The 57,671-nt window shown below is 37.4% G+C and carries 52 protein-coding genes (1 of these 52 running past the window's edge); 27 read left to right on the top strand and 25 right to left on the bottom strand.

The genetic code is table 11. The annotated features are described in order from the left end of the window. Positions 1 to 11 carry the start of a glutamine synthetase III family protein gene (locus PMI13_RS02000; RefSeq protein ID WP_007840140.1) on the bottom strand. The gene continues 2,185 nt to the left of window position 1, outside the view, so 11 of the gene's 2,196 nt are visible here — the first part of the coding sequence; it begins with the start codon at positions 9 to 11; its stop codon lies off the left edge, out of view. A 288-nt stretch (positions 12 to 299) separates the two neighbouring features. Between PMI13_RS02000 and PMI13_RS01995 the strand changes: the two genes are divergently transcribed. The 3 genes from PMI13_RS01995 (at position 300) to PMI13_RS01985 (ending at position 4,651) form a co-directional block, all read left to right on the top strand. Beyond that, the gene (locus tag PMI13_RS01995) at positions 300 to 1,991 is read left to right on the top strand and encodes a DUF6909 family protein (protein ID WP_034669725.1); all 1,692 of its coding nucleotides are present in this window, start codon (positions 300 to 302) and stop codon (positions 1,989 to 1,991) included. 140 nt (positions 1,992 to 2,131) lie between these two features. Then, complete coding sequence (locus PMI13_RS01990; protein ID WP_007840131.1) at positions 2,132 to 2,602, top strand: DinB family protein; 471 nt, start codon at positions 2,132 to 2,134, stop codon at positions 2,600 to 2,602. A 204-nt stretch (positions 2,603 to 2,806) separates the two neighbouring features. Beyond that, positions 2,807 to 4,651, top strand: a complete 1,845-nt coding sequence (locus tag PMI13_RS01985; protein ID WP_007840129.1) for a M1 family metallopeptidase — start codon at positions 2,807 to 2,809, stop codon at positions 4,649 to 4,651. A gap of 116 nt (positions 4,652 to 4,767) precedes the next feature. On the opposite strand, the gene PMI13_RS21050 is transcribed toward PMI13_RS01985, so the two are convergent. Further along, positions 4,768 to 4,947, bottom strand: coding sequence for a bacteriocin-like protein (locus PMI13_RS21050; protein ID WP_156104436.1), 180 nt, complete (start codon positions 4,945 to 4,947; stop codon positions 4,768 to 4,770). 242 nt (positions 4,948 to 5,189) lie between these two features. Here PMI13_RS21050 and PMI13_RS01980 point away from each other — a divergent pair, with 242 nt between their 5' ends. Further along, on the top strand, positions 5,190 to 5,948 hold the full coding sequence (locus PMI13_RS01980; protein WP_007840127.1) for a type III pantothenate kinase: 759 nt from the start codon (positions 5,190 to 5,192) through the stop codon (positions 5,946 to 5,948). A 149-nt stretch (positions 5,949 to 6,097) separates the two neighbouring features. After that, positions 6,098 to 6,637, top strand: coding sequence for a GNAT family N-acetyltransferase (locus tag PMI13_RS01975; RefSeq protein ID WP_007840125.1), 540 nt, complete (start codon positions 6,098 to 6,100; stop codon positions 6,635 to 6,637). Here PMI13_RS01975 and PMI13_RS01970 read toward each other — a convergent pair. The 10 genes from PMI13_RS01970 to PMI13_RS01930 form a co-directional block, all read right to left on the bottom strand. After that, positions 6,627 to 7,058, bottom strand: a complete 432-nt coding sequence (locus tag PMI13_RS01970) for a nucleoside deaminase (RefSeq protein WP_007840123.1) — start codon at positions 7,056 to 7,058, stop codon at positions 6,627 to 6,629. The genes PMI13_RS01975 and PMI13_RS01970 overlap by 11 nt on opposite strands. After that, positions 7,058 to 7,483, bottom strand: a complete 426-nt coding sequence (locus PMI13_RS01965; RefSeq protein WP_238536261.1) for an energy transducer TonB — start codon at positions 7,481 to 7,483, stop codon at positions 7,058 to 7,060. The genes PMI13_RS01970 and PMI13_RS01965 overlap by 1 nt, the downstream gene beginning before the upstream one ends. Positions 7,484 to 7,733: 250 nt before the next feature. Continuing rightward, positions 7,734 to 8,654, bottom strand: coding sequence for a helix-turn-helix transcriptional regulator (locus tag PMI13_RS01960; protein WP_007840120.1), 921 nt, complete (start codon positions 8,652 to 8,654; stop codon positions 7,734 to 7,736). Positions 8,655 to 8,894: 240 nt separating this feature from the next. Then, a complete protein-coding gene (locus PMI13_RS01955) occupies positions 8,895 to 9,377 on the bottom strand; it encodes a hypothetical protein (RefSeq protein WP_007840118.1) in 483 nt (160 codons plus the stop codon). Between the two features lie 157 nt (positions 9,378 to 9,534). After that, positions 9,535 to 9,705, bottom strand: coding sequence for a hypothetical protein (locus PMI13_RS21045; protein ID WP_007840117.1), 171 nt, complete (start codon positions 9,703 to 9,705; stop codon positions 9,535 to 9,537). A 202-nt stretch (positions 9,706 to 9,907) separates the two neighbouring features. After that, positions 9,908 to 10,462 (bottom strand): hypothetical protein, encoded by a 555-nt coding sequence (locus PMI13_RS01950; protein WP_007840116.1) that lies wholly within the window; start codon positions 10,460 to 10,462, stop codon positions 9,908 to 9,910. 6 nt (positions 10,463 to 10,468) lie between these two features. Next, positions 10,469 to 11,152, bottom strand: a complete 684-nt coding sequence (locus tag PMI13_RS01945; protein ID WP_007840115.1) for a hypothetical protein — start codon at positions 11,150 to 11,152, stop codon at positions 10,469 to 10,471. A 72-nt stretch (positions 11,153 to 11,224) separates the two neighbouring features. Next, positions 11,225 to 11,794 (bottom strand): DUF2589 domain-containing protein, encoded by a 570-nt coding sequence (locus PMI13_RS01940; RefSeq protein WP_007840114.1) that lies wholly within the window; start codon positions 11,792 to 11,794, stop codon positions 11,225 to 11,227. A gap of 320 nt (positions 11,795 to 12,114) precedes the next feature. Further along, a complete protein-coding gene (locus PMI13_RS01935; RefSeq protein ID WP_007840113.1) occupies positions 12,115 to 13,152 on the bottom strand; it encodes a patatin-like phospholipase family protein in 1,038 nt (345 codons plus the stop codon). Between the two features lie 89 nt (positions 13,153 to 13,241). After that, positions 13,242 to 13,742 carry a M15 family metallopeptidase gene (locus PMI13_RS01930; RefSeq protein ID WP_007840112.1) on the bottom strand — a complete coding sequence of 167 codons (501 nt, stop codon included), beginning with the start codon at positions 13,740 to 13,742 and terminating at the stop codon, positions 13,242 to 13,244. A gap of 255 nt (positions 13,743 to 13,997) precedes the next feature. On the opposite strand from PMI13_RS01930, the gene PMI13_RS01925 reads away from it, so the two are divergent. From PMI13_RS01925 to PMI13_RS01910, 4 genes are all read left to right on the top strand, one after another. Then, positions 13,998 to 15,290 (top strand): Y-family DNA polymerase, encoded by a 1,293-nt coding sequence (locus tag PMI13_RS01925; protein WP_007840110.1) that lies wholly within the window; start codon positions 13,998 to 14,000, stop codon positions 15,288 to 15,290. A 241-nt stretch (positions 15,291 to 15,531) separates the two neighbouring features. Then, positions 15,532 to 16,392 carry a hypothetical protein gene (locus PMI13_RS01920; protein ID WP_007840108.1) on the top strand — a complete coding sequence of 287 codons (861 nt, stop codon included), beginning with the start codon at positions 15,532 to 15,534 and terminating at the stop codon, positions 16,390 to 16,392. A gap of 10 nt (positions 16,393 to 16,402) precedes the next feature. Then, on the top strand, positions 16,403 to 17,236 hold the full coding sequence (locus tag PMI13_RS01915) for a hypothetical protein (protein WP_007840106.1): 834 nt from the start codon (positions 16,403 to 16,405) through the stop codon (positions 17,234 to 17,236). A 10-nt stretch (positions 17,237 to 17,246) separates the two neighbouring features. Next, positions 17,247 to 18,152 (top strand): hypothetical protein, encoded by a 906-nt coding sequence (locus PMI13_RS01910; protein ID WP_007840104.1) that lies wholly within the window; start codon positions 17,247 to 17,249, stop codon positions 18,150 to 18,152. Here PMI13_RS01910 and PMI13_RS01905 read toward each other — a convergent pair whose 3' ends face one another. From PMI13_RS01905 to PMI13_RS01895, 3 genes are read right to left on the bottom strand one after another with little or no spacing between them, the layout of a single operon-like run. After that, the gene (locus PMI13_RS01905; RefSeq protein WP_007840101.1) at positions 18,153 to 19,721 is read right to left on the bottom strand and encodes a tetratricopeptide repeat protein; all 1,569 of its coding nucleotides are present in this window, start codon (positions 19,719 to 19,721) and stop codon (positions 18,153 to 18,155) included. It lies immediately after the preceding gene. A 17-nt stretch (positions 19,722 to 19,738) separates the two neighbouring features. Next, a complete protein-coding gene (locus PMI13_RS01900; RefSeq protein ID WP_007840099.1) occupies positions 19,739 to 20,350 on the bottom strand; it encodes a YdeI/OmpD-associated family protein in 612 nt (203 codons plus the stop codon). A gap of 1 nt (position 20,351) precedes the next feature. Next, positions 20,352 to 21,479, bottom strand: coding sequence for a serine hydrolase domain-containing protein (locus PMI13_RS01895; RefSeq protein WP_007840097.1), 1,128 nt, complete (start codon positions 21,477 to 21,479; stop codon positions 20,352 to 20,354). Positions 21,480 to 21,578: 99 nt separating this feature from the next. Between PMI13_RS01895 and PMI13_RS01890 the strand changes: the two genes are divergently transcribed. Beyond that, positions 21,579 to 22,880, top strand: a complete 1,302-nt coding sequence (locus PMI13_RS01890; protein WP_007840095.1) for a M48 family metalloprotease — start codon at positions 21,579 to 21,581, stop codon at positions 22,878 to 22,880. A gap of 21 nt (positions 22,881 to 22,901) precedes the next feature. On the opposite strand, the gene PMI13_RS01885 is transcribed toward PMI13_RS01890, so the two are convergent. Both PMI13_RS01885 and PMI13_RS01880 read right to left on the bottom strand, forming a co-directional pair. Beyond that, entirely contained in the window at positions 22,902 to 24,425 is a 1,524-nt protein-coding gene (locus PMI13_RS01885) for a hypothetical protein (RefSeq protein ID WP_156104437.1), read from the bottom strand. A gap of 244 nt (positions 24,426 to 24,669) precedes the next feature. Next, positions 24,670 to 26,211 (bottom strand): glycine--tRNA ligase, encoded by a 1,542-nt coding sequence (locus PMI13_RS01880; RefSeq protein WP_007840091.1) that lies wholly within the window; start codon positions 26,209 to 26,211, stop codon positions 24,670 to 24,672. 228 nt (positions 26,212 to 26,439) lie between these two features. On the opposite strand from PMI13_RS01880, the gene PMI13_RS01875 reads away from it, so the two are divergent. Together PMI13_RS01875 and PMI13_RS01870 are read left to right on the top strand one after the other, a co-directional pair. Beyond that, positions 26,440 to 27,162, top strand: coding sequence for a pseudouridine synthase (locus PMI13_RS01875; protein ID WP_007840089.1), 723 nt, complete (start codon positions 26,440 to 26,442; stop codon positions 27,160 to 27,162). A gap of 84 nt (positions 27,163 to 27,246) precedes the next feature. Further along, positions 27,247 to 28,269, top strand: coding sequence for a quinone-dependent dihydroorotate dehydrogenase (locus PMI13_RS01870; RefSeq protein WP_007840087.1), 1,023 nt, complete (start codon positions 27,247 to 27,249; stop codon positions 28,267 to 28,269). A gap of 194 nt (positions 28,270 to 28,463) precedes the next feature. Here the strand turns inward: PMI13_RS01870 and PMI13_RS01865 are convergent, their stop codons facing one another. Together PMI13_RS01865 and PMI13_RS01860 are read right to left on the bottom strand one after the other, a co-directional pair. Next, the gene (locus tag PMI13_RS01865) at positions 28,464 to 29,348 is read right to left on the bottom strand and encodes a hypothetical protein (protein WP_007840086.1); all 885 of its coding nucleotides are present in this window, start codon (positions 29,346 to 29,348) and stop codon (positions 28,464 to 28,466) included. 28 nt (positions 29,349 to 29,376) lie between these two features. Then, positions 29,377 to 30,621: a DUF445 domain-containing protein gene (locus tag PMI13_RS01860; RefSeq protein WP_007840084.1), complete on the bottom strand. Its 1,245-nt coding sequence runs from the start codon at positions 30,619 to 30,621 to the stop codon at positions 29,377 to 29,379. Positions 30,622 to 30,744: 123 nt separating this feature from the next. On the opposite strand from PMI13_RS01860, the gene msrB reads away from it, so the two are divergent. From msrB to PMI13_RS01845, 3 genes are all read left to right on the top strand, one after another. Next, positions 30,745 to 31,230, top strand: a complete 486-nt coding sequence (msrB, locus tag PMI13_RS01855; RefSeq protein WP_007840083.1) for a peptide-methionine (R)-S-oxide reductase MsrB — start codon at positions 30,745 to 30,747, stop codon at positions 31,228 to 31,230. Positions 31,231 to 31,358: 128 nt separating this feature from the next. Continuing rightward, the gene (locus PMI13_RS01850) at positions 31,359 to 32,114 is read left to right on the top strand and encodes a murein L,D-transpeptidase catalytic domain family protein (RefSeq protein WP_007840081.1); all 756 of its coding nucleotides are present in this window, start codon (positions 31,359 to 31,361) and stop codon (positions 32,112 to 32,114) included. A gap of 65 nt (positions 32,115 to 32,179) precedes the next feature. Beyond that, entirely contained in the window at positions 32,180 to 32,560 is a 381-nt protein-coding gene (locus PMI13_RS01845) for a cupin domain-containing protein (RefSeq protein WP_034669761.1), read from the top strand. Between the two features lie 68 nt (positions 32,561 to 32,628). On the opposite strand, the gene fabF is transcribed toward PMI13_RS01845, so the two are convergent. The 6 genes from fabF to PMI13_RS01815 form a co-directional block, all read right to left on the bottom strand. After that, positions 32,629 to 33,870: a beta-ketoacyl-ACP synthase II gene (fabF, locus tag PMI13_RS01840; RefSeq protein ID WP_007840073.1), complete on the bottom strand. Its 1,242-nt coding sequence runs from the start codon at positions 33,868 to 33,870 to the stop codon at positions 32,629 to 32,631. Between the two features lies 1 nt (position 33,871). Beyond that, positions 33,872 to 34,297: a PaaI family thioesterase gene (locus tag PMI13_RS01835; RefSeq protein ID WP_007840072.1), complete on the bottom strand. Its 426-nt coding sequence runs from the start codon at positions 34,295 to 34,297 to the stop codon at positions 33,872 to 33,874. Between the two features lie 11 nt (positions 34,298 to 34,308). After that, positions 34,309 to 35,577 carry an acetyl-CoA C-acetyltransferase gene (locus PMI13_RS01830; protein WP_007840071.1) on the bottom strand — a complete coding sequence of 423 codons (1,269 nt, stop codon included), beginning with the start codon at positions 35,575 to 35,577 and terminating at the stop codon, positions 34,309 to 34,311. 4 nt (positions 35,578 to 35,581) lie between these two features. After that, positions 35,582 to 36,193, bottom strand: coding sequence for a TetR/AcrR family transcriptional regulator (locus PMI13_RS01825; protein ID WP_007840069.1), 612 nt, complete (start codon positions 36,191 to 36,193; stop codon positions 35,582 to 35,584). A gap of 122 nt (positions 36,194 to 36,315) precedes the next feature. After that, on the bottom strand, positions 36,316 to 36,732 hold the full coding sequence (locus PMI13_RS01820) for an OsmC family protein (RefSeq protein ID WP_007840067.1): 417 nt from the start codon (positions 36,730 to 36,732) through the stop codon (positions 36,316 to 36,318). 87 nt (positions 36,733 to 36,819) lie between these two features. Continuing rightward, positions 36,820 to 37,692, bottom strand: a complete 873-nt coding sequence (locus tag PMI13_RS01815; RefSeq protein WP_007840065.1) for a helix-turn-helix domain-containing protein — start codon at positions 37,690 to 37,692, stop codon at positions 36,820 to 36,822. Positions 37,693 to 37,932: 240 nt separating this feature from the next. Here PMI13_RS01815 and PMI13_RS01810 point away from each other — a divergent pair, with 240 nt between their 5' ends. The 12 genes from PMI13_RS01810 to PMI13_RS01755 form a co-directional block, all read left to right on the top strand. Further along, positions 37,933 to 38,811 (top strand): AraC family transcriptional regulator, encoded by an 879-nt coding sequence (locus PMI13_RS01810; RefSeq protein WP_007840063.1) that lies wholly within the window; start codon positions 37,933 to 37,935, stop codon positions 38,809 to 38,811. A gap of 417 nt (positions 38,812 to 39,228) precedes the next feature. Further along, complete coding sequence (locus PMI13_RS01805) at positions 39,229 to 42,171, top strand: SusC/RagA family TonB-linked outer membrane protein (RefSeq protein WP_007840061.1); 2,943 nt, start codon at positions 39,229 to 39,231, stop codon at positions 42,169 to 42,171. 11 nt (positions 42,172 to 42,182) lie between these two features. Next, positions 42,183 to 43,814: a SusD/RagB family nutrient-binding outer membrane lipoprotein gene (locus PMI13_RS01800; protein ID WP_007840059.1), complete on the top strand. Its 1,632-nt coding sequence runs from the start codon at positions 42,183 to 42,185 to the stop codon at positions 43,812 to 43,814. 157 nt (positions 43,815 to 43,971) lie between these two features. After that, a complete protein-coding gene (locus tag PMI13_RS01795) occupies positions 43,972 to 45,264 on the top strand; it encodes an MFS transporter (RefSeq protein ID WP_007840058.1) in 1,293 nt (430 codons plus the stop codon). A gap of 40 nt (positions 45,265 to 45,304) precedes the next feature. After that, positions 45,305 to 46,276 (top strand): glycoside hydrolase family 130 protein, encoded by a 972-nt coding sequence (locus tag PMI13_RS01790; protein ID WP_007840056.1) that lies wholly within the window; start codon positions 45,305 to 45,307, stop codon positions 46,274 to 46,276. 123 nt (positions 46,277 to 46,399) lie between these two features. After that, complete coding sequence (locus PMI13_RS01785) at positions 46,400 to 48,634, top strand: GH92 family glycosyl hydrolase (RefSeq protein WP_007840050.1); 2,235 nt, start codon at positions 46,400 to 46,402, stop codon at positions 48,632 to 48,634. Between the two features lie 36 nt (positions 48,635 to 48,670). Beyond that, complete coding sequence (locus tag PMI13_RS01780) at positions 48,671 to 50,098, top strand: glycoside hydrolase family 125 protein (RefSeq protein ID WP_007840048.1); 1,428 nt, start codon at positions 48,671 to 48,673, stop codon at positions 50,096 to 50,098. A gap of 46 nt (positions 50,099 to 50,144) precedes the next feature. Beyond that, positions 50,145 to 52,469 (top strand): hypothetical protein, encoded by a 2,325-nt coding sequence (locus PMI13_RS01775; RefSeq protein WP_007840047.1) that lies wholly within the window; start codon positions 50,145 to 50,147, stop codon positions 52,467 to 52,469. Between the two features lie 30 nt (positions 52,470 to 52,499). Beyond that, a complete protein-coding gene (locus PMI13_RS01770; RefSeq protein WP_007840045.1) occupies positions 52,500 to 53,366 on the top strand; it encodes an ROK family protein in 867 nt (288 codons plus the stop codon). Between the two features lie 21 nt (positions 53,367 to 53,387). Continuing rightward, positions 53,388 to 55,658, top strand: a complete 2,271-nt coding sequence (locus tag PMI13_RS01765; protein ID WP_007840044.1) for a GH92 family glycosyl hydrolase — start codon at positions 53,388 to 53,390, stop codon at positions 55,656 to 55,658. A gap of 32 nt (positions 55,659 to 55,690) precedes the next feature. Beyond that, positions 55,691 to 56,188, top strand: a complete 498-nt coding sequence (locus PMI13_RS01760; RefSeq protein ID WP_007840033.1) for a cupin domain-containing protein — start codon at positions 55,691 to 55,693, stop codon at positions 56,186 to 56,188. 79 nt (positions 56,189 to 56,267) lie between these two features. Next, the coding region (locus PMI13_RS01755) for a glycoside hydrolase family 97 N-terminal domain-containing protein (RefSeq protein WP_039889167.1) at positions 56,268 to 57,671 on the top strand (1,404 nt) is incomplete at its 3' end.

Genomic DNA, 57,671 nt, shown 5'->3' with positions numbered 1-57,671 from the left:
AAAGTTGACATAATGAGGTTAATTTTACGGGGCAAATTTACAAAAAAAATGGATTGAAAATATTTTTACCCTATATTTTTTAGGGGTCATTTTGAAAATTATAATTTTTAAACAATTATTTAGTTTTTTAGAAGAGGGTATTTTTAAATTTAAGGTTTGAAGCTCAATATTCCGAAAAGGAATGTTTCATCATTATACATTTTACTTTTTACAAAAACACAACAATATTAAACCCCTTATTAAAAGATACTTAAAATAAGTTGGGCGGAGATTTTGTATATTTGTGTGAAATTTATTTTATGACAAATTCTAGAGCAAGAGAAACAACGGAAGCAATTGAAAGATTGTATATTTCTATGAGACACCTCTTTTACAGAGGTTTTTTTAAACCTGCCGGTGTTTCGGGAGAGAGTATCAGAAGCTTGCTGAAAACAATCAATCCTGAAATTTACGGGACTATGAATGTTCCTAATAAGTTGGAGCTGGATGGGCTGATGTATGTCTTAGACAGGCTTCCGGAGGGAATTGAAGAATGCGCTTTTATTCATCTTACTTCAGATGAGGGTTTTGATAAAGGAAGTTTCGAACCTATTGTTCCCAAAAAGAGAAGAAGAAACTGTTACAGGATAGACGAGCATCAGATGAATATTGAAGTTCTTCTGGGACGTTCTGAAATTTATGATATTCTTACCCACTTAACATTCTTATTTATAGAAGCAGATAAAATCCGTAATCTGGCATTCATTCAGGATGAAAACTGGAAACCGACACGTGCTTTTAAAATTATTGAAGAAGTAGTAAAAGGTGAAAAAAAATATAGCAGAAAAGAAAAAGAAGTTGCCCTTATTCACCTTTCTTCTTTAATAGGTAGAACTTTTGATGAGACATTGAGAGCTTATAATACTTTTGGAGATGACAGCAATCCGGACCGTTTGTTTAAAATCATCTACAATCTGGGAAAAGTAAGCTTAGAAGATGCCAAACAAAGCAGAGAAAGAGAAATTCATTTCAGTGCTATTTTAAAGGAAAGGGTAGGACACCATTATTTCGGAGAGAAATGGGCTAATAAAGTGAAAGAGGTTTTATTTGAAAACGATCTTCACATGCGTTCGTTACATATTATTTCAGCCAATATGCATTCCGTGAAAAATATGCTGTATGCCAATGATGCCTTAAAGAAAAAAGGGCATAAAGAAGTAGATTATAAGCTATATGGAGATATTTCTGATAAAAAAGAGCTTCGTGATAAGGTTTCTAAATATGCTTTAGACCAGGGCCTTATTTATATTGATGATAAAAGCGGAAGTAATATTGACGTCCAGATCATTGATTTAAGCAAGACAGATCTTAAAAATACACCATTTGGGAATATAAAATTTGGGGGAGACGATGTGGTCATGGTTTTTGACTATGCTTTCGGAGAACAGGCTTTTGAGGTTATGGATGAATTGCTGAGACCCTTCGAACATAAAGGAGAGGTGTATATGATGAAGGTAAAATCTGTTTCAATAATGGGTAAAGCAGGAATTCTTACAGGAGAAAAAGGAGATATCATGATTCCTACCTCTCATATTTTTGAAGGAACTGCGGATAACTATCCATTTGAAAATGCTTTGAAGCTGGAAGATTTTAATGATGATGAACTGAAAGCTTTTGAAGGATCGATGATTACTGTTTTGGGAACTTCACTTCAAAACAGGGATATTTTATCCTACTTTATGAATACTTCATGGAAAGCCATCGGACTTGAAATGGAAGGAGCTCATTATCAAAAAGCCATTCAGGTAGCGTCTAAAATCAGGCATCATATTTCTCCGGATCTATTTGTTTGCTATGCATATTATGCTTCTGATAATCCTTTGGAAACGGGAAGTACACTTTCTTCAGGAGGTTTAGGGCTTACAGGTGTAAAACCAACCTATCTGATCACGTTAAAAATCCTCGAAAAGATTTTACACAGCGGGAATAAAGAAGCTTCTGCTAAAAAATAATCTGATTATTCAATTCAATATAAGCCTCAGGTGTTCTGCACTTGAGGCTTTTCATTTGTGATATTTGTGTTTAAAAAATCTCATCAACGAGGTCAAAAAATTAAAATTACCTATCTTTAAGAATCATAAAATCTTATCCAATGAGTTCAGTTTCACAATTAGCAAAAAGATTCAGAGAAGTATTGCTTGACGGATTCTGGATTGCGAATACCAATTTTAAAGACAAACTTTCAGACGTAACCTGGCAGCAGGCAACAGCAAGAGTTGATTCTTTGAATACCATTGCAATGCTTACTTTTCACATCGGTTACTATATTGCAGGCTTAGTGAATGTTTTTGAAGGTGGTGATCTGGAAATAAAAGACAAATACAGCTTTGAGCTTCCACCAATCGAGTCTCAGGAGCAATGGGAGGAATTGCTGGATACATTATGGTTGGATTCTGAAAAGTTTGCCTCCTTATTAGAACAAATGCCGGATTCTAAACTCAATGAAGTTTTTGTAGACGAAAAATATGGCACATACTTAAGAAATATTGAGGGAATGATTGAGCACAGTTATTATCATCTGGGGCAGATCACTTTAATTAAAAAAATGTTGACAGATCAATAATCTTGAACCTCATCTGATTTTGCAGAGGTTCTTGGTTTTTCTATTTACCACAGCTTACACAGATCTTTACAGATGGTGTTTAAAAAAATCTGCATGACTCACCAAATCTGTGAAAAGAGAATAAATTAACTGAAAATCTTTCAGGAAAGCTCCTTATTTTAAGGTTTTATATAAATTACCTACCTTTAAAAAAATAAATTTTAAATGAAAAAATCGGTTGCAATCCTGTTTGCACTTATCATTTCACAATTTCAGGCCCAGCAAGCTCCTTATTATCAGCAGGCTGCGAAATACAAAATGGATATTGATGTTAATGCAGAAAAATTTACCTATCAGGGAAATCAAACATTAGAATATACCAATAACTCTCCGGATGAGCTGAATGTAGTGTATTTCCATTTATACTGGAATGCATTTAAGTCCAATTCAATGATGGATCAGAGAGTGGCGGCTCAAGGTAAAAACGGTGATTCAAGATTGCAAAAAGATGGAATTTCAAGATTAGCTTCGATCCCGAAAGATCAGGAAGGAGCACAGAATATTCACTGGATCAAACAAAACGGGAAAGACCTGAAGTTTGAAGTTCAGGAAACCATTATGAAGGTTTATTTGAATGAACCGATTAAACCAAATTCAACAACGACATTCACAATGGATTGGGACGCGGTAATTCCTCAGCAGATCCGCAGAAGCGGAAGAAATAACAGGGAAGGTGTAGATATGACGATGACGCAATGGTATCCTAAAATTGCGGAATATGATTATGACGGATGGGCAACCTTCGATTATATCGGAAGAGAATTTCATGCCCCGTTTTCAGATTTTGATGTGACGATTAAAATTAATAAAGACTATGTCATTGGTGCCGGCGGAATCCTTGAAAACCCAGCCGATGTAAAGGGCTATGACACCAATGCAAAAATAAAAGCAGGAAAAGATAAAAAAGTAACCTGGAAATGGTCTGCTAAAAATATGCTTGATTTTGCGTGGAGTGCTGATAAGGATTATGTAGTAAAAAGCTTCGATGTTCCGGAGGGCCCGAAAGTATATCTCGTTTATCAGAACAATGATAAAACGAAAGTCTGGGAAGAAGCTCAGCCTTATGTTACGAAATATTTCCAGATCATGAATGCTCACTTCGGAAAATATGTTTATCCTTCCTATGCTTTTATACAAGGAGGTGATGGCGGAATGGAGTATGGAATGTGTACAATGATTTTGGGAGAAGCTAAAAATATTGAAGGCCTGATGGGGCTAATGGCTCACGAAGGATCACATTCATGGTACCAGCAGATGCTGGCTACAAACGAAAGCATGCGTCCATGGATGGATGAAGGTTTTACAAGTTATGCTGAGGGCTATGTAATGAATCAGTTATTTCCGCCGGCAGATCAGCTTCCGAACCCTTTTGCCAATACTTTAGATGCATACAGAAACTTTATTAAAAAAGGAATTGAAGAGCCTGCTGTCTGGTTAGGTGACCATCATGATAACGGAAGCTCTTATACCTATGCCTCTTATGTGAAAGGTGAGCTGTATTTGGTAGAGCTGGGTTACATTATGGGGGAACAGAATTTAGCAGAAACTTTAAAGCAATATTATGATCAATGGAGTATGAAACATCCTTCAGACAGGGATTTTCTTCATATTGCCCAGAAGGTTTCGGGTATGGATCTGAAATGGTTCCAGAATTACTGGATCAATACAACGAAAACGATTGATTACGGGATTAAAGATATAAAATACGATACGAAATCCACCATTATTACGCTGGTGAATAACGGGCAGGTTCCGATGCCTGTTGATTTTAGTCTGATGACAACTGATAAAAAGATCGTTACCTATCAAATCCCGACCAGTCTTACCCATACCTGGAAAGAAAAAGATGCTTACGGAGAATTCAAAACAATGCCTTACTGGCCATGGACACAGAAAGAGTATACTTTAACAGTTCCTTATACCAAATCTCAACTGTCCGTTTTAGGAATAGATTTCAGTCAGAGAATAGCAGATGTGAATATGGAAAATAATTTTGTGGAAATAAAATAAATAAAGGAGGTTGTTAAAAGCAGCCTCCCTTTTTATAATATTGAAAAAACTTAAGTAATAAAGTTAACGTATAAATTTAAAACGGGTCTTCCTATAAAGGCAACTCGTTTTATCTTTTAAAATGGTCCGCCGCCAGCACAACCGGCCGGAACGATACAATTAAGATCTGCACAAGGATTAGACGGGCAAACGCTACCCGGGCATATGGCTGGTGTACTTATGCCGGCAATAGGGCAAATGATTCCTCCTCTAATGGATTTTAATCCGTCTCTGGAAATTCTTTTTAAATTTTTCATAATAACTCTATATTTGGTTTTAACGGAATCAAATTTATGATAAACTGAGTTTACCTTACAGAATGAACATGTAAGTGCCGGATATTATTTAATAAATGCGTCAGAATTTCCTTTAAATGTAATTGTGTTTATCGCAGGAAATTAATTTGCTGATTCAAATAATGTTGTTCCTGTTCCTTTTTTTGCCGATAAAACTTTATTTTTACAATTATTTTTTCAAATCTTTTAGTTTAAAAAATTAAATGAATTCAATCGTAATCAATATAGGAAACAGCAATATCAGATTTGGTCTTTTTGACGATGATAATTGTGATATTTCATGGGTGATCAATACAAAACCTTACAGAACGACAGACGAATTATATGTTCAGATGCTGATGCTGTATCAGACCTATAAAATTGAGCCTGAAGAGATAAAAAAAATCATTATAGGATCGGTAGTTCCTCAGCTTACTAAAGTGATGAGTTCCGCGATCAAGAAGATTCACGGTATTCTTCCCGTAATTGTTGACAGAAATACACCTTCGGGAGTTCAGGCAAAATCCAGGCAGATGGGAACGGATATTTATGCCAACCTTGTAGCAGCACATCATTTGTATCCGGACCGAAAAAAAATTATTATTGATTTCGGAACGGCTCTTACGGCAAGTTGCGTAACAGAAACCGGCGAAACCCTAGGTGTTATTATTGCTCCGGGGATTGTAACATCGTTAAATTCTTTAATCAGCCAGACGGCCCAGCTTCCTGAGATTGAACTGAAAAAACCGAAATCTGTTTTAGGATTAGATACGGTTACCTGCATGCAAAGCGGGATGGTATATGGTTTCCTGGGAATGGTGGAAGGCTTTATATACCGTATTAATGATGAGGTGAATGATGACTGTTTTGTAATTGCAACCGGTGGAGTTTCCCATGTATATAAACCGTTGACAGATAAAATACACATTACAGACAGGCTTCATACATTAAAAGGTTTATATTTCTTAGGAAAAGACATTTAAGTTTAATACAGTAAATAAACATCGAATTTGTCATTCCGTAGGAATCTAGGTCTAGTTTATAAAAATTATTACATAAAAATACCTTCCTCAGATCCTTACAGAATGATAAGAATATCACTAAATTTTTGTGGGCTTAAATTAAAAAATAAATGAAAGAATTCCCAAGAATAGAAACTGAACGATTGATTCTCTCGCAATTGAAAGAGAAAGATATTCCTTTTATTGTAGATTATTTGCAGGATAAAATTTTCTCAGAGCTTACTTCGAATATTCCTTATCCATATCATAAAGAAGATGGGGAATTCTGGTTGAAAATGTCAGAAAAAGCTTTTGAGGACAAGACCGGCTTTACATTTGCAATTCGTAACAAAGAAGAGAAAATCATCGGCGCAATCGGACTTCACGATCGGGAAGATGATAAAGCCGAATTAGGATATTGGATGGCAAAACCCTTTTGGAATAATGGATTTGTAACGGAAGTAGCAAAAGCAATTCTTGATTTTGGCTTCAAAGAATTAAAATTCAATAAAATTTTTGCGACATATTTTGTTCATAATCCTGCTTCCGGAAAAATAATGGAAAAAATAGGAATGGAAAAAGAAGCTGTTCTAAAACAACACATTAAAAAAGAGGGAAAATATTTCGATATTATAATGTATTCTGTTTTTAGAAATAAAATTATCGTTTAGATTTAAAAAACTCTTTTACAATCGAAGAGCATTCGTTTTCCATAATGCCGGTTACAATTTCGGTTTTCGGATGAAGGGAAAGGTGTTTATTGATAAATCCCCTCTGTTCATCCCTTGCTCCAATCACCACTTTGGAAATCTGCGCCCAGGAAAGAGCACCTGAGCACATAACACAGGGCTCCAGGGTAACATATAAAGTACAATTGACCAGGTATTTTCCTCCCAGAAAATTTGCTGCAGAAGTAATGGCCTGCATTTCAGCATGGGCGGTAACATCATTCAGGGTTTCAGTGAGATTATGAGCTCTTGCAATGACACGGTTATTGGATACAACAACGCATCCGATCGGGACTTCCTCTTTTTCAAGAGCTAATTCGGCTTCCTGAAGAGCCATTTTCATAAAATATTCGTCTGTAAACATTAATCAATATTCATTGTTAAAGGGAGCTTAAACCGATACCTTACTGGGCCACCATTGATAATTGCGGGGGAAAATTTTTCAGAAAGAGAATATAAGGCAATTTCTGCCTGTCTGTTAAACGTAAAGTTTTCACCCTGAGCATTTACATGGCTTACACTGCCGTCTTTTTCTACAATGAAAGCAACATTGGCCTTTACCATTTTTACTTCCGAATATACCCCGTCCGTATAAAAAAGCCGGGCAACTTCCTGCCTCAGTGCATTAATTCCACCGGGATAATCTGCTGCCTTATCGGTAACAGGTGAAATTTCAAAGGAATTGTCAGCAATGGTATTTTTATTTTGGAGTTTAAGGCTGCTGAGATCTTCAAGATTTCTAACTTTTAATAAGGCTCCTATCAGGGCTACATTTTCAATACTGTCCATCTTTTTCATAAAAAACAGAAAATCTTGCTTTATGGCAGCTTTATTAAATGCATTAGACTCTGCATCAAATTTTTTTCTGAACTCACCATTGAGCATATTCCGATGTTGATTATAAAAACTTTTAACACGCTTAAACTCCTCTTTCTGCTGAGAAAAACAAAAAGAAGAAATAAAGCAGAGGAAAAGAAATAAAGATTTCAATTTTCGAATATTTATGTAAATGTACTTAAAAATATTAATAATGGATTTTTTAGTTTTCAAGATAGCTGTTTAAAGACTCCTGCAGATGAGTACGGATGCTGTCAACTAAATGCTTCGGTTCTAAAACACTCACCTCCTTTCCATAAGAAAGGATTTCCTGCATAAAATCATAGGTAGGATGAAGGAAAAATTCAAAATAAATTTCATCAGGAGTTTCCTTGGTTTCCTTCTGTGACTGATGAAGGGGGAAACTCTTAATATATTCTCCCTGATGCCTGCTGCATTTTAAAACAATTTTCTGAGGTTTCTGCTCCGTCAGATTCATGACTCCGAAAGCATTCTTAAAATGTTCCCTGAAATTGTAATTGTATTTTTCCCTGAATTTATTTTTGCTTACATCGAGATAATTGATCCTGTCTAAACCAAAAGATTTCAAGGCTTTATCCTTAGTGTCAATAGCGATCAGATACCATCTGCCCTTAGATTCTTTTAAAGCTAAAGGATGAACAGTTCTGGAAGTCATTAGTTTATTTTTGTAATTATAATGCTCAAAAGAGACCATTCTTTTATTACGTATTGCAAAGAAAAGATCATAAAAATGTTCTACACCTGTTGGCTTTCTGCTTTCAAAAAAAATGAAATTTGAAAAATCCGGATGAAGGTTTAATGCATTGCTTACCTGGAAAGATTCCAGCAATTTCTGGTTGTATTCGTCCACTTCCATGATCGGTCTGCTCTCAATATAATAGCGGTTGTCCCCTTTCTTTTTATTGTGAATGGAAAGATTGAAAAGATCGGAAATCTCACGGATATCCCTCTGCAAAGTCCGGATGGAATAGCTTTTTATTCCTGCATCCTGAAATTCAAAAGAGTTCAGGAGATAACCTTCCAGCTGTCTGTATGTAGCAGGGGAACTTTCCAGCCTTTTGATGATCAGGGCATATCTTGTCAGGTAAAAATCTTTTTTCATTCGTCTATTTTTATGCTTTGCAGCTTGGTTACAGTAATTTTATCGAATGGAACGCTTTTGCGTTTCATTGTTCATTTTTCTCTAACAAATATAGGATCTTAATACGACAAAATGTGTCGTGTTTTATTTTTGTGGATAAGTTTTAAAGTAGGTGAAAGACAGATAAAAAAAGGTTTAGGAATAGATGATCACATATTTTGTATGCAAATAACGAAAAAAAGATTATATCAATTCAATATTCTACCCGTAATAAATAGGATTGGCGAAGGAAGGGTGAAAATTAAAAGTAGTGAGATCCAGTAATTGCTGTTCAAAATAATGTTCTTCAGGAATAGAAGGGCCGACACTTACTTTAAGATACTTTTTACCACCATAATAAACGGTATTTCCCAGAGCTTCTATACAACCTTTTTCCGCATATTTTCTTGTTTCCCGGCTGATTAATTCCGGAGCCTTTATCCATTTGATGATTTCCTTTCTCAGATTGTATAAGAATAGATGATGCTCAGGAAATTCTTTATTTTGAGCATATTGCACCAGAATAAAATCCTGGCACAAGTAGACTGAAGCAATGGGTTGGTCATCACTTGCAGAGAAACTATAGTCATTTCCTTCATATTTCCATTGTATAGAAAGCGGTTTGATGATACATCCTGTTTCTACCTGTAAAGGATAGATTTTATTATAAATATCGGCATCGTATTTTATGTTGAATTTTGTCACGGGATTTAATATGTTTTTAAGATTAATCTTAAACACGGTTCCGGCTATCCAATAGAGTGAATGGTGAATTCAAAGGATAAATGAGACTATAGTGAGTGGTATACTGGTAAAGAATATTGGACAGCTCCGAAACCGGTGTGTTTAAAATGATATATGTTTATAAAAATTCTTCTTCGAAAGTGTCATTGTCGAAATCTTCCTTAAAAAAATTTTCAATGTCGTTGAGATAGTTTTCATAATCGATCTCTACATTTTCGATATCGCTCCAGTTGATGGTGTAGATATCTTCGTCAAAAATTATATCTGGATTGTGATTTGGTGTTTCCATGTCTTTTGGGTTTAAAAAATTGGTGTTAAATTTTGAACATATTTCAGGCTGTCCGGCATTTAAATGCAGGTTTCAAGGTCTTTTAAAAGCTTTTAATTGATTGTCGTTTTGCTTGTGTTTTTATATTCCAAAAATAATAGGGGAAAGCGACAAAACTTGACGTGAAAAAAAATAACTCAAAAAATTTGAGCTATTTTAATATTTAAGAAAAATCATTTAAATCTATTTCATCTGCAAAAAGCATAATGATATCCATCTCCGAAAGCATCGATTTGAGTTTTACACCTCCTATTTTCAGATCATTGTCAGACAGGATGTAATGCCAGACTTGTCGAACGAAATCTTCAAAGTCATTTTCCGGGTTATAATGAAGCGTTTTAGCTTGTGCAGCTAAGGCTAGTAATTGTTTTGTGATATCCCTGCACTCATCCATTTTTCTTTCATGGGGAGTTAAAACATGCAGTACGATACTTTGTACATCATAAAGAATATTGGCGGCAATTTTGATCTGGGTTTTCCTGATATTGACTCCTCTTTCATCACTGATTTTTCCAGCTAAAATTTTTCCTCTGAAACCTGCCATCTCTGAAACCTCACTGATATTGTGGGTGGAAAAAATATCTTCTGCAGATTTCAGCCATGCCAGAATTTTTTCAACAAAATGCGGATCTTTTTTCTCCAGAGAGGAAACAACTTCAGGAAATCCCATCAGCTTTTCCTTCAGCTGGCTTACCAGGATAAATTGTGATTTTTTCATTATAATTTATTCAGGGATTAATGTTTCTATAATATTTCCGTTGATGTCTTCGTATCTGGACCATTCCATACCGGCTTCGCTGATACTCATTTTAGCATAAATCAGGCATTTGGCATCCAGTTCCTGAAGCTTGCTTGCTTCTACAATGATTTCGTAGTCTTCAATTTTTTCGATCGTTCTCCTGGCTTCATAAATCACTCTGTCGAAAATACTTTGATGGAAAAAATTAGGATCCGTCTGTTGCCATCTGAAATTAGCAAGGTTTTTGCAGAATTCCAGCGTATATTCCGGGATGATTTTAAAATACTCCATTTGCGAATCGGTGATGGTGGAAGTATTTTCTTCACGGACTTTTTTAATGCCATCATTATAATACACTTCTAAATCGATCAGAAATGCTTTTAAGCTGTCATCGTTTTTTGTGTCTAAAGGGTTATAATCCGTTTTAGCTACCTTAATGATTTCATCGTAAGCAAAAGTTCTGAATGGCAGTATCGGTGATTTTCCGGCTGCAGCAAAAGGAATGGTAAGATCCACAGTTCCTACTTTCATTCTCGGAATAGAAAAATGCTTTAATAAATCATCTTTCGCATATTCTTTTGCGATTTGTACGGTTTGTATGTCTGCCATCTTTCTGGCAGAAGCGATTTCAGAGACAATGCCTCCCAAATATTCATTCAATTTTGGCATGATATGTTTTTTTAATTATTAAAGATTGTGTAAAAGGATGGCTGCCGGAGCAGCCACCCGATAAAGAAAAGTTTAGTTGGAAACAGCAACAATACTGTCTTCCAGCATATCCAGGATTCTTGAAAGACCGGCAGGTAATTCATCATTTACAGCTTTTACATGTACACCTAAAGTGTATGTTTTTTCTGTAGTAGATGTACTTGAGTTGGTTTTCTTATAAGAAGCGGATGCATTGAATTTAACTTTCCAGAACTTTGCACTTATTGAAGCGCTGCCTTGAAATTCGCTTGCAACATTTTGAGTTTCCACTGAATTTAATTTTGCATTAAAATCAATCGTCATTTCGTCAATTCTCAAAGCTGGAATGGTAAGCATCGAAAGGAACGGGACTTTTAAAGTAACTTCCGATGTGGCGAATGGCTCAGCTGCGTTTTCAGTAGGAACTGATTTTTTATAATTAAAATCCACATACCTAAGTTGCGTAGGATCGGTAGGAGTGGTCCCGGGAACAAAACCGACTTCCTTAATGAAGTTCACCTGTGAAAGAGAAGCATCATGTTGAGCTTTGATTGCTGCCTGCATAGGCCCTCCGATGTAAACGCTGAAATCTAAACTGTTTAATTCTTGTACTAAATTTGCCATAATTTGAAATTTTAAGGTTAATTAATTGGTTATAATATATAGTAGTGCCAGCAACTAATATTCAAATCGGATAATCAGGATCCGGTTCAGTATTTTTATACACTGAAAACAGATGAATGATTAAAATTATTTGGTGTCTTTAAGACTGAAACGGCTTCTTTAGAAGAGAGTTTCCGTGGTTATTTTATTTATTCAAAGATAATGGCTGGCAGCGACAAAACTTGACGTGTTATTTTCTGCTTTAATTAAACTTTGAAAATAATAGGATTTTATTAATATAAGCTTTATAACTTATTTTGAAGCGTTATAAGCTATATAGCTTATATTTTGTTTTTGATGAGCTTTTGAACAATCTGGTTCAATGTTTCCCGGTTATCATCAATATAGCTTAAGCCGGCCTGGATCAGGTTTTCAATATTCGGTCTGCTTACATTATCCATCGAAGGAGAAGCATTTTTTAATGACGGATTGATACGGTAATAATTTTTTTGATTTCGGAGCCCTAAAGTCTGGAACATTTGACAAAGCTGATAATCAACTGTTTCCGCATTGGCTGACATCAGAATGTCTATAATAGGATTTACCCAGCCGATTTTCCCTGCTTTCTGCAGCTTTCGGAAAGAATAGCTTCTGGATTCTATTCCTGTACCGATAGAAATAATAATCATATCGTTAACGGTCGGATGATTGGCTTTCTGGTGGTTTTTCAGAACTTCTGCAAACGGAATTTTTCTTGCCTCTGCATAAGCGCATAAAGCAGGATTGTTTGCAAACATTCCGCCATCAATAAGACTGAAAATCTGCCCATACATCGATTTTATCTGAACCGGGCTGAAATAAGTCGGTGCAGCTGAAGTTGCTCTGCAGACGTCTTTTACATAGAAATTATCGGTACTCAGACTGGCTTTCCATGAGTTAAAAAGTTTGGCTCTTCTGTTTTCAATGTCATAACTGGTTATTAGGCAGGGTTTTATAAGTTCTTTAAGTTCAAGGTGTCCAAAAAAGTCATTAAGGTTATTTTCAAGCGCTTCCTGGGAAATTTTTTCATTAAGCAACCCAAATGGGTTGAGCAGTTTTTCCCAAAAAGACACCTGGAATATGTCGCCACCTTTTTCAGCATATAATTCCAGCCCTTTCTGGATAGAATATTTAGCTTTCCGGTGTTCATCAGGACATAGAATAATAGAAGCAATCAATCCGCCGGTGCTGCTTCCCGCCACCAAATCAAAATAATCGCCAAGCTTTGCACTTGGTTTATCATAATATTGGAGCTGTTCTTCTATGTAGCGTAAAATAATACAGGTGATTATTCCTCTTATTCCGCCGCCATCCAAAGAAAGAATGGTTGTCTTTTTCATTGTTTTTCTACTGTTTTCTGGTGAAGCAAAGGTATATTGAGGAAGCGACAGAACTTGTCGTATTTTAAATATTTTCAATCTGAAAAGGATTATAGGATAATATATTCATCCTCATCCCGTGCCATTTTGGAAAGTATTCTCCAGCTGGTTTTGATGATTCCCTTTTTTGTGGGAATATGTCTTTTCTCAAAGTGAGGAAGGTCTTTCATGGTTTTCCAGTTTCCGCCCCAGTCCCAGCCATATTTTGCAAAAATTTTCACACATTCATACCAATCGGCTATGCCGTCATTATCCCAGTCTTTGGCATTATCCCAGCTTACGGCTTTTCCATCGGTGATTAAACAGATGTCCACCGCGAGACCATAATTATGGATGCTTTGCCCGGCTTTGGCGTTCGTTACTTTTTTATCTTTTGTAATTCTTCCGATCGCGTACAGCTTTTCCTGTTCCTCAAAAGATCTTAAGCCCTGTGTAACTCTTATTTTAGCCCTTCCGGTAAGGGTTTTATCACATTCTTCAATAATCTGCCTGACTTCTTCTCTTACGAAAGGGTGAAGCTTTTCAATTCTCTGTAGAGTTACTTTATCCATTATTACAATTTTTACTGTCTGAAAGCAAAAATAAACGGTCGTGACGACGAAACTTGACGTGTTAGAATTAAAAATTACCGATTATATCAGAGTAAAAACGGAAGGTTTTTGAAACTCAGTTTACCATGTTGATGCGACAAAATATGTCGTGTTTAAATAATTTTAATGTTTTGTAAATCAGTTTATTAATGTGTGTGTTAAATTTTAAATAAAGCATAATTTTATTCCTTAAAAATTATAATTTTGTACCTTTAAATGTTCATTTTTCTCACCATGTATGCTCTTATAGATTGTAACAATTTTTTTGTTTCCTGTGAAAGAACTCTGGATTCTTCCCTCGAAAACAAACCCGTTGTGGTACTTTCCAATAACGACGGATGTGTTGTGTCCCGGAGTATGGAAGCCAAAGCACTTGGAATTCCCATGGCAGCTCCTGCTTTCAAATATAAAGAGCTTTTTAAAAAGCATGATGTGAAAAGCTTTTCTGCAAAATTTGAACTGTATAATTTTAAAAGTCAGCAGGTTATAGATGTTGCTAAATCATATGTAGATAAAGATTTTGAAATATATAGCATTGATGAGCTTTTCCTGGACCTGAGTAGCTTTAAGTACATTAATATATATAATTATTGCACAGAAATCCGGAATGATATTCAGGATAATACCCATATTCCGGTGAGTATAGGTATTGCTCCGACAAAAACACTGTGTAAGGTTGCCAACAGAATTGTGAAAGAATATTCCGATAAATTTAATGGAATCTATATTTTAGATACTCCCGAAAAAATTGAGAAAGCATTGAAGTGGCTGGATATAGGAGATGTCTGGGGAATCGGGCGTAAGCTTGGTGTGAAAATGCGGGATAACGGTGTATACAAAGCCTGGGACCTGCTTCATAAACCGGAAATGTGGGTGAAGAAAATCATGGGAGTTCATGGAGTGAGAATGGTAAATGAATTAAAAGGAATCCGCCAGTTGGAGCTGGATAACCCATCGCCAAAAAAATCTATTGCTGTGACCCGGAGCTTTATGGACATGCTGACCCGGAAAGAGCAGGTAAGAGAACGGGTGGAAACTTTCGGAATGTATTGTTCGGAAAGATTGAGAAAACAGAACACATGCTGTAAAATGATTACAGTGTTTGTTCAAACCAATCGTTTCAGGAAAGATTTACCCGAATACAGAAATGCTATAACCAGGATCCTGCCGAATCCAACCAATTCGTCTATTCTGATAGGACGTGTAGTTAATGAGCTATTCGAAGAGATTTATAAAGAAGGATTTCATTATAAAAGAGCCGGAGTGATAGTCAATGATTTTGTCCCTGAAAACGAAAGACTGATCAGCCTTTTTGAAGAAGATACCCAGAATCAGCATCTGCCGGTAATGAAAGCAATGGATGCTATGAATAAAAAATTCGGGAAAGATAAAGTCCGTTTGGGAAGTATGAGCGGAGAAAATACTTTCGGGCGGGCAAAACTGTCGCCTGAATATGAAGCCTTCTTAAAAAATAATACACTTCCTGAAGCAAATTTCAGATTTCATTAATCATTATTTCCTGTTATAAAAAGATGGAATTCTTTTAAAATAGGCTTTTACATTAGTCATATTTTTACCAAAACTACTAAAATTCCGAATTTTGGTATTAAATAAAACGGGTTTTTATTCTTGTAAAATCTTGTATTTCATTGATTTAAGTTTGTTTGTGTTCATTTGGAATGTTGTAAGTAATAGTGCTTTAGATTTATCTTTGCAGCAGAGTTGATCGATATCTAAAAAAACAAAATGTATGAAAAATTTTAATGCTTTTATTCGTAAGAGCGTATTCGCTATTCTATTATCTGTTCCCCTCTTTAATCATGTTGCCGCCCAAATAGGGATCAACACAAGTAATCCCTTGGCAAAATTTCATGTTGACGGTGGTAAGGATAATCCCAATACAGGTAATCCTAACAGCATACAGGCTTCAAATGATGTTGTTGTTACCAATGACGGTTTTGTTGGAGTGGGTGTATTGAATCCGGTTGTAAAGCTTGATTTGAGGTCAGGCGGATTGCAGAATGCCATTGGTTTAGGGACTACTACAATGAGTGCTAATGCTGCCGGAGCCGGGGCCGTACGATACGAATCAGGCTCAGCAAAAATCCAGGTTTCGGACGGAAATGTTTGGGAGGCAGCTATTGTTTTGCCTACCAAAGCAGTCGTTGTAGCACGGATGACTACCGCATTCTCAGTAGCATACAATGCAGATGTTAACATCACCGGATGGAATGAGGTCAGAGATGCATCAAATAGTTTTGATGCTGCTACCGGAATTTTTACAGCTCCGAGAGATGGGGTTTACACCTTTTTAATGACCTACAATTTTGTTTCGGGAGCTGTAGCTAATTCTTCTGAAGTTACCAGCCAGTTTTACAGCCCGAGCGCAGGGTCTATCTTAGCCCGTTCATTTAAAACATTTGCCCGTGCTAATGAAGATGCACAGGTAGGAGGTTCGGCAACTATTACTTTGAGACTGACAGCAAACCAAACTGTTCGTCCGCAATTGCGCCAAAATATAACAGGCTCAGGGTCAAGGGCATTAAGAATGAATTCAGACTGGACGAATCCTGATGCAGGATTTAATAACCTGACAATTATTGAACATTAAAAACACAATTATGATGAAAAGCTTATATAAAGCACTGTTTTTTACTCTATTTTTTTCCTTAAATACGTTACAGGCACAAGTTGGGATTTATACTAAAGACCCTCTGCAACCATTACATATAGATAGTGGAAAAGATAATGCCAGTACTCCAACAGCATCGCAGGTACTGAACGATGTAGTGGTGACCTCTGATGGAAGGCTTGGCGTTGGACTTTTGAATCCTGTAACAAAAGTAGATATTCGTTCTGCTGATCAGAAAGGTATTATAGGGTTGGGAACCAGTACACAGACCCCGGCAGCAGCCGGTCCCGGAGCAATCCGATACAGCACGGGAAATATTATTCAGTATTCAGACGGAGCCGGCTGGCATAATCTTCCCATGACTTTACCACCAAAAGCATTAATATTAGCTAATAAAAGCAGTACCCAGTCATTTGCTAATAATGCAACCACTGCCGTAAGCGGATGGTCGGTACTTACTGATTCTCAATCTGATTTTAATGCAACAACAGGTACTTTCACCGCACGCAGAGCAGGTTTTTATATTGTTTCATTCAATATTTCATTGGCAGACGCTAATATTGCCCAGAATTCAAGAATAGAAACAATTATTGAAAGCAATGTTGCTACAAATAATATCCAGACCTACAGAAGTGTAAATTCATACCCTGCCTGGGATGTTTCAACGGTAAATAATATTGTAGGTGGTAACTGTACGGCTATTTTTAACCTGTCTGCAGGAAATACCGTTCAATTTAAAGTGTATCACAATTTCGGAGGAAGCAGAAATATAGACACCGGAAACAGCGGAACGAATAACAGTATCAGTATTTACGAACTTTAATCTAGCACAAATGAAATTAAATTATAAAAATATAGTATTTCTGACTTTTGGTGTATCGATGTTCCTTTCGGGTACAGCAAAAGCTCAGATAAGCATTGGAGGCAATAATCCCAGTCCGGCAAATGCTTTGGAAGTCAATTCAGTTGAAAAATTTACCGTTGATAAAACAGGGAAAATAGGTGTTGGCGTTGCGGCTCCGAAAGTAGCTGTAGATTTAAGAAACGGAGTTAATGGTTCCATGGCGATAGGGATGACCAATCAGACTGCGGCTGAGGCCGGCGCCGGGGCAACCCGTTATAATCCCAACCCTGCAATAGGAGTACAAGGATATATAGAATATTCCGACGGTGCAGTATGGGTTCCTATTCTTCCTTACGGAAAACCAAGAATCGTTGTCATGGCCGAAAAAACAAACAATAACTGTACGGTTTTTGAAACGGGGCTTTGGCCTATCGGGAACTATACAGACGGAATTCCCGGAAGGTCTTCTACCTATCTGACTTCATGGGCGGAAAAATTAGACTCCGACTCAGGGCAGCCGAGAACGAATTTTGATCCGGCTACAGGAGAATTTATTGCTCCAAGGGCAGGAGTATATTTCGCAACCTTTACCTTTGCCCTTGCTTCCAGCCAGGTGAATACAAGCTTTGGACAGAATCAGACCGAAGCAATCTGGGAAGTAAGGAATTCTTCCAATGTAGTAACCCAAAGGGTAAAAACCAATAACGGCTATCCTCAGGATACGGGAAATCCACCCAATGCAGTAATTGTTGGCTCAGCCTGTACCGTAAGTGTTTATCTGAATGCAGGAGATAAATTAAGGCCCTTTGTATGGATAAATGTTGCATGGGATACCGATAAACGCCCGCTTCTTAATACCGGCGGATATAATGTCTTAACGATTGTTGAGCAGTAGTCAGATTTTATCAAGCGTTTTTATAAATGCCGAAGGGTGAATACCTACAATTTTTTTAAACTCCAGGGAAAATGCACTGTGTGAAGAGTATCCTGTAATTTCAGCAAGATGATTTATTTTGTATTTCCTGAATTTTGGCTCGTTTTTGAGCTTGTCGACAATATAATTGATCCGTAAATGATTGATATATTGATTGAAATTAAAATTCTTGTGCTTCTTAATAACCGATGATAGGTATTTTGTATTGAAGTTCAGTTCATTAGCCAGATTGTAGCGTGAAACGTTCTTATTGTTGAAATGCAGGTTCTCTTCAAAATATTTTAATCCGTTTAAAATATTTTCCTCTACTGCAGGGGAAATTTTTAACAGGTCTGTAGATTCCGGGTTTTCATCTGTAACGGATAGAGCTTCTTCATCCGTTATCTCTTGTGGATCTTCTTCATAAGAAACCGGAGTGATGCCCTGTTGGTATATTTTGGCAACAATATCCCTGTGCTTTTTCCGGAGCTGAATGATCTTGAATACAAATACTCCCAGGATCAAAACCAAGATCAGGCACATCAGGATCAGGCCTATTGATAAAGTGCGGCTTTTATTAAGCTCCTTATCAAAGCTTTTTTCTTTGTTGGAAAGCGTTTCATTCACAGCCATTTTCTGGTTGTAAGCGATGCTGTCTTTCAGTTTCAGATGCTCTAATTTATATTTCTGAACGTTACTTTCATCATTTAATTTTGCATAAGCTGCTTCCAGGTTTTCGGTGATTTCAATTCTCTTTTCATTGAAGCCATATTGATCTGCAAGTTTCAATGCTTTCCGGTAATAAGAAATGGCACTGTCCGGCTTATTCTGCTCAGAAAAAGAAAAGCCGATATCATGAAGAATACTGCATTTCAAATAATAATTCTCATTCCCAACTAGGGCGAGTGCTTTCCGGAAATAAGATTTAGATTCGCTAAACTTTTTGGTTTCAGCCAGATTGTATCCCATATTGGTGTAGGCGGAGACCAGAAGCTCATTTCTTCTTGGAACATTTCTTATTTTCTGAAATTCCTGAATAGCATTTTTAGAATAATACTCTTTTTTCCTATATTCCTTCTGGTTGAGGAGAATCAGAAATGAATTATAAATTTGTCCTTTCAATTCGTGTCCTTCATCGGTATTATCATTTTTAACTTCAGAAATGGCCTGGTTCAGGCTTTGTTCAGACTCTTTTAAAAGTCCCAGCTTTGCGTATTGTGTTCCCTGCATTCTATAAGCTAAAGCCTTTCCGACAGGATAATTGTTTTGTTGGGAAACAGCTAAGGCTTTTTCTGAAAATTCCAGTGTTTTTTTTGCATCAGATTTTAAGTAGCTGTTGAATGCTTTTAAATAATATGCTTTGGCGAGGAAATTCGGCTGATTGTCTCTTTGGGCATGCTCAATGATCTGATTAAGTACAATCTCCGAGCTGTCCGGGTTTTTATTGGCAAGAGATCGTGCGTATTTATAGCTGTTCTCAAAATCGAAAGATTGAGAATAAGCGTAAACTGTAATTATTCCGAAGAAAAAGAGGAAAATTTTCTTCTTCATTTGATTGATTTTGTGTTTTATTTTTTTTCGTATTTCCAATTTCTGCTTTTGCCTTCAGCTATCCATTCCAAAGATTGTTCTAATCTTTTATTTCTTGTGTTTTCTGTTTTAGCTTCAGTCACCCACATGACATATTCTTTCCGGAATGAAGGTGATGCTTTCTTAAAAACCTCACCTGCTTTTTTATTTTTGTCCAAAGCTTTCCTGAAGTAGTCGGGAATTTCTACTTCTGTTTTAGAAACCGGAGCCTTTTTTAGAGTAACACCCAGTTCGGCAAGCTCTATGGCTTCTTTAATTGCCTTTTTCAGTTGAGATTTAGAGGGCAGATCTTCAATTTTTGTAATTTTTCCTAAGCTGAACATTGAGTTCTTTTCAATATTCTGCGTGATTTGCTGCATCGTTTTCATTTCTTTTTCCAGCCAGAATCCAAAAGTACAATGTTGTTTAAAAGATGCCATTGCACACAGGTTTTTCCCCTGATAAATAAAATGCGGAAAACTCCATTTCATGGTTTCTTCAGCTTCGGGGCAGAATTCATGAACGGTTTCTCTGATATAATGTAAAATAGGTTTTGCAAAATCCTGAGATTTTTCAATATACCCATCTACTTTAGAACTGTATTTTTCCATCTTATTGAAAGTGTTTTACGGTTTCATTGACCAGGAATTTTACCTGATCCGGCCTTCCTCTGTCATTTTTGGGCAGATTGTTGTAGCTTCCGGTTTTTACAATGACCATATGACGTTCCGGGATCATAATAATATATTGCCCCTGAAGACCTAAAAAATAGTAATGTCTGATGGGGTTGTCGTTGTTGATCCAGAAGCCCATACCATAAATATCTTTAGATTTTTCGGTGGGAGATCTCATCTGCTCGATAAAATCGGAATTGAGGATCTGTACATCATTTACTCTTCCATTATCTAAAAAGAGTTGTCCAAGCTTTGCAAAGTCTCTGGCGTTGGAGTGGATGCAGCAATATGTTTTTTCCATTCCGCTGTCGTCTACACTCCATTCTGCATTCTGTTCCATTCCCAGAGGAATCCAGAATTTCTCGGATAAATAGCTTGCTAAAGATTGGTTCAGAGCTTTTCTTACTGCAAAACCCAATAATTGGGTCGAGCCGCTCTGGTATTCAAACTTTGTTCCAGGTTCCTCTTTAAAGTTTCTTGAAAAAGTAGCTTTGGCAAGGTTTCTTCCATAATATGCTTTTGCATTAGGCAGAAACGGGTTTTTATAATTCTCATCCCAGTTCAGTCCGGCTTCCATTTGAGCTAAATTTTTCAACGTCACTTCTTTCCCGAATTCTTTTTCTTTAAACTCATCGTAGAATTCATAAAATTTCTGATCGATATTTTTAATTTTTCCCTCTTCCAGGGCTTTCCCTAAAAGCATGACAGTCACTGCCTTTGCCATAGAAAAAGAATTGGTTTTTGAAAGCCGGTTATAGCCGTTCCAATATTGCTCATGAAGCAGCTTGCCATTTTTAATAACGACTAGTGAGGCAGTATCAGATTGCTTTAAATCATCAACTATTATTTTAGGTAATTCTTTTTTATTGTACTCCGGGTCTTCTTCCCATAGCTTAGGGGATTCTGTGGCAATGATATTACTGGGAAAATATTTTCCGTCATCAATATTGGCACTCGATTTACCTTTTAAATATGTTTTAGCAATTCCGCTAAACAAATAATCATATCTGAAAAGATAAGAAAGTGCGACTGTGGCAGCTGCTCCGCCAATAATATACTTTAGCATTTCCGTGTGAATCTGTCTTAAACAAATTTAAAATAATTTTAGCTCGAAAATAAAAATCTACTGACAAATAAGTTATTTTTGTGATTATTTGATGGCAATATGATTAAAAAAATTATTCTGCTGACAGGGTTTATGTTTTCCGTGAGCTTTTTGGCTCAAACCTATAAAGCGATAGATACAGCTGATTATGCGGAAAGAAAAGCCTTTTTGAAAACGTTTGCCGGCAACAACGAATCATTTATTAAAAAATTAAAGTCGGACTATTCGGGGAAAACAGGTTCCGGACTGGCTAAAATTTATAAAGAATTTGAAACTGATTTTGAGAAACAGGTTAAAAACAAGGATTTTATTTTTAAATCTGAATTTGACATGAATATCAGGTCTTTAATTTTGAGGCTGAGAAAAAATAACCCACAGATTCCGCAGGATCTGAAAATTCTGATTGCTAAAGATAATACGCCTAATGCTTACTGTCTTGCAGACGGAACTTTCGTGATTAATATGGGGCTTTTTAACTGGCTGAAAAATGAAGATCAGATTGCTGCTGTCATTTCTCATGAATTAGGACACAAAATCGAAGAGCATTCGCTGAAAACAGTTATAGATGCTATCGAGCAGAATCAATTGGATAAAGTTACCGTTAAAAACATAAAAGCGACCCCTGATAATAAAAATCAAAAAGCATTTGACCTCCTTAAAAACAGGGCTTATAAAAAAGGGACAGAAAAAAGACAACAGGAAATGCAGGCTGATTCTCTGGGCTATGCACTCTACCAAAAAAGTGATTTTAAGAAGGAAGAATTTATCAATACTTTAAAAAGGCTTGAGGATTTTGATACGATTTCGCCGAAAGAGCTTAAAGTAGAAACCTATAAAAAGTTTTTCAACCTGCCTAAACAGGCTTTTAAAGATGAGTGGCTGAAAAAAGAAGACTTTTCACTGTACAACTATAATTTTTATAAAGAAAAGCTTAATAAAGATTCGTTGGCTTCCCATCCTGAAATGGCCAGGAGAATTACTCAGTTAAAGAAAACTTTTCCTGAACTGAATACTTCTGCAGAGTTTCAGAAAGCTTCGGAAAGCTTTGCTAACCTGAAGATTATTGCAAGAACCGAGATCCTGCCGAATTTCTATCATTCTGAGGATTATGGAGTGGGAATTTATGCTTCTTTACAGTTTTTACAGGACGATGAAGAACCGGAATATTATAAAAAATGGCTGGGAAAATGTTTTACAAAAATATACGAAGCCAGAAAGAATTATAACCTGAACAGATACCTCGACCGGATAGACCCTAAAAACCAGAGTGAAAGCTATCAGCAATTTCTGAATTTTATGTGGAATCTCAGTCTTGAGGAAATAAAAAATATTGCGGAATATTATCAAACAAAAGAAACCTGATCAAGTGATCAGGTTTCTTTTTTAGTAATTAAGTCTTTCAAGACGTATCTTATTGAATTTTTCTTTTGCATTGTACTCACGGAGAAGAATATATCCTTCTTTACCCACATAGGGCGTTACAGCATAAGAATCTTTTTCTGAAATAGGAACGATCTCCTGTTTGAAAGTACCACCGATCAATGTATTAATGAATAATTTCCAGCTTTTTTGTTTGGTCTCCTTATCTTTCTGATAATCTCTGTAGAAGAAAACCACATCATTGCCGTCATTCAGGTATTGTGAAAATAAATAATCGCTTGTAGCAAATGACTTGTCTTTATCAAAGGTTTTCACACCTTTCAGTTTGAAGTCCTTGTCAGTATAGACATAAACTAAATCTGTAGTTTTTGGAACGCCAAGATTAAAGTCGATTTTATATTTTTCCAGAAGAAGCCCGATGCTTCCGTCTTTCAGAAAGAATACATCACGGGGCTGCAGATGATAATTTTTTTCCACATATCCCAATTCATCTACTTTAGGAATAAAGGCTGATAAATTGGGTGTGTAATTAATTGTTTTGGTATCTACTTCAAGCGTATTTTTATCGATGATCATCCTTGCAAAGCCTACACCGCGTTTGTTTTCAAAGTTTCTTCCGAGGATTACGATTTTATCATCAAAGGTTTTATCATTATCCAGGCTTCTTGTGGTAGAAGAGAAGGAGGTGATGTTGTCTATCGTATCATCAGAAAGCCCCGAAATAGGTTTTGATGCTACTTCTTTTCCTGTTTTCATGTCCAGAACAAGAAGGCTGAATGTTTTTTTATCCTGAATTTTTTTCTGGGCAATAAAGTAAATATACTTGTCATCTTTTTCTACTAAAGTGATCTCTTCGGTATTCTTTTTGTCACCATTGGTATTGTACCGGTAACGCCAGATTTCTTTTTTATCTGCATCGAATTTAATCAGGGAATTGTTGTTGACATATTTCCCGTAATCATTAAGTTCCAGGGCAAGAAAACCTCCTTCTTTAATCTCAAAAACGGTTGAATAATAATTGTATCCTTTTGCTTTTTTCTCCACTTTGTTTTCCTTGCGCGTTTCTTTCCAGTTTTTAGGCTGGTTGATGACGTTAAAAGCACCGTTGTCGTAATCGTAATATGTTTTTTGTTCTATCGTATTTGTTGCCAGGTCAATTTCCATAGATCGCGGTGTGAAAAGCTCACTCATTTTAATCTGGGAATAATCAAAAGAATTTGGGCGTAGAATTACTTTCTTTCTGAAATCAATATAGCCTAAATAACTTCCGGCAGTGATATCCCCTTCAAATTCTTTATTGGCTACCGGGTTGAGGTTTTTATCCAGAACCACATATTCGAATTTCTTTGTTTTATCTCCGGTTTTTCCGTAAGAATATAAAGAAACATAGCCGTAAAGATTATCATTATCATCGAATAATGCATTCATGCCTACATGATCTCCCGAAGCTAATGAAGCAAGATCTTGAGTTTGAGAATAATATAAAACCTGAACCAACCCAAAGGCCAGTAAGAAGAATTTTTTCATAGTTATAATTTCCACCAAAAATAATAAATTAAGACATATACTGAACATTTTCATTTTGGATATCTAATTTAACAGGCCTGAAAATGAGCGGTTAAACTTAACATGTGAAAGTATATCATTGAGGTTTTCTATTTACAACAAACCTTATAGGTCTCAAAGACCTATAAGGTTTGTTTTTTAAACAATAACCAGGCAGTAGCCTATTCCATAATAAAAAAAGCCCTGAATAATCAAGGCCTTTAATCTATATTTTTGAAAGTAAATTTCTGAAATTGGTTTTCTCATCAATAATTCTCCTCAACTCGGAAACCGGAACTCTTTCCTGCAGCATCGTATCTCTGTCTCTTATTGTTACCGTATGGTCCGTAAGAGAATCGTGGTCTATCGTGATACAGTAAGGAGTACCGATGGCATCCTGTCTTCTGTATCGCTTTCCGATGGCATCTTTTTCTTCATAGAATAAGTTGAAGTCATATTTAAGGTCGTTGAATATTGTTTCTGCGTATTCTGCAAGCCCATCTTTCTTCATCAGTGGAAGAATAGCTGCCTTGATCGGAGCAAGAGCCGGAGGAAGAGACAATACTGTTCTTTCCGAACCATCTTCCAGTACTTCGTCTCTTAAGCAATGAGCAAATATGGAAAGGAATAATCTGTCTAAACCTACAGAAGTTTCTACCACATAAGGAACATAATTTTCATTTCTTTCAGGATCGAAGAACTGCAGCTTTCTTCCGGAGAATTCTTCATGAGCTTTCAAATCGAAGTCCGTTCTTGAGTGAATCCCTTCCAGTTCTTTGAAACCGAACGGAAAATTAAATTCAATATCAGCTGCTGCATTGGCGTAGTGAGCCAATTTCTCATGATCATGGAATCTGTAATTGTCATTGCCTAACCCTAAAGCCAGGTGCCAGTTGAGACGTTTTTGCTTCCATTGTTCATAGAATTCAAGCTCTGTACCCGGAGCTACGAAAAACTGCATTTCCATCTGTTCAAATTCACGCATTCTGAAAATAAACTGTCTTGCTACAATCTCATTTCTGAATGCTTTCCCGATTTGAGCAATACCGAAAGGAAGTTTATGACGGGAAGTTTTCTGAACGTTTAAGAAATTCACAAAAATACCCTGTGCAGTTTCCGGTCTCAAATAAAGGTCCATTGCACTGTCTGCGGATGCCCCCAGCTTGGTCCCGAACATCAGGTTGAATTGTCTTACCTCGGTCCAGTTTTTTGAACCGGTATCAGGATCAGCAATTTCAAGTTCTTCAATTAAAGCTTTTACATCAGCAAGGTCTTCATTTTCCAGGGATTTTGCCAACCTTGAAAGAATAGCTTCTCTTTTTGCCCGATATTCCAATATTTTTGGATTTGTTGCTTCAAACTGAGCCTTATCGAAAGCATCCCCGAATCTTTTCGCCGCCTTTTCGATTTCTTTATTTTCTTTATCTTCAATTTTAGCACAGTAATCTTCTACTAAAACGTCTGCTCTGAACCGTTTCTTAGAGTCTTTATTATCAATCAAAGGATCGTTGAAAGCGTCTACGTGGCCAGATGCTTTCCAGGTCGTTGGGTGCATCAGGATCGCTGAATCAATACCCACGATATTTTCGTTAAGCTGTACCATTGCTTTCCACCAATACTGTTTGATATTGTTTTTTAATTCAGCACCATTCTGTCCATAATCATAAACAGCGGATAAACCGTCATAGATCTCACTGGATGGGAATATAAAACCATATTCTTTAGCGTGAGAAATCACTTTCTTGAAAACATCTTCTTGCTTTGCCATAATTTTTTTAACGTCTGATGTGCAAAAATAGTGAAAAAGCGGGAAGTTGGAGGGTGGAAGATGGAAGTTTTTATATTCGTGTAGATTAGAAGCTGGAAACCTGCTTTTGTTATTCGCTGTTTTCTTAGTTTCGGCGCGGCGGAGCCGCCGCGCCGAAACTAAGAAAATGAGCTCAAACATGCTACTCAATCAGAACTAAATATCGGACAAAATCTCTACTTTTGCCCCATGTTAGAAATTCTTTATCGCGACGAGCACCTTATTGCTATTAATAAGCCAAGCGGATTATTGGTTCATAAATCTTTTTATGCAGGAAAAGCAGATGCCTATGCAATCCAGGAGTTAAGAGACCAAATCGGACAGTATGTTTACCCTGCGCACCGTTTAGATCGGAAAACTTCAGGTGTTTTGCTGTTTACTTTAGATAAAGATACATTGAGAATAATGAACGATCAATTTGCTGAACGTCAGGTTGAAAAAAAATATCTGACAATTCTTCGGGGCTGGACGAAAGAAGAAGAAACGATTGATTATGATTTGATCAACGAAGATGAAATCAGACAGAATGCAATTACCTATTATCATCGGTTACAGATTTCGGAAATAGATCTGCCTTTTGGAAAACATCAAACTTCCCGTTATTGTTTAGTAGAAGCCATTCCGGAAACGGGCAGAATGCATCAGCTGAGAAAGCATTTTAAACATATTCTACATCCGATTTTAGGCTGCCGTAAACATGGCTGCAATAAACAAAATAAATTGTGGCTGGAGACTTTCAATATGACAAAAATGATGCTTCATGCCCATCAACTGATTTTTAATCATCCCGTTACCAATGAAAAAATTACTCTGAACGCAACGGTAAACGATGAGTTCAAAAGAGTAGGAAATATTCTGAATTTCGATCTGAGTTTGTATACCCGGCCTTCTCAGTTTCCTTTGCCTTCTTAGCTGATATACATGAGGTTTAGTCCCAACTTTTAACGAATAAGTTCTCAATAAAAATTTCAGTATCTTTGTATTCCAAAAAAAGGCATGTACAAAAACCTGATTCGCCCCCTTCTTTTCAAATTCGATCCAGAAGAAGTTCATTATTTTACTTTTTCAATGCTCAAAAATTTCCCTTTTTTAACGAAGCTTTTTCTTCCGAAACCTGTTCAGGATAAAAGACTGGAAAGAGAAGTTTTCGGATTGAAATTTAAAAATCCTGTTGGATTGGCGGCTGGTTTTGATAAAAATGCAATGCTTTTTGAAGAGCTTTCCGATCTGGGTTTCGGCTTTATTGAAATAGGAACACTGACCCCGGAAGGCCAGCCGGGAAATGATAAAAAAAGGCTTTTCCGTCTGAAAGAAGATGCCGCGATCATCAACAGGATGGGTTTCAACAATGAAGGGGTGGATGCTGCTGTTGAAAGGCTGAAAAAGAATAAAAATGTTCTGATCGGCGGAAACATCGGGAAAAACAAAGTAACTCCGAATGAAGAAGCGGTAAACGATTATAAGATCTGTTTTGAAAAGCTTTTCCCTTATGTAGATTATTTTGTGGTGAATGTAAGTTCCCCGAATACGCCAAACCTTCGTGAGCTTCAGGATAAAGAGCCTTTAACATATCTTTTGGGAACTTTACAGCAAATGAATATTGAGAAGGCCAATCCAAAACCGATTCTCCTGAAAATTGCACCGGACTTATCGGATGACCAGCTTTTAGATATTATCGATATTGTTAAAGAAACAAAAATTGCCGGAGTGATCGCAACAAACACCACACTTTCCCGTGAAGGCTTAAGCTCCGAAAACAAATCTGAAATGGGGGGGCTTTCCGGAAAGCCTCTGACGAAAAGATCTACAGAAGTAATCCGTTTTCTTTCCGAAAAAAGTAACAGGGCTTTCCCGATTATCGGAGTTGGTGGAATTCATTCTGCAAAAGACGCAATTGAAAAACTGGATGCAGGGGCAAGCCTGGTACAGCTTTACACAGGGTTTATTTATGAAGGCCCGCAACTGATCAATGAAATCAATCAGGAACTTTTGAAAAGAGCCGGCAGATTACCGAGATAATTTAATTAATAAATGAAGATACTGCTTTTAGCCTTTTTACTGACATTCTTAATTCCGCGGGTTAAATTCTTATTTCCGGCTTCAAAAAGAATGGGAATTGGAACAGAAGATTTTTATCCTAATCTTTAAAAAAAATATTCAGAAGAAAATAATATAAAAGAGAGTTTTAAGTAACTCTCTTTTTTGTTTTAGTATTATCTGGATTTTTTTGCGGTAGCATTTTTCACGTCTACCGTCAAAATATAAGCCGGAGAAGTTGTTGTTTTTTTGATATTAAAATGTAAAAATTTGGCATCTTTGGATTTTGTCATTGTCACATCATAAATATTCTCAAGACAACTTTCCGTAAGGAAATCTTCATGTTTTTTATAGTTCCAGCCATTGGTAAAATATAAAACCCTGTAGCCTTTTTCACCTTCGCTGGCCCCACACATTCCGCAGGCATTAAAATTTGAAGTATGCTCAAAATATAGCAGAACCCGGTTTCCTGTTTTATCGGAAGCATAAGATACAAGCTCATTTCCACCGTAACGGTCAATAAAATCATAGGTGTTGATCTTTTTGTTATTGGGAAGGATCAGGTAGTTGTTATACCGGTAGATCATCGGGGTTTTTGTCAGCAATTTTGCCATATGGGTTTTGTTTCCAAGATGAAAATTTCCGGAAATCTCTTTGCTGGGCTGATCATATTGAAAATTAAGAATCTCTTTGGGTTTTAAAGTTTTTGCAATACTGTCTGTTTTTTCAATCAGCCGGGGAGAAGTTATTTTGTCTTCAAATATTTTGGAATTCTGTTTTTGCTTATTACCGAAATTGTATAAATACAGGTTTCCGTAATCATAAATTCCCGTCAACGGAATTTTTTTCCGGTACTTGTCATAATAATACCATCCATCGACAAAATGCTGATATTGACTGCAGTCTACGATACCTTTATATTTCAATTGTATCGTAACAGGAACTCCGGCAATCTCGCCTTTGAAAACCTGTGAAGAATCTGTAATGCTTTTAAATTCTACTTTTTGGGCTAAACAGAGCACAGATAATGAGTGAAAAAGAAGTAAAAGTGTTTTTTTCATGGTTGGTTATGGTTAGTTTTTAATTTTATCAGATGAAAAAATGCGCGATGGTGTAGATAATTAAACCGACCAGTCCACCGACTAATGTTCCGTTTACCCGGATAAACTGAAGGTCTTTCCCTACTTCAAGCTCGAGTTTTTCGCTCAGTTCCTTTCCTTTCCAGTTTCCGACGGTTGAGCTGATGAGGTTTCCAAATTGATGGGTATTTTTAAGAATATATTTGTAAGCGGTAACGCGTACCCAATGATCGATTTTATTCTGAAGATTTTCATCTGTTTTTAAATTTTGTGAAAATTCATCAAGGTTTTTTGAAAGATAATTTTTAAGAGACGACTCTTCATCCTGTAATTCTTTCATCAACGTTTTTTTGATAGAAATCCAGATGTCATTTGAATATTCATCGAGTTTATCATTTTTCAACAGATCATTTTTAATGTTTTTAAACTCATTATCCCATGCAGGATCTTCTTTCAGATCTACCGAGAATTCATGAATTTTTTTTGTAATTAACGTTCTGATTTCGTGTTGCGGATCTTCTTCGATCTCTTTAAAAAAATCTGAAAGTCCGCTTGCAATCTTTTCTGCAATTTTATTGTCAACGAATGCCGGGATAAATGAATAACTGCCTTTTTTTACCCGGTCCTGGATCATTTCATCATTTTCAATAATATAATCTTTGATCTGTCTGGAGAGATTGGTCACAATTCTTTGATGGTCATTTTTATCCAGAATGTAACCGATACCGTTTCCGACAATTTTGTTAAGTTTAATACCATCAGTCATTTCCGAAACCTTTTTACTGATAAAGCTGCTTACTGCCGAATCGTCAAGCTTATTGAGGATATCCAGTACAATATCCGAAAGGTTTCTGATTAAAATTTCCTGGTTTTTTTCTTTGGCGAGCCATTCCCCGACAAAGTTTGATACTTTCAGCTTCTGGATATAAGGCCGGATATTCTGAGGTGAAAGGAAATTGTTTACCACAAAACTTCCCAGGTTATTGCCCAGCTTTTCCTTACTGTTTTCTATCAGGTTGGTATGTGGAATCGGAAGCCCGAGAGGATGGCGGAATAAAGCGGTTACTGCAAACCAGTCTGCAAGGGCACCTACCATTGCAGCTTCAGAAAAAGCACGTACGTAGCCGATCCAGTGAGAGCTGTTGGTCTTCTGGAAGACTGTAGTCATGATAAAAATAATCGCCATCAGCACAAATAACCCGGTAGCAAATGCTTTATATTTTCTTAACTGTTTTCTTTTAGCTTCATCATTCATATGATCAAATTTAGTAAATTTGGGTATGAAACCTATCAATCCTTAATAATTGATCATTATTTTAAGGATTATAATCTGCTTATGAAATTTTTAGTTTCAATACTATTATTAACCTTCCTGCAAATGTGCTCGCAGACTAAAAAACCTGTTAAAATAACTCATATGGAAAATATAGAAGCAAAAAACAATCCATACTACTCAAGAACAAATACCACAAAACTGAATATTTCCAATGAAGAATGGAAGAAAATCCTGGCTCCTGATTTATATGCTGTGGCAAGAGAAGCTGCAACGGAAAGGGCATTTACCGGAAAATATAATGAATTTGATGAAATAGGAGATTATTACTGTGCTGTTTGTGGACATCATCTGTTCCGCTCCACATCAAAATTTGCGAGCAGCTGTGGTTGGCCGAGCTTTTTTGAAGCCGATAAGGAAGGGGTTTATTACAAAAGAGATGTTACTTACGGAATGGAAAGAGTAGAGGTACTTTGCAAACGATGTGACTCTCATCTGGGGCATGTTTTTGACGACGGTCCAAAGCCCACAGGATTGAGATATTGTATGAATTCCATAAGCCTGGAATTTGTTCCGGATTCACAAAAATAAGTGCTTTAATTCACGAAATCAGGAAGTTAAAGTTTCTTAAATTGAGTTAAACTTTGATGGGATTTTGTCCTTCGGTAATTATGTTTTTATAATTTTGCCCGACTAATTTATATTTAGCATAGTATTGAATGAAAGGATTATATAGCGTATTAGGTATTGTTTACATGGTAACTACTTCATTCTACCTGTCTCCTGAAAAGACAATTGTAAAGAATGAAAACAGTACAAAAAAAACTGAAAGATTAGCTGACACGAAATCTGAGAAGACGGCAAATACGGTATCTTCTTCAGAAGAATTATACAAAGCCATTACATTTGAACAAGGACATGAACTTAACGAAGAAGTTTTCTTCAAAGCCTTAACTGGTTTTGAGAATTTGAAGAAAGCCGGTTTGCTTAATCAGGATTCGCATTTACTTACAGTATGCGATTTTTCTATGTCTTCAAATATGAAAAGACTTTGGGTAATTGATATCAATGAGAAAAAAGTATTGTTTAATTCACTGGTTGCCCACGGAAAGAACACAGGAGAAGAATTTGCCACAAATTTTTCAAACACTGAAAGTTCGCTTCAAAGCAGCATGGGATTTTATATTACTGATACAACATATGAAGGTGACAACGGATATTCTTTGAAGCTTTTGGGAATGGATAAAGGATTTAATGATGCGGCATTTAAAAGAGCAATCGTGATGCATGGGGCTGATTATGTAAGTGAGGAATTTGCAGCAATGCATAAAAGGATCGGAAGAAGCTGGGGATGTCCTGCAATTCCAAGAAGTTTGACTCAGCCCATCATCAACACAATCAAAGGAAAAAGTTGTCTCTTCATTTATTATCCCGATCAGAATTATCTTTCCAGATCGGAATGGTTAAAATCTTAATTTAGATTTATTGATGGTGAGATTATTCAGCAATAAAGCTGATGATCAAAAAAGTAAAGAGCAGTATGGAAATTAAAAGTGGATTTGTTCCTGCCGTAAGGATGATGAATAATCCTGATGGAACAAGCAGGTTTGAAAAAGGAAAAATTCCCACTTTGAAACCGATGAATACCGCCTCTTTCTGGATAAGTACAATAACGGAGGAGTGGGAGAAAAATATTCATCCTGCTCCAAGAAGACAATATGTGGTGACCTTAAAAGGAAGTATCTTATTTACCGTAAGTGATGGTTCTACGTTTCTTATTGAGCCGGGAATTATTCTTCTGGCGGAAGATACTAAGGGAGAAGGGCATACCTGGGATATCATAGAAGGAAAGGAATGGGAAAGGTTATACATTCCCATGGCTGAAAATGCTGATGATTTTTTTATCCCGGATTTTGAATAGGAGATACTACATAAAAAAGCAGTCAAAACTGACTGCTTTTTTTATTTATAAACCTGTTATATAGTTAATTAGCTGAATTTCTTGAAAATCAGAGTTGCATTGTGCCCTCCGAAACCGAAAGCATTACTCAATGCATACGTGATATCCTTTTCTTTAGCTTCATTAAATACAATATTCACATCCTTTGGAATGCTTTCATCAGTCTTATGAAGGTTAATTGTAGGCGGGATGATTCCGTTTTGAATTGCTTTTATAGAAAGAATGGCTTCAGCTGCACCGGCTGCCCCCAATAGATGACCTGTCATAGATTTAGTGGCACTGATATCAAGGTTTTTACTTCCTTTGAAAAGTTTGTTGATCGCCTTTAGCTCAACCAGATCTCCAAGCGGGGTTGAGGTTGCGTGTGGATTGATATAATCAATGTCTTCGGTATTTATTCCGGCCTCATCAAGAGCAAGCTGCATTGCTTTAATAGCAGAAGTTCCTTCCGGATGAGGTGCCGTCATATGATAAGCATCTGCTGTCATAGCAGCTCCTACCAGTTCGGCATAAATTTTTGCGCCTCTGCTTTTTGCATGTTCATACTCTTCAAGAACCAGAGCGCCTGCACCTTCTCCCATTACGAAACCATCTCTGTCTGCATCATACGGCCGGCTTGCAGTTGCAAAATCATCGTTTCTTACAGACATTGCTTTCATAATAGAAAATCCCCCGATTGAAGCGGGTGTAATGGCTGCTTCCGAACCACCGCTGATAATTACTTTTGCCTTTCCGAGGCGGATATAGTTAAAAGCATCCATTAGTGCAGTATTTCCTGTAGCACATGCAGAAACGGTGGTATAATTAATTCCCTGCAGGCCATATTTCATAGAAATCATTCCCGAAGCCATATTGGCAATAAATTTTGGAACGAAAAACGGATTGAAGCGGGGTGTTCCTTCACCGGTATAAAATTCTGCCACTTCATTTTCAAAAGTATACATTCCACCTTGTCCGGTTCCCCAGATTACTCCGGTATCAAAAGGATCCATATTTCCCAGATCCAATCCGGAATCCTGGATGGCTTCCGCAGATGAATACATGGCATATTGTGAAAAAAGATCGCTTCTTTTTATTTCATTGTGTGTTAAATGTACTTTAGGATCAAAATCTTTTACCTCACAGGCAAAATGCACTTTGAATTTTTCAGTATCAAAATGTTTGATTAATCCTGCTCCGCTCACTCCGTTGATACTGTTTTTCCAGAAATCTTCAACATTGTTTCCCAACGGGGTTACTGCACCCAGTCCTGTAATGACAACTCTTTTCATACTAGTTATTAATTTTAAATAAATTAGAGGTTCCTCTGGCAATTAATCTCGTTTTATCTGCGTTCCATATTTCACATTGAGCATTGACAAATTGCTTTCCTCTTTTAATAATTTTCGTTTCAGCTACAATATTATCATTTTCTTTTGCAGTTGAAAAATAATCGATCACATTATTAATGGTTGTTATGAAAGAATTTTCGTTCAGAGAAAACATGGTGGCACCAATGATGTCATCCACAATAGCAGCCGTTACACCGCCGTGAAGATTTCCGACCGGGTTCAGCCATTCAGCTCTTACGGTATATTGGAATTCCAGCTGTCCTTCTTCAACGGATACCACGATAGGGTTGAGCCATTTCATAAACGGTGACGGAGACTGATCAAATTCTTTTCCGATAAATTGTTTTAATTGTTCTAATCTATCCATATTTTGTTTTCTTATTTTTCTATAATCATTGTCACTCCCTGTCCTCTGGCTGCACAAATGGAAATAAATCCTTTTCCGCTTCCTTTTTCATTGAGGAGCTTGGCGAGTGTGGCAATAATTCTTCCGCCTGTTGCTGCGAACGGATGAGCTGCGGCTAAACTTCCGCCTTTTACATTCAGTTTATTACGGTCTATTTTTCCAAGCGCTTTTTCAAGTCCGAATTTTTTAGCCAGGTCATCATTTTCCCAGATTTTAAGGGTTGCTAAAACCTGTGCTGCAAAAGCTTCATGAATTTCATAATAGTCAAAATCCTCAAGGTTCATTCCTGCTTTTTTAAGCATTCTTTCAGCAGCAAAAACCGGAGCCAGGAGTAAATTCTGTCTGTTTTCAACATATTCTATTCCGGCCAGCTCTGAAAATGTGATATAAGCCAGAACAGGAAGATTATTGGCTTTTGCCCAGTCTTCACTTGCAAGCAAAACAGCAGAAGCTCCATCAGTAAACGGTGTGGAATTCCCAGCTGTTAAAGTTCCGTTTTGTTTATCAAAAGCCGGTTTTAGCTGGGCTAATTTTTCAAGACTTGTGTCACGGCGTAAATTATTGTCTTTATCCAAGCCGAAAGCAGGGGTAATCATATCATCGAAAAAACCTTCGTCATAAGCTTTTGCCATATTCTGGTGACTTTTAAAAGCAAGCTCATCCTGGTCCTTGCGTGAAATCTGGTAATATTTTGCTGTGATTTCCGTATGTTCACCCATCACAAGGCCGGTTTTAGGTTCCTGTCCTTTGTAAGGTATAGGCATCCAGTCTTTCAGTTTCGGGCTTAGCAATTGCTTTAATTTTCCGAAAGCAGATTTTTCTTTATTGGCTTTCAGTAAGGCTTTTCTTAACCTTGCGGAAGATTCAAAAGGAATATTGCTCATGGCTTCCACACCGCAGGCAATACCACTTTCTATTTGTCCGAGAGCAATTTTATTTCCGATATAAATGGCAGCTTCAATTCCTGTGTCACATGCCTGCTGGATATCGCATGCAGGAGTAGCCGGATCCAGGGTTGTATTCATCACGGTTTCACGGATGAGGTTGCTTTCGGAAATATGCTTAATAACCGCTCCGCCGGCAACTTCACCCAGAAGTTTTCCTTTTAGGTGATAACGGCTTATTAATCCATTCAGCGCTGAAAGAAGCAGATCCTGATTGCCTGCATCTGCATAAGCGGTATTGAATCTTGCAAAAGGAATTCTGTTGTATCCTACAATTGCTACTCTTTTTGTTTCCATAAGGTTAAATTTTGGATGGAATAGTTTTAAGTTCCTGATCGATACTGAGTAAGATTCTGTCCAGTGCCTGGCTCAGGTATTTTTCATCACCGGTTGTTTTGGAGAGTAAGATTCCGCCTTCAATCAGCATGATATATAATGAAGCGTATTCGTCTGCATCCAGTTCTTTTTTTATTTCATGATTTTCCTGTCCCTGAACAATCACTTTGGAAATTTTTTTGATCCAGTTTTCAAAAGATCTGGTCACCTGGTTTTTTAACCGTGGAAAAGTATCATCAGCTTCAGTTGCAGCATTCATTAAAGGACATCCGCCATTGGAAAAAACGGTTCTCCAACTCTTTCGGTAGAAGGCTACAAAAGCCTGTAATTTATTTATTGCAGTGGGGAATTGATCACCCAGTGAATGGGACATACTTTTACTCAGCAAACCTGAATTATATTTATAGGCCTCAAGGGCAACCTCGTCCTTATTCTCAAAGTTTCCGTAAATGCTTCCCTTCGTTAATCCCGTTGCTTCCGTAATGTCAGAAAGCGACGTTGAAATATAGCCTTTGGTATTAAACAAAGGGGCTGTTTTCTCAATAATGAATTGTTTGGTCTTTTCTGCTTTTGACATGATCGTGAAATATTGGCAAAGATACAAAAATATACCGAATGGTATATTTGTTTGAAAAATTAAGCCTGATAGCCATAAAAAGGTTTCAGACTTAATTTTTCTAGGGTGGAAAATTAACTTTATCAGGCTAAAGTAGCATTCAATGTAATTTCAAAATTGAAAGCTGCACTCACAGGGCATCCTTCTTCTGCTATTTTAGCATATTTCTGAAACTCTTCCTCAGAAATTCCCGGAACTTTTGCGGTTAAGGTTAATTCTGATTTTGTGATTTTTCCGATATTTGGATCCAAAGTAATCACTGAAGTTGTTTTTAATTCTTCCGGAGTAAAACCGGCCTGAGATAATTCAGCGCTTAACTTCATGGTGAAGCATCCTGCATGGGCAGCGGCTAATAATTCTTCAGGGTTGGTTCCCACACCATCTGCAAAACGGCTGTTGAAAGAATATTGGGTCTGGTTTAAAGTTGTACTTTGTGTAGTGATATGTCCGTTTCCTTCTTTGATGTTACCGTTCCAAACGGCTGTTGCGTTACGTCTCATAATGTTTGTTTTTTATTGTTTAATAGATTTGATTTTGATGTTACAAAGATAGGGTGGTTACTTACCGGAATAAATAGATAAAAGGGACTAAGTATTGTACTTTTTTCCCGGAGAGTAGTTTTTTTTGAAATTAGCAGGAGTGCTTCCCACTTTATTGGTGAAAAGGCGGTTAAAATATGCCGGATCTTCATATCCGAGATCATAGGCGATTTCTTTCACCGGTTTGTCGGTATAAAAAAGAAGTCTTTTAGCTTCCAGTAAAATTCTGTTGATGATAAGCTGATTGGGAGATTCAAGATGCAGACTTTTAAACTTATGGGTAAGTGTTTTAGGAGCTATACGGAGCAATTCCGCATAATCTGCCACATTGTGTTTTTCTCTGAAATGAATTTCCAGATTTCTGCTGAAGTCCCTGAAAATATCAAGCTCATTATTGGGAATATTCACCGTTTCGGTCTGCAGATTCTGTTTTTTCCATTTCCGGGTAGCATGAATGATAATCTGTTTTAAATAGGTTCTTATCATTTCTTCACCGGAAGATTCTTTCCATTCAAGCTCATGTTGTATATTGCTGAATAAACTTCTGATTGTAATTTCTTCGGAAGAATTAAGCTCTACTTTCGGAATTTCGAATACATTATGAAAAAGCAGCCCATCGCAGGCAACTTCTTTGTCATGAATCTGTATACAGTAAAAGTCCCTGTTATAATGGAGAAGGACAGATTCATCAGCATTTCCCTTTTTCACATCCAGATATTGATTGGTCAGAAAAAAAAGGGTAGGAGTTTCTGTTTTATAATAATTGAAGTCTACCCTTAATTCATATCCGGGCGGCACAAAAAAAATTTTGATTTCAGAATTGAATTTATTTTCTTTCAGGTGGTCTAAATTCTCTTCGGAAAAAATACCAAGTCCAAACCTTTTGTAGTTGTCCTCAAAAATAAGATTGTGTAGCTGCATGAATAAACTTAAAGAATAAAGATACAAAAAAGGAGAAATGGGGATATTAAATAATTGAATGCTATTGAAATTTTTAACAAAAAGACTGGAAAGTTTTCAATAACAGGTGTAATTAATATTCTATATAAAAGAAAAAACTAAGAATAAAATTTATATATTTCCATTTCTGCTATGGTATGAATGTATAAAGATTTGCATTTGTGCTATAATTTAATTTTCTTTAAAAAAATAAAAGGCTAAATGAGCAGTTTGGAAAATATTTTGAGAGAAATAACTCCTTTATCTCCTGAAGACAGTTTTCTTGTATTTGACCGGATAAAAACCTCATTTGATTTCCCCTATCATTATCACCCGGAAATTGAGATCAATTTTGTCTATAAAGGAAAAGGATACCGCCGGATGATTGGAGACCACACCGGGGAGATCGGAAATATAGAGCTGGTATTGGTGGGCCCCAACCTGCCGCACTGCTGGGCAAATTATAAGTGTAAAAACAGAAAAACACATGAGATCACGGTGCAGTTTAACCAGGATTTTTTTAACCAGTCACTGATGCAAAAAAATATTCTGAAGCCCATCAATAATCTGATCAAAGATTCAATCCGGGGAATTTTGTTTTCCCAGGAAACTGCTGAAAAGCTATTGGAATCTTTTCTCAACCTGTCAAAGATGAATAGTTTTGAATCTTTCATTGAAATCATGAAAATCCTTAACGAATTGGCCATTGCTGAAGACAAGACATTTTTATCGTCCTACAGCATAGAGCTGGAAACATTTGTTGATAATGATAAAATGAAGGTTGTTCATGATTTTGTCCATAAAAATTTTGAAAATAAAATAACACTGGATGATGTGGCATCACTGGTCAATATGAGCAATGTGACCTTCAACAGATTCATCAAAAAAAGAACAGGCAAGACATTTGTGAATTATCTTAATGAAATAAGAATCGGATACGCCGCCCGCTGGCTGATGGAAAAGAACCTTACCGTTTTCGAGATCGCTTTTGAAGCCGGCTTTAATAATATTGCCAATTTCAATAAGGTTTTCAAATCCATAAAAAAAACAACTCCTACTGAATTTAAAGAACAGTTCAAAGAGGTGAAAAAAATAGAATAATGTTTTTCCGGGCTTAAAAAAAGGGAGTACATATTTTCAAAATCCTGGCGTCATTGTCAGGATTTTTCTTTTAAATTAAGATAAAATCAGCGATAATCTGGAAAAAATGGCAGAAAAATTACAATGAAAACTTTATTCTAAAAATAGTGTATGGTGTTGTAAATCAGTCTAAAATTGTATTTTGGAAAAAACATCAGAAAAAATAATATCGTTTTATGATAAAATAGTATTATATCCGGGTGGGTACAAAAATTAGATTTGCTAATATGAATTAAATCTTAACAAAACTTTAATTATTTAATGCGAATAAAAACATAATATTTGGAAGAAAAATGAACAAAATATGTTTAAAAGCTGAAAAATAATATTTAAAGCAATTTAATTGAATTCTCAAATAAACCTTAACTAAACTAACTTATGAGAAAAACTGTTATTCCAATTTTATTAGCTTTTCCTTTGTTTGGGTATGCGCAGGATACAAAGTCTGCCGACACGACTAAGACAGTTAATATCCAGGAGGTTGTTGTTACTTCTTTGGGTATCAAAAGACAGGCGCGTTCTTTGACATACTCCAGCCAGCAGATTGGAGGGGATGATCTTACTGAAGTGAAAACTCCCAATCTTTTAAACTCTATCAACGGAAAAGTATCCAATGTGCAGATCAATAAAACCAACGGAGGTGTCGGTGGATCGGTAAGAGTGGTGATGAGGGGAGATAAATCTACCAGAAACAGCCAGCCGCTGTATGTAATTGATGGGATTCCTATCATCAATAATACAGGAGTCACGGGTACAGAAGGTCCGAAAGTAGATTATTTTGCATCGATGCCTGATACAGGAGATGTACTGAGTACCATTAATCCTGAAGATATCGAGAGTATCAACTTTCTGAAAGGAGCTTCAGCTGCTGCTTTATATGGAGCGCAGGGGAGTAATGGTGCCATACTTATTACAACCAAAAAAGGAACTGTTGGAAGAAGTAGCCTTTCTTATACTTCAAGTTTGACATTTGATAAGGTTTATGGCCTTCCAGAACTTCAGCACAGTTATCTTCAAACAACACCTTATGATCCGGCTAACGGAAATACAGGATCCTATGACAGCTGGGGAGCGAAGGGCTCTTCTAAAGATTATACTAAAGATTTTTTTCAAACGGGAGCTACATGGATTAACAGTGTGAGTTTTCAGGCAGGTAATGAAAAAACAACTAATTTTTTCTCTTTAGGAAATACAACCAATAAAGGGATCATTCCTACTTCTTACTTAGATCAATATAACGTAAACTACAGAACGACAAGTAAATTTCTGAATGATAAACTTGTTCTGGATGCGAATGTGATGGCCTCTTTACAAAATTCAAAAAACAGATTGTCACCTGGATCATATTTTTCTCCTATTACCAATCTGTATTGGTTGCCGAGAGGAGTAGATTTTGATCAGTTTGCTCAGAATTATTCTTACTTTGAAAAGTCGAGGTATCTGGATGCGCAAAACTGGTGGGCAGTAAAACCAAATGGAGAATTTGCAGATAGTGAAACTCAGAATCCATATTGGATATTGAATAAAAACCCGGTAATAACAAAAAATAAAAATTTATACGGATCTGCAGCATTAAGCTATACGATCAATAGTTGGTTAACGGCTAAAGTCAGGGGTAATTATAACTATTTTAGTTCAGATTCTCAAAGAAATGTGGCGGCATATTCTCAGCCAACTGTTTTGGGGTTAGAAACTAAGATTAGTAATGGGAAAATTTATAAAAACACAATTGAGAAGACAACTACATACGGCGATTTCTTATTAATAGGTAATCCCAAAATTAATGATGACATCAGCTTGGATTTCACTTTAGGAACCAGTATTTCTGATCTGAAATATAGTATTACAAATATCGAAAACAATAGGCTTTTTGTTGCCAATTTATTTACCCTTAATAATTTAGATTGGGGAAATCAGCAAGGGGAGGGAGTTTTTGGTAATGGAAGAAGCTATACGATTACAAACCCACACAGACAGGACCAATCTGTATTTGCAAGCGCAAGCTTTGGATATAAAAGCAAAGTATATCTTGATCTTACATTCAGAAATGACTGGTCTTCAACCTTAGCCGGAACGGGTAATAACGGTATTGATTATGAATCGATAGGAGCGAATGGAATTTTGACAGAAATTTTCAGCCTTCCACAAGCTATTTCTTTCTGGAAAGTGAGAGCATCTTATGCTACAGTGGGAAATGCATTGGATCCTACCTCTACCATGCCACAGCCTGAATTTAATGGCGGGGTTATCACAGGGTTTTATTCTTCTGCTCCTGTAAGTAATGAAATGTTTAGAGATTTATATCCAAAACCCGAATTCAACAGAACCTTTGAGGCCGGAACAGAATTAAGAATGTTCCATAATAAATTATCTTTTGATTTTACCTTTTATAATTCTGTGGTTAGTAATCAATACCTGAAGGGGGTTGACGCAGCCACCAATTTTGGAGTACAATCTGGTAAAGTGGATATTAATGCAGGTAAAATTCAGAACATAGGTTTTGAATCAAGTTTATCATACAAAATTTTTAATAGCGAAAAATTTGGATGGACTACCACTTTTAATGCTTCAGCCAATAAAAACAGGATAAAAGAACTCTTGCCTCTTAAATACTACCCGGATCCGGATAAGCTCTTTGTATTGACTGGAGGTGGCTTCAATATGTTAAAGGTTGGAGGCTCGTTTGGTGATCTCTATGGTACCGTATTTAAAAGAGATTCTGAGGGAAGAATAATTGTAGGAGCTAATGGAGTTCCACTCGTTGACAGTGATAAAAGAAAACAGTATCTTGGAAATCCCAATCCAAAATTTATGCTGGGTCTTAATAATAATTTTTCTATAGGAAGGCTTGATATAAGCTTCCTTGTAGACGGGAGGTTTGGAGGCCAGGTTTTAGGGTTTACCCAATCGGTTAATGATGGTTTGGGGGTAAGCCAGGCATCGGCAGATGCCAGAGATGCTGGCGGGGTTTCTATTCCCAATGCAGTATATGAGAATGGTACTCCTTATACGGGCTTAACAGATGCTGAAGATTATTATAAGTCAGTAGGTGGAAGAGATGGTATAAACGAAGCTTATATTTACAAAGCTACTGCCGTTAGATTAAGACAGGCTTCCATTTCTTATACACTCAAAACAAATTCAAAAATTTTTAAAGATGCTACCGTAAGCATTATCGGAACTAACTTATTCTTCTTCTACAAGGATGCCCCTTTCGACCCGGAACAAGTATCGGGTGTAAATCCTGGTGGGGTAGGTGTTGATATGTTTGGAACACCGATTACGCGTTCTTTAGGTGTCTCCTTAAAAGCAAACTTCTAATCTTCTGAAATATGAAAAAAATAAATTCTAAAATAGTTATCTTGAGCATGGTAGCTGCTTTATTTGCAGGCAGCTGTACCAAAGACTTTGAAGATATAAATTCACAATATAGTGGTATTACCGACGAACAGTTACTTGCCGATTTTGTGGCTCTTACCAATCCGATGAAACAGATGCAGAAGAACCTTCAGAATCCTACAAACTGGATATATCAGCTACAAACTAACTTAAATGCTGATATGTACAGTGGTCTGTTCAGTACAGCTACTCCTTACAACAGCGGAAAAAATAATACTACTTATTTCATGATGGATGGTTGGAATGAAAGGATAATGATGAACCAGCTTGAAGATGTAAATCAGCAGTATAAAAATTTCTTTGCACAGTCAGAAGAAAAATATCCGGGAGTAGATTTCTCTCAATCCAAAGCTATTCTTATGATTTTAAGAGTAATTGCAACTCAGAAAGTCTCAGATGCTCACGGACCTGTAATTTATAGCAAGTTTCAATCTCCCGATTCAAACGGGGTTACTGATTTTGATTCACAGCAAGATGCCTACAACTATTTTGTTGCAGACCTTAATAAAGCGATTCAGGCTTTTGCCGGAACACCAACCATAGAAGATAAAACAGTAATACAAAAATCTGATGTTGTATTTTCTGGAAATACAGCAAACTGGGCCAGGCTTGCCAATACACTTAAACTGAGACTTGCCATGAGAATCAGCTATGCAGACCCTGTAAAATCCAAGCAATATGCGGAAGAAGCGCTTTCTTCCCCGGTAGGTTTAATTGAAGATAACTCACAGAATGCATTGGTAAGTTACGGTGGAGCTTCCCCATTAAATGATATTATCTATTCCTGGGGAGACTGTAAAATCGGAGCACCGTTAATGGCATTTATGAACGGATATAATGATCCGAGAATTTCAGCTTATGCGAAACCTGCTACAGATCCTACGGTATTTGGAAAATACATTGGAGTAAGGCAAGGTGTTGATCTGGGAGGAAGTAAAGACCGGTACGGAGATTTCTCTCAGCCAATTGCTGCTGCGGCAACAGGTGATTATTTTTCATCAAGCAACGGTAAAAATAAGATATGTACAGCAGCAGAAACCTGGTTCCTGAAAGCTGAAGCTGCTCTCAGAGGGTATGCAGGGGCAGGAGATGCCGGTGTAAATTACAACAAAGGCATCCAAATGTCATTGGCAGAATGGGGAAAAAGTGCAGGCTATGATACTTATGTGGCAGATGCGGTTTCTACCGAAGCTCCGTATATTGACCCTAAAGTCCCTTCAAATAGTATTTTAGCGGGAGATCCGATGTTAAGTACAATTACAATCAAATGGAACGCCGGGGATTCTTTCGAAAAGAAATTAGAAAGGATTATAACTCAGAAGTGGATCGCCATTTATCCTGACGGATCTGAAGCCTGGGCAGAGCAAAGAAGGACAGGTTATCCGGTTATTTTCAAAAATATTATTAATGACAGTCAGGGAACGATCAGTACCAATGCGATGATCAGGAGAATTCCAATTCCAACCAAATATAGAAACAATACGCTTAATTATCCACAGGCTGTACAATATCTCGGCGGACCGGATACAGGAGCCACAAAACTTTGGTGGGATAAAAAACCATAATATTAAAGTACAGAGGCCGTCTCAAACGATAGATATCCATTGATATTTTCATTCCAAGATATAAAAATCTACGTATTTTTTATTTTTCACAATGTTTCGTTTAAACCGGAATGAAACTTTTGAGATGTCCTCTTTCTTTATCATCTATAATTTTAATATGGGAAAAAACAATTCCGGAGCTCATCTGATAAAACCGATTTTCTGGATCTCAACATTATATTTTGCGATGGGAATGCCCTTTGTAACAATTAATGCAGTCTCCGGAATCATGTATAAAGACATGGGAGTTTCGGATACAAAGATTACTTTCTGGACAGGGCTTATTATGCTTTCCTGGACCTTGAAACCTCTTTGGAGCCCATTTCTCGAAATCTATAAAACAAAGAAATTTTTTGTCGTTTTTACCCAGTTTGCCATAGGATTTCTGTTTGCTTTAATAGCATTAAGCCTTCCCCTGGGTGATTTTTTCAGGTACAGCATTGCTCTTTTTGCCGTCATTGCATTTTTTGGAGCAACCCATGATATTGCTGCAGACGGGACCTATATCCATTTTCTGACAAACAAAGAACAGGCAAAATATATAGGATGGCAGGGGGCTTTTTATAACCTGGCTAAAATTATCAGCAGTGGAATTCTGGTGTATTTCGCCGGTATTCTGGAAAAAAAGAATGGAGTGACCAATGCATGGATGATCATTATGGGAATTTATGCAGTACTATTTTTCATAGTAGCGGTTTATCACTATTTTTTCTTACCAAAAGAAAACAAACAGGAAAGACAGACAGAGGGGAAAACTGCAGGGAATGTCCGTAAAGAGCTGCTTGAAGTGATTACTTCTTTCTTTACAAAACGAAATATCATATGGTCTGTATTGTTCATTATTCTATACCGTTTTGCAGAAGGATTTGCCATAAAAATTGCTCCTTTGTTTTTTAAAGCTCCGAGAACTTCCGGAGGATTAGGGCTGTCTACTTCAGATATCGGGCTTATTTATGGAACATACGGTTCGGCCGCATTTATTTTAGGATCAGTGTTGGCGGGTTATTTAATCTCTTTCCGGGGATTGAAAAAGTCATTGATCTGGTTGTGTTGTACATTTAATATCCCATTTGTAGTGTATGCATTATTAGCACATTACCAGCCTGTCGATCTGCTTCCTGTAGGAGCTGCAGTTGTAATCGAATATTTCGGATACGGTTTTGGTTTTGTGGGACTTACATTGTATATGATGCAGCAGATTGCTCCGGGAAAGCACAAAACAGCCCATTATGCTTTTGCAACCGGTATTATGAACCTCGGGGTAATGATTCCCGGGATGTTCAGCGGAATGATCAGCGACTGGATAGGATACAAAATGTTCTTTATCTGGGTAATGATCGCGGCGATCCCGGCATTCATCATCAGTGCGCTGGTTCCTTTTCCATATCCGGAAAAACTAAAAGATCAGTAAATCAATCATTTAATTTTAAATAAAAAAGTAAAAATATTTTATGACATCTCAATCAGTAATGATCCCTTGGCAGGATCGTCCGAAAGACTGCCACGATATTATGTGGCGTTTCTCTGAAAATCCGATTATCAACAGATACGCAATACCTACCTCCAACAGTATTTTCAACAGTGCGGTTGTTCCTTTTGAGGATGGGTTTGCAGGCGTTTTCCGGTGTGATAACAAAGCGGTACAAATGAATATTTTTGCAGGATTCAGTAAGGATGCGATCAATTGGAATATCAACCATGATCCTATTGAAATGCAGGCCGGAAATACCGAAATGATCGAATCTGATTATAAATATGATCCGCGCGTTACTTTTATAGAAGACCGCTACTGGATCACATGGTGCAACGGATATAACGGGCCAACCATCGGGATTGGCTATACTTTTGATTTTAAAGAATTCTTTCAGTGTGAAAATGCTTTTCTTCCCTTCAACAGAAACGGAGTTCTTTTTCCTGAAAAAATCAACGGGAAATATGCCATGCTGAGCCGTCCGAGTGATAACGGGCATACCCCTTTCGGAGATATCTATATCAGTTACAGCCCTGATATGAAATACTGGGGCGAACATCGTTGTGTAATGAAAGTGACACCATTTGAAGACAGCGCATGGCAATGTACAAAAATAGGAGCAGGACCTGTCCCTATCAAAACAAACGAAGGATGGCTGCTTTTCTATCATGGAGTGATCAACACATGCAGAGGTTTCCGGTATTCTATGGGAGCAGCACTGCTTGATCTTGAAGACCCTTCAAAAGTATTATACCGTACAAAACCATACTTGCTGGCTCCGGCAGAGCTTTATGAGCTTACAGGAGACATTCCTAATGTGATCTTCCCTTGTGCTGCATTATCAGAAGATAATAAAGTGGCCGTTTACTATGGTGCTGCCGATACGGTGGTGGCTGTTGCATTTGGATATATTTCAGAAATTATTGATTTTATGAAAAAAAATTCAATTTAAACTGACTTCTAAGTTCCTGGAAATGATGATAAACACTATTTTTCTTATTTATAGCATCATTGTTATGATTTTTATATTTTTAAATAAACTCTTATCTTAAAAAAAAATTGCGATCTCCTTATTATGAAAAAAGAACTGTTTATATATTTTTTGATCACTTTGCTTTCCCATACTGCGAATGCCCAGCAAAATAAGAATGATGTTCTTTCATGGGTAGACCCGTTTATAGGAACCGGAGGACATGGTCATACATTTCCGGGAGCTACAACACCATTCGGGATGATACAGCTCAGCCCGGACCAGAATACCAAAAGTGGTGACTGGGACTGGTGCTCGGGGTACCATTACAGCAGCAAGACCATCATGGGGTTCAGTCATAACCATCTTAGCGGAACCGGTTGGGCAGACCTTGGAGATATTCTGGTAATGCCTACCGTGGGAGATGTAAAAATGCTTCCGGGTTCAGAAGATAAGCCTGAGACAGGTTACCGTTCAAAATTCAGCCACGAAAGAGAAACGGCATCGCCGGGATATTATTCGGTTATGCTGGACAGTTATGGGATCAAGGCCGAGCTGACAGCTTCCCCGAGAGTGGGATTTCATAAATATACCTTCCCAAAAAGTGAGGAATCTAATATCATTATTGATCCTACCAATAAAATTTTCGGAAATGTTTATCATACTCTTGTAAGTATAGAAGGAAACAACAAGATCAAAGGATACTGTTACAGCACAGGTTGGGGTGGGAAAAGATTTGCCTATTTTGTCATGGAGTTTTCAAAACCATTTAAATCCTACGGGGTTTATTCGGAAGGGAAAATAAAAAACAATGAAAAAATTGCTATTGCCAAAGATGCCAAAGCATTTGTAAGATTCTCTACCCGACAGGATGAAAGCATCGAAGTAAAAGTTTCCCTGTCTCCGGTAAGTATAAAAGGGGCACAGGAAAATTTTAATGCTGAAGCTAAAAATATGGATTTTGCAAAAGCTAAAGAGGCTGCACAAAATACATGGCGGGATCTTATCAGCAGGTTTCAGGTAACAGGAGGTACCGATGACCAGAGAAAAATTTTCTATACAGGAGTGTATCATACTTTCATTGCACCCAATCTTTATATGGATATCAACGGTGACTATGTTGCTGCTGAAGAAAATATGAACACCAAATGGTTTACCAATTACAGCACCTATTCTTACTGGGACGGTTTCCGTGCGACACATCCGCTGCTGACGATCATGGATCAGAAACATACGAGAGAATTTGCCAACTCACTGATCAGCAGGTATACAGACCGGAAAGATCATATGCCGATCTGGGAGCTTTGCGGATATGATAATTTCTGTATGTTGGGGTATCACAGTGTATCGGTTATCTGGGATGCTATTTCCAAAGGGATTCCCGGAATTGATCCTGAAAAAGCATTTGCTGCCATGAAAGATGCTTCTCTGACAGATAAAATGAGCAGCAGCGATGGTGGTGGCGGTCTTAACGATTATATCAAACTGGGCTACACACCGTCAGAAAACGGAGCTTCCGTTTCGGCAACTCTGGAATATTCATATGACGACTGGTGCATTCAGCAGCTGGCAGAAAAATTGGGTAAAAAAGAAGAAGCTGAGGTTTATAAAAAACGTTCTATGAGCTTCCTCAACACATTCAATAAAGAGAATAACCATTTCTGGCCAAAACAGAAAAACGGTAAATTCCTGGCTGATTTCACATTAAATGACTGGAAAAAGCTTCAGCCTCATTGGGTTTCCGGGAATATCTGGGCTTATGATTTCTTCGTTCCCCATCAGATCGATGAAATGATGAGCCTTTATGGAGGGAAGAAAAGATTTGAAGAAAAACTGGATAAAACTTTTACCGAAGCCCTTAAAATGGAAGGCGAGCAGCATGTTGATATTTCAGGATTCATCGGGGCTTTAGGATTTGGTGATGAGCCGGGACATCATGTTCCTTATCTTTACAATTATGCAGATGCACCTTACAAGACCCAGAAGATGGTAAAATTCATCCGCGACAATATGTACACAACAAAACCTGATGGAATTGTGAATAATGAAGACTGCGGGCAAATGTCGGCATGGTACATCTTTTCATCATTAGGATTTTATCCGGTTACGCCAGGTAAGCCTGTGTATGCCATTGGTGCACCACAATTTCCGAAAGTATCTTTGAAGCTGGAAAACGGAAAAACCTTTACCGTTATTGCAGATAAGATATCCGATAAAAATATTTACGTTCAGAACATCTTTCTGAATGGTAAAGAATTTAAAAGCTGGGAACTTAATCACAGCGATATTATGAATGGTGGAGAGCTGAGATTCGTCATGGGAAGTAAACCTGCAAAATAAAATTAATAGAAAAAGAATAACGAAATAAAAGTATCAATGGAAAGGAGAAAATTTATAAAAACAAGTGCAATGGCAGGAGCAGGTTTACTGTTTAGTCAGAATGTTTTCGCAAAAAGTTTCAGCATAGAAGAATTTCCTGTTGTTCGTGTACCGAAAGATAAAAGGCATTTTGCCAGTGAAGCAGTAGATGGTGCCATATCAGCCTTCAAAAAGAAAGTTAAAAATAAAGAACTGGCATGGCTTTTTGAGAACTGTTTTCCAAACACCTTAGATACTACTGTTTTTTATAAAGAAACCAACGGAATACCGGATACTTATGTGATTACGGGAGATATCGATGCGATGTGGCTTCGTGACAGTTCTGCACAGGTTTTCCCCTATCTTCAGTTTTCAAAAAAAGACGAAAAGCTGCATAAGCTTATCTCAGGCGTTATCCATAAGCAGACGGAATTTATCCTGAAAGATCCTTATGCCAACGCATTTTATAACGATATTAATAAAATAAGCGAGTGGAAAGAGTTTGATCACACCGATATGAAACCCGGCATCCATGAAAGAAAGTGGGAAATCGATTCCCTGTGTTATCCTATTCGTTTAGCTTATCATTTCTGGAAGACGGCAGGTGATACAAAACCTTTTGATAATAATTGGCTGCAGGGTATTAAACTTACTTTACAGACCTTTACAGAACAGCAGAGAAAAACCGGCTTGGGACCCTATAAATTCGAACGTACAACAGCCTGGGCTACCGATGGAATTCCGATGGGCGGCTATGGCTATCCTACGAATCCGGTTGGGCTTATCCATTCCATGTTTCGTCCAAGTGATGATGCTACAATTTATGCATTTTTGATTCCTTCCAATTTATTTGCCGTTGTAAGCCTGCGTCAGGCTGCAGAAATGGTTTCGCAGATAAAAAATGAAAAAGCTCTGGCCCAACAATTAAACAACCTTGCTGATGAGGTGGATGCAGCCGTTAAAAAATATGGAATCTACAACCACCCTGAACACGGGAAAATATATGCTTTTGAAACCAACGGATTCGGAAGCTACAACCTGATGGATGATGCCAACTGCCCGAGTTTACTGGGATTGCCTTACCTTGATGCTGTAAAGCCCGATGATCCGGTTTATCTCAATACCAGAAAATACATCTGGTCAAAAGATAATCCGTTCTTTTTCAAAGGCAAACTGGCAGAAGGAATCGGCGGACCTCATATCGGGCTCGATATGATCTGGCCGATGAGTATCATTATGAAAGCCCTCACTACCAATGACAAAAGTGAAATAAAATGGTGTATAGAAACCTTGCAGAAGACCCACGGCGGAACAGGCTTTATGCATGAATCTTTTCACAAGGATGATGATGAAAAATTTACCAGGGTATGGTTTGCATGGGCCAACACCTTATTCGGTGAGTTATTATGGAAAACCTATAATGAAAACCCGGATTTATTGACCTAGAATCAGCATTTTATAACAACATTCCCACAGATAAAAACTCTTGAAAATGGAAAGTGCTAAAATTTTTACACCGGTGGAGCAGTCTTTTTTAAATGAGGTTCCGAGAAATAATAAAGCCAATGTGCCCTATATTGTAGTAGATAATTTTCCTAATCTGGGAATGCTTACAGCACTGCGTTTTCTGGAATGGGTGTATGAAAATCCGAAAGGGGTAATCAGTCTTCCCACCGGAAAAACCCCGGAATATTTTATTTTCTGGACCAGACATATTCTTGAAAACTGGGAAAAAGAAAATATAAAAGAGCTCAGAAAAAAGCACCATTTATTATTTAAAGAAAAACCGGCGCTGGCAGATCTTCATTTTGTTCAGATTGATGAGTTTTATCCCATAAAGTCATCTCAGGCCAACAGTTTTTATCATTACGTCAGCAAATATTATATTGAAGGCCTGGGTCTGAAACGCGAAAATGCCCTGCTGATCAACTGTGACGAAATTCCTTTGGCAGATGGTAAAGGCTTTGAAGAAATTTTCCCCGATAACAAAGTAAACCTTGAGTTAAGATACCGGGAAGCACAGAACCCATTGGAAAAGCTTCAGAAAGAATCCATTTTCCTTATTGATAACTGGTGTTCAGACTATGAACAAAAGATTCGGGAATTGGGAGGAATCGGGTTTTTCCTTGGAGGTATCGGCCCGGATGGGCATATTGCATTCAATATCAAAGGTTCAGATCCGTATTCCACAACACGCTTAACTTCTACCAATTTTGAAACACAGGCTGTTGCGGCCGGAGATCTGGGTGGAATTGAAATTTCAAAAGAACGCCTGGTGATCACTATTGGCCTGGAAACCATTATCTACAATAAAAATGCTGTAGCCATTATTTTTGCAGCAGGTGAAGCAAAAGCACTCGTAATAAAAAATGCACTGGAGCTGTCGCCTTCCAATCTGTACCCCGCTTCTGTCCTTACTCATCTTCCCAATGGCAGATTCTATCTTACCATGGGTGCAGCAGGCATGCTGAATGATTTTGTTGATGATTATTACCGTTCAGGCAGCTGGTCTCAGGAAAAAACGGATAAGGCAGTGATGTCTCTGACCCAGAAGCTTAACAAGTACGCAGAACACCTCACTGTGGATGATCTCAGAGAAGATAAATATACCAGATTAATTCCCGGCCTTGATGAAAATACGGTTCAGTCAGTCATAGATTCCATTAAAAGTAAAATAAAAAAAGGAACGGAGCGGCTCGGGAATGAAGTTTTCTACCATACAGGTCCGCATCATGATGATATTTCTCTAGGGCTTTTACCCTACATTCATTATCAGTCCCGTAATGAAACGAACGAGTCCCATTACTCGGTTCTTACCTCAGGATTCACGGCTGTTACCAATAAATTTTTAATAAAAATTCTCCATAATGTCCTTTCTTTTATAGAAAAAGGAGAAATCGAAATGCTTGAATATCCGGATTTCTTTGAAGCAGGATATAAAAATAAAAAAGATAAGGATGTTTATCATTATCTTATCAATATTGCTTCCGGGAATGCTGATGAAAGATCAAGAGCTGTTTCCCATAGAATGGTAAGGAATATTGTTGAGCTATGGAACCTGAAAAGCAAGCTCAGCTTAAAGGAAAAAATCAATGAAATCATTACTGCCATCAACTCCAGTTATGACGGTCAGAATCCCGAACCGAAGATTCAGACTTTGAAAGGTATGATCCGTGAATACGAAGAAGAGCTGGTGTGGGCACATTTTGGAGTAAAAACAAAAAATGTTCAGCATTTGAGGCTGGGTTTCTACACCGGAGCCATTTTCACAGAAAAGCCGAACAGGGAAAGAGATGTTATTCCCATCCTGCAGCAATTGAGAACTATCAGCCCAACGGTAATAAGCCTGGCCTTCGATCCTGAAGGAAGTGGCCCGGATACCCATTATAAGGTTCTGCAGGCTATTGCTGAGGCGGTACGTGAATGGGGTAAGGAGAAAGACCTTTCAGATCTTAAAATCTGGGGCTACAGAAATGTCTGGTATCAGTTTAATGCAGCAGATGTTACCCATATTTTTCCGGTGTCGCTTAATGCGATGAGTACAATGGATGAAAGCTTTACCAACAGCTATATGAGCCAGGTAGATGCCTCATTTCCAAGCTACCGTTATAATGGGAAGTTCAGTCATCTTTCAATACAGACCTGGGTAGAGCAGCTGAAGGCAGTCCAGCTGATATTAGGAAAACCTTATTTCTATGACAATGAAAGTCCGCGTCTCCGGGCAACCCATGGACTGCTTTTCTTCAAAGAAATGAATGTGGAAGAATTCCTGCAGTCTGCACGGGAACTGGAAAAATCTACGGAAGGAACATTCTGATTTTAGGTAAGGCAGTTTATAAGTGAAATAATGAAGAAAATACAAAATATTGTAGGAATAGATATCGGTGGATCGCATATCACCATGGCTCAGGTACATCCTGAAAACCGTGAAATCATTGCTTCAACCTACGTAAGGGAACATGTTGATTCTTTCGAACCCAAGGAAGCTATTTTTTCTGCGTGGGTTTCCGCAATAGAAAAAGTTACTCATGATCTGGTCAGAGAAGGTCTTTTAATTGGTATCGCCATGCCTGGCCCTTTTGATTACGAAAAAGGAATTTCTTTGATGCAGCAGGGGAAATTTATTGATATCTATCAGATTAATATTAAAGAAGAATTAGCGAAAAGACTTTCTGTTTCGGCAGACCAGATTCATTTTATAAATGATGCAGCTGCCTTTCTTGAGGGCGAGGTTTTCGGTGGTTGTGCACAGGGATTCAAGCGAATTTTTGGGGTTACTCTGGGAACCGGGCTAGGGACAACTTTTTATAATGGTAAAGTGGCTGCAGACGAAGATCTATGGGATTCTCCTTTCAGAGATTCTATTTGTGAAGATTATCTGGCGACCCGTTGGTTTGTAAATTCTTATCAACAGATAACCGGAGAAGAAATATCAGGAACTAAAGAATTGTTAAGCAAGTCTCAGGAAATACAATCCAGAATATTTGACGAATATGCAGATGCTTTCGCTGAATTTATTGTGAAATATGTCAGAAATTATAATCCTGAAGTTTTAGTGATTGGCGGAAATATTGCAAAGGCTTTTCCTTATTTTAAAGGAAAATTTAATGAAAATTTAGCAAAAAATAATATTAACTTGCCTGTCAGAATTTCTGATATTTTTGAAGATGCCGCTATCTTAGGTGCTGCCAGCTATGCACTGAAGAAAGCCTGAATAAATTAACAAAATGATACAATGAAGTCTCTATTTTCAACTTTTTTTCTTTTATTGAATATCTGGGTTTTCAGCCAGAATATATCCCCGGCAGACTACGTGAATCCGTTAATGGGAACCCAGTCTAAACCGTCTCTGTCCAACGGAAATACCTATCCTGCAATCGGGCTCCCGTGGGGAATGAACATCTGGACACCGCAGACCGGTAGAATGGGGGACGGATGGGCCTACACCTATGATGCAGATAAGATAAAAGGATTTAAACAAACCCATCAGCCCTCCCCATGGATGAATGATTATGGGGCTTTCGCCATAATGCCGGGCGTGGGAAAACTGAAATTTAAGGAAGATGACCGTGCAAGTTGGTTCAGCCATAAAGCGGAAATCGCAAAACCCTATTACTACAGCGTTTATTTAGCTGATATCAACGTAACAACTGAATTTACACCAACCGAAAGAGCTGCTTTTTTCAAATTTGATTTTCCAAAAACAGACAGTGCCTATGTGGTGATTGATGCTTTAAACAAAGGCTCTTACATCAAAATTCTTCCGAAAGAAAGAAAGATCCTGGGCTACACCACCAAGTATTCCAGAGGGAAATATGAAAACTTTAAAAACTATTTCATCATCCAGTTTGATAAAGACTTTGACCTGACAACAACATGGAAGGATGATCAATTCATAAAAGGTCAATTGGAAATTACAAGCGATCATGCAGGAGCAGTAGTTGGTTTTAAACTGAAAAATAAAGAAGCGGTGTATGCAAAAGTCGCTTCATCATTCATTAGTTTTGAGCAGGCTGAGCTGAACCTGAAAAGAGAGATTGCAGACAAAAATTTTGAGCAGATAAAAGCAGATGCAAAAGACACCTGGAATAAAACGCTGGGGAAAATTGAAGTAAAAGGAGGGACTGACCAGCAGATGAGAACATTTTATTCTTCTTTGTACAGAACATTATTTTTCCCTCAGAAACTATATGAAATAGACTCTCAGAATAAAATAAAACACTGGAGTCCTTACAACGGGAAAATACTTGACGGGAAAATGTTTGCCGGAACAGGCTTCTGGGATACCTTTCGTGCATTATATCCTTTCCTTAACCTGGTTTACCCGGGTATCAATGTTGAAATGCAGGAAGGCTTGGCAAATACATTCAAAGAAGGAGGTTTCCTACCTGAATGGAGCAGCCCCGGATATTCAGATATCATGATCGGAAACAATTCCGCTTCCGTAGTAGCAGATGCTTATATAAAAGGTTTGCGGGGCTATGACGTTGAAACACTTTGGCAGGCGGTAAAACACGGTGCTACTAATGAAGGCCCGATGGATGCGGTTGGTCGTAGAGGAGTAGAATATTACAATACTCTGGGCTATGTTCCGTATGATGTAAAAATCAACGAAAATGCGGCCAGAACTTTAGAATATGCCTACGACGATTTTGCTATTTATCAGTTAGGAAAAGCTTTGGGAAAACCGGCATCGGAAATTGATATTTATAAAAAAAGAGCTTACAACTATAAAAACGTATTTGATCCGGAAACTGGCCTGATGCGTGGTAAAAACAGGGACGGAAAATTTCAGACACCTTTTAATCCTTTCAAATGGGGTGATGCTTTTACAGAAGGAAACAGCTGGCATTATACATGGTCGGTTTTCCAGGATATTGAAGGGCTTTCTAAGCTAATGGGCGGAAAAAAGAAATTTGAAGCTAAACTGGATGAGGTATTCTCGCTTCCACCGGTTTTTGATGACAGCTATTATGGAAGCGTAATCCATGAGATCCGCGAAATGCAGATCATGAATATGGGACAGTATGCCCATGGGAATCAGCCTATTCAGCATATGATTTATTTATACAATTATGCGGGAGCTCCATATAAAACACAGTACTGGACAAGGCAGGTGATGGATAAATTGTATATGGCAACGCCCGACGGCTATTGTGGAGATGAAGATAATGGGCAGACTTCTGCATGGTATATATTTTCAGCTTTAGGATTTTATCCGGTAACGCCGGCAACAGACCAGTATGTTTTGGGAGCACCGTTATTTAAAGAAGCGATCATTCACCTGGAAAATGGAAAAAAAATTGAAATAAAGGCACCGGAAAACAGTGCTGATAATCTGTATGTAAAATCATTGAACATAAATCTTCAGCCCTATTCTAAAAACTGGCTGAGCCATAAAGAGCTGATGAAAGGAGCTGTTCTGGAATTCAAAATGGATAATAAGCCTAATAAAGAAAGAGGTTCACAGGAAAAAGATTTCCCATATTCAATGTCAAAAGAATAATTATAAAAAAATAACATTAGTATTACAACCGTATGAGTGCAGAAAAAAAAGAAATATTTGAAAAAGTAGAAGGAATGTTGAAAAGCAAGGGTTTTAATCTGGCAGCAAAAGATGATACAAGGCCTTGGGGTGGTTTTTTTGTCATTGATGAAAATCAGGCACAGGATTTTGCCAACCAGTACTTTGATGGTATTGATGTGGAAAGCCTGAAAATAGGTGGAAAGCTGAGTCCAAAGGTTCTTCTTGTTGCACCCAATGCAAGGCTTAGCTGGCAGTATCATCACCGAAGAGCTGAGATCTGGCAGGTTGTTGAAGGTACTGTGGGCATCAAAACCAGTAATACCGATGAAGAAGGAGAGTTGAAAGAATACAGGCCCAAAGATCAGATCAAGCTTCAGCAGGGTGAAAGACACCGTCTGATCGGTTTACAAGACTGGGGTGTAGTTGCTGAGATCTGGCAGCATACAGATGCCGCAAACCCGTCAGATGAAGATGACATCGTCAGAGTACAGGATGATTTCGGAAGATAATTTTAAATAGGTATATTCATCTGTCCGCAAATTCTCCGGGTCGAGAATTTGCGGACAGAGTTTTTTAACGGCTGATAGTATGAAAAAAAGTATTTTATGTTTTTGTATAAGTATCCTGCTTATGGTTATGACCAGAGGGCAGGAATTCTCATCACCCAAAGGGACATTAAAACTGAATTTTAAAATCGAAAGAGAAGGCGCTCCCTATTATTCCTTGAATTATAAAGATAAAACCATATTAAAAGACAGTAAGCTGGGATTTATCCTGAAGCCTTCTTATTCTTACTTTTCCGGATTTAAAGTAGAGAATATTGAATATGCATCTTTTAACGAAAGCTGGAAACCGGTTTGGGGACCCAACAAAAAGGTTGTAAACCATTATAATGAAATGCTCGTACACCTGGTACAGGACAAAACCGGCTGGAAACTTGATATAAGATTCAGGCTTTTTGATGATGGTCTGGGTTTCAGATATGAATTTCCGGTTCAGGCAGATTTGAGGCATTTTACCATAAAGGACGAAATGACAGGCTTTAATTTAGGACAGGATTATAAAGCCTTCTGGATTCCGGCGGATTATGATACCAATGAATTTCCTGTGACCACGTCTAAATTATCTGAAATCTCCAAATTAATTGATGAGGTCAGAAAAGAGCCTTTAGCAGCAAAAGCACCAAGTGCTACTCTTGCTGTGCAAACCCCACTGATGTTGAAATCTAAAGATGGGATCTATATTAATATTCACGAAGCTGCCTTAATCAATTTTCCGGCGATGACGCTTAATCTTGATGAGAAAAATTTAATCCTGTCTTCTAACTTAACACCTGATAAAAATGGAGACCGAGGATTTATCCAGACAGGTTCTGTAAGCCCATGGCGTACAATGATTATCAGTGATAATGCGCGGGATATTTTATCCTCCAATCTTATTGTTAACCTGAATGAGCCAAGCAAAATAGGAGATACATCATGGATAAAACCAACCAAATATATTGGTGTCTGGTGGGAATATTTTACAGGTGGTGGCTCTACATGGGCATATTCTGACAATCAGGATATCAGGATTGGTGAAACAGATTATAAAACTTTAAAACCTAATGGAAGACATGGAGCCCATACAAAGCATGTAAAAGAATATATTGATTTTGCAGCAGAAAACGGGTTTGATGCCGTTTTGGTAGAAGGTTGGAACGAAGGTTGGGAAGACAATCAGGCCTACAGGAAAGAACATATTTACAGCTTCACCAAAGCATACCCGGATTTCAATGTAAAAGAGCTTCAGGCCTATGCAAAAAGTAAAAATGTAAAAATCATCATGCACCACGAAACAACGTCTTCTGCGGTTGATTATGAACGGCAGCTTAAAGATGCCTTTCAGTTTATGAATGATAATGGTTATGATGCAGTCAAAACAGGATACGTAGGACCGATTATTCCCCGAAGTGAATACCACGACAGCCAGTGGATGGTAAATCATTACAGG

This window comes from Chryseobacterium populi (assembly GCF_000282115.1).
In the GTDB taxonomy this organism is placed as follows: domain Bacteria; phylum Bacteroidota; class Bacteroidia; order Flavobacteriales; family Weeksellaceae; genus Chryseobacterium; species Chryseobacterium populi.
Note: the sequence above shows the minus strand (reverse complement) of the source record. Positions and strands in the feature narration are given on the sequence as shown.

Bases quoted from the DNA above. Each gene is read 5' to 3' on its own strand.
- PMI13_RS01995 (WP_034669725.1), top strand. From the start codon at position 300: ATGACAAATTCTAGAGCAAGAGAAACAACGGAAGCAATTGAAAGATTG.
- PMI13_RS01990 (WP_007840131.1), top strand. From the start codon at position 2,132: ATGAGTTCAGTTTCACAATTAGCAAAAAGATTCAGAGAAGTATTGCTT.
- PMI13_RS01985 (WP_007840129.1), top strand. From the start codon at position 2,807: ATGAAAAAATCGGTTGCAATCCTGTTTGCACTTATCATTTCACAATTT.
- PMI13_RS21050 (WP_156104436.1), bottom strand. From the start codon at position 4,947: ATGAAAAATTTAAAAAGAATTTCCAGAGACGGATTAAAATCCATTAGA.
- PMI13_RS01980 (WP_007840127.1), top strand. From the start codon at position 5,190: ATGAATTCAATCGTAATCAATATAGGAAACAGCAATATCAGATTTGGT.
- PMI13_RS01975 (WP_007840125.1), top strand. From the start codon at position 6,098: ATGAAAGAATTCCCAAGAATAGAAACTGAACGATTGATTCTCTCGCAA.
- PMI13_RS01970 (WP_007840123.1), bottom strand. From the start codon at position 7,058: ATGTTTACAGACGAATATTTTATGAAAATGGCTCTTCAGGAAGCCGAA.
- PMI13_RS01965 (WP_238536261.1), bottom strand. From the start codon at position 7,483: ATGGACAGTATTGAAAATGTAGCCCTGATAGGAGCCTTATTAAAAGTT.
- PMI13_RS01960 (WP_007840120.1), bottom strand. From the start codon at position 8,654: ATGAAAAAAGATTTTTACCTGACAAGATATGCCCTGATCATCAAAAGG.
- PMI13_RS21045 (WP_007840117.1), bottom strand. From the start codon at position 9,705: ATGGAAACACCAAATCACAATCCAGATATAATTTTTGACGAAGATATC.
- PMI13_RS01950 (WP_007840116.1), bottom strand. From the start codon at position 10,462: ATGAAAAAATCACAATTTATCCTGGTAAGCCAGCTGAAGGAAAAGCTG.
- PMI13_RS01945 (WP_007840115.1), bottom strand. From the start codon at position 11,152: ATGCCAAAATTGAATGAATATTTGGGAGGCATTGTCTCTGAAATCGCT.
- PMI13_RS01940 (WP_007840114.1), bottom strand. From the start codon at position 11,794: ATGGCAAATTTAGTACAAGAATTAAACAGTTTAGATTTCAGCGTTTAC.
- PMI13_RS01935 (WP_007840113.1), bottom strand. From the start codon at position 13,152: ATGAAAAAGACAACCATTCTTTCTTTGGATGGCGGCGGAATAAGAGGA.
- PMI13_RS01930 (WP_007840112.1), bottom strand. From the start codon at position 13,742: ATGGATAAAGTAACTCTACAGAGAATTGAAAAGCTTCACCCTTTCGTA.
- PMI13_RS01925 (WP_007840110.1), top strand. From the start codon at position 13,998: ATGTTCATTTTTCTCACCATGTATGCTCTTATAGATTGTAACAATTTT.
- PMI13_RS01920 (WP_007840108.1), top strand. From the start codon at position 15,532: ATGAAAAATTTTAATGCTTTTATTCGTAAGAGCGTATTCGCTATTCTA.
- PMI13_RS01915 (WP_007840106.1), top strand. From the start codon at position 16,403: ATGATGAAAAGCTTATATAAAGCACTGTTTTTTACTCTATTTTTTTCC.
- PMI13_RS01910 (WP_007840104.1), top strand. From the start codon at position 17,247: ATGAAATTAAATTATAAAAATATAGTATTTCTGACTTTTGGTGTATCG.
- PMI13_RS01905 (WP_007840101.1), bottom strand. From the start codon at position 19,721: ATGAAGAAGAAAATTTTCCTCTTTTTCTTCGGAATAATTACAGTTTAC.
- PMI13_RS01900 (WP_007840099.1), bottom strand. From the start codon at position 20,350: ATGGAAAAATACAGTTCTAAAGTAGATGGGTATATTGAAAAATCTCAG.
- PMI13_RS01895 (WP_007840097.1), bottom strand. From the start codon at position 21,479: ATGCTAAAGTATATTATTGGCGGAGCAGCTGCCACAGTCGCACTTTCT.
- PMI13_RS01890 (WP_007840095.1), top strand. From the start codon at position 21,579: ATGATTAAAAAAATTATTCTGCTGACAGGGTTTATGTTTTCCGTGAGC.
- PMI13_RS01885 (WP_156104437.1), bottom strand. From the start codon at position 24,425: ATGAAAAAATTCTTCTTACTGGCCTTTGGGTTGGTTCAGGTTTTATAT.
- PMI13_RS01880 (WP_007840091.1), bottom strand. From the start codon at position 26,211: ATGGCAAAGCAAGAAGATGTTTTCAAGAAAGTGATTTCTCACGCTAAA.
- PMI13_RS01875 (WP_007840089.1), top strand. From the start codon at position 26,440: ATGTTAGAAATTCTTTATCGCGACGAGCACCTTATTGCTATTAATAAG.
- PMI13_RS01870 (WP_007840087.1), top strand. From the start codon at position 27,247: ATGTACAAAAACCTGATTCGCCCCCTTCTTTTCAAATTCGATCCAGAA.
- PMI13_RS01865 (WP_007840086.1), bottom strand. From the start codon at position 29,348: ATGAAAAAAACACTTTTACTTCTTTTTCACTCATTATCTGTGCTCTGT.
- PMI13_RS01860 (WP_007840084.1), bottom strand. From the start codon at position 30,621: ATGAATGATGAAGCTAAAAGAAAACAGTTAAGAAAATATAAAGCATTT.
- msrB (WP_007840083.1), top strand. From the start codon at position 30,745: ATGTGCTCGCAGACTAAAAAACCTGTTAAAATAACTCATATGGAAAAT.
- PMI13_RS01850 (WP_007840081.1), top strand. From the start codon at position 31,359: ATGAAAGGATTATATAGCGTATTAGGTATTGTTTACATGGTAACTACT.
- PMI13_RS01845 (WP_034669761.1), top strand. From the start codon at position 32,180: ATGGAAATTAAAAGTGGATTTGTTCCTGCCGTAAGGATGATGAATAAT.
- fabF (WP_007840073.1), bottom strand. From the start codon at position 33,870: ATGAAAAGAGTTGTCATTACAGGACTGGGTGCAGTAACCCCGTTGGGA.
- PMI13_RS01835 (WP_007840072.1), bottom strand. From the start codon at position 34,297: ATGGATAGATTAGAACAATTAAAACAATTTATCGGAAAAGAATTTGAT.
- PMI13_RS01830 (WP_007840071.1), bottom strand. From the start codon at position 35,577: ATGGAAACAAAAAGAGTAGCAATTGTAGGATACAACAGAATTCCTTTT.
- PMI13_RS01825 (WP_007840069.1), bottom strand. From the start codon at position 36,193: ATGTCAAAAGCAGAAAAGACCAAACAATTCATTATTGAGAAAACAGCC.
- PMI13_RS01820 (WP_007840067.1), bottom strand. From the start codon at position 36,732: ATGAGACGTAACGCAACAGCCGTTTGGAACGGTAACATCAAAGAAGGA.
- PMI13_RS01815 (WP_007840065.1), bottom strand. From the start codon at position 37,692: ATGCAGCTACACAATCTTATTTTTGAGGACAACTACAAAAGGTTTGGA.
- PMI13_RS01810 (WP_007840063.1), top strand. From the start codon at position 37,933: ATGAGCAGTTTGGAAAATATTTTGAGAGAAATAACTCCTTTATCTCCT.
- PMI13_RS01805 (WP_007840061.1), top strand. From the start codon at position 39,229: ATGAGAAAAACTGTTATTCCAATTTTATTAGCTTTTCCTTTGTTTGGG.
- PMI13_RS01800 (WP_007840059.1), top strand. From the start codon at position 42,183: ATGAAAAAAATAAATTCTAAAATAGTTATCTTGAGCATGGTAGCTGCT.
- PMI13_RS01795 (WP_007840058.1), top strand. From the start codon at position 43,972: ATGGGAAAAAACAATTCCGGAGCTCATCTGATAAAACCGATTTTCTGG.
- PMI13_RS01790 (WP_007840056.1), top strand. From the start codon at position 45,305: ATGACATCTCAATCAGTAATGATCCCTTGGCAGGATCGTCCGAAAGAC.
- PMI13_RS01785 (WP_007840050.1), top strand. From the start codon at position 46,400: ATGAAAAAAGAACTGTTTATATATTTTTTGATCACTTTGCTTTCCCAT.
- PMI13_RS01780 (WP_007840048.1), top strand. From the start codon at position 48,671: ATGGAAAGGAGAAAATTTATAAAAACAAGTGCAATGGCAGGAGCAGGT.
- PMI13_RS01775 (WP_007840047.1), top strand. From the start codon at position 50,145: ATGGAAAGTGCTAAAATTTTTACACCGGTGGAGCAGTCTTTTTTAAAT.
- PMI13_RS01770 (WP_007840045.1), top strand. From the start codon at position 52,500: ATGAAGAAAATACAAAATATTGTAGGAATAGATATCGGTGGATCGCAT.
- PMI13_RS01765 (WP_007840044.1), top strand. From the start codon at position 53,388: ATGAAGTCTCTATTTTCAACTTTTTTTCTTTTATTGAATATCTGGGTT.
- PMI13_RS01760 (WP_007840033.1), top strand. From the start codon at position 55,691: ATGAGTGCAGAAAAAAAAGAAATATTTGAAAAAGTAGAAGGAATGTTG.